The organism is Paracoccus caeni (assembly GCF_016629665.1).
GTDB classification, from domain to species: Bacteria; Pseudomonadota; Alphaproteobacteria; order Rhodobacterales; family Rhodobacteraceae; genus Paracoccus; species Paracoccus caeni.
On sequence record NZ_JAEPRQ010000012.1, the window covers coordinates 1 to 57,671 of the forward strand.

The 57,671-nt window shown below is 59.1% G+C and carries 47 protein-coding genes and 1 pseudogene (1 of these 48 running past the window's edge); 22 read left to right on the forward strand and 26 right to left on the reverse strand.

What is annotated here, in order from left to right:
* Window positions 1-352 precede the first annotated feature (352 nt).
* From JJJ17_RS19200 to JJJ17_RS19235, 8 genes are all read right to left on the reverse strand, one after another.
* On the reverse strand, window positions 353-595 hold the full coding sequence (locus tag JJJ17_RS19200) for a type II toxin-antitoxin system prevent-host-death family antitoxin (RefSeq protein WP_200689371.1): 243 nt from the start codon (window positions 593-595) through the stop codon (window positions 353-355).
* Between the two features lie 428 nt (window positions 596-1,023).
* Window positions 1,024-1,266: a hypothetical protein gene (locus tag JJJ17_RS19205; protein ID WP_200689373.1), complete on the reverse strand. Its 243-nt coding sequence runs from the start codon at window positions 1,264-1,266 to the stop codon at window positions 1,024-1,026.
* A gap of 208 nt (window positions 1,267-1,474) precedes the next feature.
* Window positions 1,475-4,672, reverse strand: a complete 3,198-nt coding sequence (locus JJJ17_RS20660; protein ID WP_200689374.1) for a DUF4781 domain-containing protein — start codon at window positions 4,670-4,672, stop codon at window positions 1,475-1,477.
* A gap of 570 nt (window positions 4,673-5,242) precedes the next feature.
* Window positions 5,243-6,295, reverse strand: a complete 1,053-nt coding sequence (locus JJJ17_RS19215; RefSeq protein ID WP_200689376.1) for a 2,3-butanediol dehydrogenase — start codon at window positions 6,293-6,295, stop codon at window positions 5,243-5,245.
* Between the two features lie 62 nt (window positions 6,296-6,357).
* Entirely contained in the window at window positions 6,358-8,157 is a 1,800-nt protein-coding gene (locus JJJ17_RS19220; protein WP_200689377.1) for an NAD(P)/FAD-dependent oxidoreductase, read from the reverse strand.
* A gap of 140 nt (window positions 8,158-8,297) precedes the next feature.
* Window positions 8,298-10,037 (reverse strand): sigma-54-dependent Fis family transcriptional regulator, encoded by a 1,740-nt coding sequence (locus JJJ17_RS19225; RefSeq protein ID WP_200689378.1) that lies wholly within the window; start codon window positions 10,035-10,037, stop codon window positions 8,298-8,300.
* Between the two features lie 547 nt (window positions 10,038-10,584).
* Complete coding sequence (gene aroE / locus JJJ17_RS19230) at window positions 10,585-11,427, reverse strand: shikimate dehydrogenase (protein WP_200689380.1); 843 nt, start codon at window positions 11,425-11,427, stop codon at window positions 10,585-10,587.
* A 13-nt stretch (window positions 11,428-11,440) separates the two neighbouring features.
* A complete protein-coding gene (locus JJJ17_RS19235) occupies window positions 11,441-12,952 on the reverse strand; it encodes a GMC oxidoreductase (RefSeq protein ID WP_101753546.1) in 1,512 nt (503 codons plus the stop codon).
* Between the two features lie 113 nt (window positions 12,953-13,065).
* Here JJJ17_RS19235 and JJJ17_RS19240 point away from each other — a divergent pair, with 113 nt between their 5' ends.
* Window positions 13,066-13,989, forward strand: a complete 924-nt coding sequence (locus JJJ17_RS19240; RefSeq protein WP_101753545.1) for a helix-turn-helix domain-containing protein — start codon at window positions 13,066-13,068, stop codon at window positions 13,987-13,989.
* A gap of 239 nt (window positions 13,990-14,228) precedes the next feature.
* On the opposite strand, the gene JJJ17_RS19245 is transcribed toward JJJ17_RS19240, so the two are convergent.
* The 3 genes from JJJ17_RS19245 to JJJ17_RS19250 all read right to left on the reverse strand — a co-directional run bounded on the left by JJJ17_RS19245 (window position 14,229) and on the right by JJJ17_RS19250 (window position 17,078).
* On the reverse strand, window positions 14,229-14,861 hold the full coding sequence (locus tag JJJ17_RS19245; protein WP_200689382.1) for a tyrosine-type recombinase/integrase: 633 nt from the start codon (window positions 14,859-14,861) through the stop codon (window positions 14,229-14,231).
* A 340-nt stretch (window positions 14,862-15,201) separates the two neighbouring features.
* Entirely contained in the window at window positions 15,202-15,336 is a 135-nt protein-coding gene (locus tag JJJ17_RS20600) for a hypothetical protein (RefSeq protein WP_267911170.1), read from the reverse strand.
* Window positions 15,337-15,371: 35 nt separating this feature from the next.
* Window positions 15,372-17,078 carry a BCCT family transporter gene (locus tag JJJ17_RS19250; RefSeq protein WP_234464217.1) on the reverse strand — a complete coding sequence of 569 codons (1,707 nt, stop codon included), beginning with the start codon at window positions 17,076-17,078 and terminating at the stop codon, window positions 15,372-15,374.
* A gap of 289 nt (window positions 17,079-17,367) precedes the next feature.
* Between JJJ17_RS19250 and JJJ17_RS19255 the strand changes: the two genes are divergently transcribed.
* Together JJJ17_RS19255 and JJJ17_RS19260 are read left to right on the forward strand one after the other, a co-directional pair.
* Window positions 17,368-18,369: a TAXI family TRAP transporter solute-binding subunit gene (locus JJJ17_RS19255; RefSeq protein ID WP_200689383.1), complete on the forward strand. Its 1,002-nt coding sequence runs from the start codon at window positions 17,368-17,370 to the stop codon at window positions 18,367-18,369.
* Window positions 18,370-18,446: 77 nt separating this feature from the next.
* Window positions 18,447-20,516 (forward strand): TRAP transporter permease, encoded by a 2,070-nt coding sequence (locus JJJ17_RS19260; RefSeq protein WP_200689385.1) that lies wholly within the window; start codon window positions 18,447-18,449, stop codon window positions 20,514-20,516.
* Between the two features lie 280 nt (window positions 20,517-20,796).
* Here JJJ17_RS19260 and chrA read toward each other — a convergent pair whose 3' ends face one another.
* From chrA to JJJ17_RS19300, 8 genes are all read right to left on the reverse strand, one after another.
* A complete protein-coding gene (gene chrA, locus JJJ17_RS19265; RefSeq protein WP_200689386.1) occupies window positions 20,797-22,002 on the reverse strand; it encodes a chromate efflux transporter in 1,206 nt (401 codons plus the stop codon).
* Between the two features lie 166 nt (window positions 22,003-22,168).
* The gene (arsH, locus tag JJJ17_RS19270) at window positions 22,169-22,876 is read right to left on the reverse strand and encodes an arsenical resistance protein ArsH (protein ID WP_200689390.1); all 708 of its coding nucleotides are present in this window, start codon (window positions 22,874-22,876) and stop codon (window positions 22,169-22,171) included.
* On the reverse strand, window positions 22,873-23,949 hold the full coding sequence (arsB, locus tag JJJ17_RS19275) for an ACR3 family arsenite efflux transporter (RefSeq protein ID WP_200689391.1): 1,077 nt from the start codon (window positions 23,947-23,949) through the stop codon (window positions 22,873-22,875). Before arsB ends, arsH begins: the two co-directional genes overlap by 4 nt.
* Before the next feature lie 16 nt (window positions 23,950-23,965).
* The gene (arsC, locus tag JJJ17_RS20730; protein ID WP_200689392.1) at window positions 23,966-24,919 is read right to left on the reverse strand and encodes an arsenate reductase (glutaredoxin); all 954 of its coding nucleotides are present in this window, start codon (window positions 24,917-24,919) and stop codon (window positions 23,966-23,968) included.
* On the reverse strand, window positions 24,912-25,274 hold the full coding sequence (locus JJJ17_RS19285; RefSeq protein ID WP_200689393.1) for an ArsR/SmtB family transcription factor: 363 nt from the start codon (window positions 25,272-25,274) through the stop codon (window positions 24,912-24,914). Before JJJ17_RS19285 ends, arsC begins: the two co-directional genes overlap by 8 nt.
* Window positions 25,275-25,553: 279 nt before the next feature.
* Window positions 25,554-26,168 carry a sulfite exporter TauE/SafE family protein gene (locus tag JJJ17_RS19290; protein ID WP_234464218.1) on the reverse strand — a complete coding sequence of 205 codons (615 nt, stop codon included), beginning with the start codon at window positions 26,166-26,168 and terminating at the stop codon, window positions 25,554-25,556.
* 345 nt (window positions 26,169-26,513) lie between these two features.
* The gene (locus tag JJJ17_RS19295) at window positions 26,514-26,885 is read right to left on the reverse strand and encodes a hypothetical protein (RefSeq protein ID WP_200689395.1); all 372 of its coding nucleotides are present in this window, start codon (window positions 26,883-26,885) and stop codon (window positions 26,514-26,516) included.
* 5 nt (window positions 26,886-26,890) lie between these two features.
* Window positions 26,891-27,319, reverse strand: a complete 429-nt coding sequence (locus JJJ17_RS19300) for a helix-turn-helix domain-containing protein (RefSeq protein ID WP_200689396.1) — start codon at window positions 27,317-27,319, stop codon at window positions 26,891-26,893.
* 208 nt (window positions 27,320-27,527) lie between these two features.
* On the opposite strand from JJJ17_RS19300, the gene JJJ17_RS20715 reads away from it, so the two are divergent.
* The 5 genes from JJJ17_RS20715 (at window position 27,528) to JJJ17_RS19325 (ending at window position 33,684) form a co-directional block, all read left to right on the forward strand.
* Window positions 27,528-27,734, forward strand: coding sequence for a helix-turn-helix domain-containing protein (locus JJJ17_RS20715; protein ID WP_407673384.1), 207 nt, complete (start codon window positions 27,528-27,530; stop codon window positions 27,732-27,734).
* Between the two features lie 125 nt (window positions 27,735-27,859).
* Window positions 27,860-28,627, forward strand: a complete 768-nt coding sequence (locus JJJ17_RS19310) for a TnsA endonuclease N-terminal domain-containing protein (RefSeq protein ID WP_200689399.1) — start codon at window positions 27,860-27,862, stop codon at window positions 28,625-28,627.
* Window positions 28,624-30,774 (forward strand): Mu transposase C-terminal domain-containing protein, encoded by a 2,151-nt coding sequence (locus JJJ17_RS19315; RefSeq protein WP_200689401.1) that lies wholly within the window; start codon window positions 28,624-28,626, stop codon window positions 30,772-30,774. Before JJJ17_RS19310 ends, JJJ17_RS19315 begins: the two co-directional genes overlap by 4 nt.
* Window positions 30,767-31,717 carry an ATP-binding protein gene (locus tag JJJ17_RS19320; protein ID WP_200689402.1) on the forward strand — a complete coding sequence of 317 codons (951 nt, stop codon included), beginning with the start codon at window positions 30,767-30,769 and terminating at the stop codon, window positions 31,715-31,717. The genes JJJ17_RS19315 and JJJ17_RS19320 overlap by 8 nt, the downstream gene beginning before the upstream one ends.
* Entirely contained in the window at window positions 31,714-33,684 is a 1,971-nt protein-coding gene (locus tag JJJ17_RS19325; RefSeq protein WP_200689404.1) for a TniQ family protein, read from the forward strand. The genes JJJ17_RS19320 and JJJ17_RS19325 overlap by 4 nt, the downstream gene beginning before the upstream one ends.
* 37 nt (window positions 33,685-33,721) lie before the next feature.
* Here the strand turns inward: JJJ17_RS19325 and JJJ17_RS19330 are convergent, their stop codons facing one another.
* From JJJ17_RS19330 to JJJ17_RS19340, 3 genes are all read right to left on the reverse strand, one after another.
* Window positions 33,722-34,060, reverse strand: coding sequence for a hypothetical protein (locus JJJ17_RS19330; RefSeq protein ID WP_200689406.1), 339 nt, complete (start codon window positions 34,058-34,060; stop codon window positions 33,722-33,724).
* Window positions 34,057-34,356 (reverse strand): hypothetical protein, encoded by a 300-nt coding sequence (locus JJJ17_RS19335; protein WP_234464219.1) that lies wholly within the window; start codon window positions 34,354-34,356, stop codon window positions 34,057-34,059. Before JJJ17_RS19335 ends, JJJ17_RS19330 begins: the two co-directional genes overlap by 4 nt.
* A 95-nt stretch (window positions 34,357-34,451) precedes the next feature.
* On the reverse strand, window positions 34,452-35,102 hold the full coding sequence (locus JJJ17_RS19340; protein WP_200689409.1) for a DUF4123 domain-containing protein: 651 nt from the start codon (window positions 35,100-35,102) through the stop codon (window positions 34,452-34,454).
* A 1,139-nt stretch (window positions 35,103-36,241) separates the two neighbouring features.
* On the opposite strand from JJJ17_RS19340, the gene mads1 reads away from it, so the two are divergent.
* Genes mads1 through drmC form a run of 8 tightly spaced genes read left to right on the forward strand, consistent with a single transcriptional unit; the run spans window position 36,242 to window position 51,939 of the window.
* A complete protein-coding gene (gene mads1 / locus JJJ17_RS19345; protein ID WP_200689410.1) occupies window positions 36,242-36,430 on the forward strand; it encodes a methylation-associated defense system helix-turn-helix domain-containing protein MAD1 in 189 nt (62 codons plus the stop codon).
* 30 nt (window positions 36,431-36,460) lie between these two features.
* Window positions 36,461-37,555 carry a DNA cytosine methyltransferase gene (locus JJJ17_RS19350; protein ID WP_200689412.1) on the forward strand — a complete coding sequence of 365 codons (1,095 nt, stop codon included), beginning with the start codon at window positions 36,461-36,463 and terminating at the stop codon, window positions 37,553-37,555.
* Window positions 37,527-37,961: a very short patch repair endonuclease gene (locus JJJ17_RS19355; RefSeq protein ID WP_200689414.1), complete on the forward strand. Its 435-nt coding sequence runs from the start codon at window positions 37,527-37,529 to the stop codon at window positions 37,959-37,961. Before JJJ17_RS19350 ends, JJJ17_RS19355 begins: the two co-directional genes overlap by 29 nt.
* Window positions 37,958-41,074, forward strand: a complete 3,117-nt coding sequence (drmD, locus tag JJJ17_RS19360) for a DISARM system SNF2-like helicase DrmD (protein ID WP_234464221.1) — start codon at window positions 37,958-37,960, stop codon at window positions 41,072-41,074. Before JJJ17_RS19355 ends, drmD begins: the two co-directional genes overlap by 4 nt.
* A complete protein-coding gene (locus JJJ17_RS19365; RefSeq protein WP_200689415.1) occupies window positions 41,071-45,354 on the forward strand; it encodes an Eco57I restriction-modification methylase domain-containing protein in 4,284 nt (1,427 codons plus the stop codon). Before drmD ends, JJJ17_RS19365 begins: the two co-directional genes overlap by 4 nt.
* Complete coding sequence (drmA, locus tag JJJ17_RS19370) at window positions 45,351-49,340, forward strand: DISARM system helicase DrmA (RefSeq protein ID WP_200689416.1); 3,990 nt, start codon at window positions 45,351-45,353, stop codon at window positions 49,338-49,340. The genes JJJ17_RS19365 and drmA overlap by 4 nt, the downstream gene beginning before the upstream one ends.
* The gene (gene drmB, locus JJJ17_RS19375) at window positions 49,337-51,178 is read left to right on the forward strand and encodes a DUF1998 domain-containing protein (RefSeq protein WP_200689417.1); all 1,842 of its coding nucleotides are present in this window, start codon (window positions 49,337-49,339) and stop codon (window positions 51,176-51,178) included. The genes drmA and drmB overlap by 4 nt, the downstream gene beginning before the upstream one ends.
* Complete coding sequence (gene drmC, locus JJJ17_RS19380) at window positions 51,178-51,939, forward strand: DISARM system phospholipase D-like protein DrmC (protein ID WP_200689418.1); 762 nt, start codon at window positions 51,178-51,180, stop codon at window positions 51,937-51,939. Before drmB ends, drmC begins: the two co-directional genes overlap by 1 nt.
* Before the next feature lie 43 nt (window positions 51,940-51,982).
* Here the strand turns inward: drmC and JJJ17_RS20605 are convergent, their stop codons facing one another.
* Together JJJ17_RS20605 and JJJ17_RS19385 are read right to left on the reverse strand one after the other, a co-directional pair.
* Window positions 51,983-52,108, reverse strand: coding sequence for a hypothetical protein (locus JJJ17_RS20605; protein ID WP_267911172.1), 126 nt, complete (start codon window positions 52,106-52,108; stop codon window positions 51,983-51,985).
* Between the two features lie 96 nt (window positions 52,109-52,204).
* Window positions 52,205-52,351, reverse strand: a pseudogene (locus JJJ17_RS19385) (IS3 family transposase); the annotation flags it as partial.
* An 81-nt stretch (window positions 52,352-52,432) separates the two neighbouring features.
* On the opposite strand from JJJ17_RS19385, the gene JJJ17_RS19390 reads away from it, so the two are divergent.
* Both JJJ17_RS19390 and JJJ17_RS19395 read left to right on the forward strand, forming a co-directional pair.
* Window positions 52,433-53,580, forward strand: a protein-coding gene (locus JJJ17_RS19390) for an IS3 family transposase (RefSeq protein WP_407673383.1) whose coding sequence is annotated in 2 segments (ribosomal slippage) — window positions 52,433-52,688 and window positions 52,688-53,580 — 1,149 coding nt in all. Because the reading frame shifts where the segments join, the coding sequence is not laid out codon by codon here.
* 162 nt (window positions 53,581-53,742) lie between these two features.
* Complete coding sequence (locus JJJ17_RS19395) at window positions 53,743-54,018, forward strand: hypothetical protein (protein WP_200689419.1); 276 nt, start codon at window positions 53,743-53,745, stop codon at window positions 54,016-54,018.
* 24 nt (window positions 54,019-54,042) lie between these two features.
* Here the strand turns inward: JJJ17_RS19395 and JJJ17_RS19400 are convergent, their stop codons facing one another.
* On the reverse strand, window positions 54,043-54,879 hold the full coding sequence (locus tag JJJ17_RS19400; protein ID WP_200689420.1) for a DUF3883 domain-containing protein: 837 nt from the start codon (window positions 54,877-54,879) through the stop codon (window positions 54,043-54,045).
* A 538-nt stretch (window positions 54,880-55,417) separates the two neighbouring features.
* Here JJJ17_RS19400 and JJJ17_RS19405 point away from each other — a divergent pair.
* A complete protein-coding gene (locus JJJ17_RS19405) occupies window positions 55,418-55,591 on the forward strand; it encodes a hypothetical protein (RefSeq protein WP_200689421.1) in 174 nt (57 codons plus the stop codon).
* Between the two features lie 49 nt (window positions 55,592-55,640).
* Here JJJ17_RS19405 and JJJ17_RS19410 read toward each other — a convergent pair whose 3' ends face one another.
* On the reverse strand, window positions 55,641-56,090 hold the full coding sequence (locus tag JJJ17_RS19410; protein ID WP_200689423.1) for a HigA family addiction module antitoxin: 450 nt from the start codon (window positions 56,088-56,090) through the stop codon (window positions 55,641-55,643).
* Between the two features lie 277 nt (window positions 56,091-56,367).
* Between JJJ17_RS19410 and JJJ17_RS19415 the strand changes: the two genes are divergently transcribed.
* The 3 genes from JJJ17_RS19415 to JJJ17_RS19425 form a co-directional block, all read left to right on the forward strand.
* On the forward strand, window positions 56,368-56,577 hold the full coding sequence (locus tag JJJ17_RS19415; protein WP_234464225.1) for a helix-turn-helix domain-containing protein: 210 nt from the start codon (window positions 56,368-56,370) through the stop codon (window positions 56,575-56,577).
* A 205-nt stretch (window positions 56,578-56,782) separates the two neighbouring features.
* Entirely contained in the window at window positions 56,783-57,310 is a 528-nt protein-coding gene (locus JJJ17_RS19420) for a hypothetical protein (protein ID WP_200689425.1), read from the forward strand.
* A gap of 10 nt (window positions 57,311-57,320) precedes the next feature.
* Window positions 57,321-57,671 carry the 5' portion of a Mu transposase C-terminal domain-containing protein gene (locus tag JJJ17_RS19425; protein ID WP_200689428.1) on the forward strand. It continues 1,782 nt past the right edge of the window, so the window shows 351 of its 2,133 coding nt (coding positions 1-351); the start codon lies at window positions 57,321-57,323; its stop codon lies off the right edge, out of view.

Consider the following 57,671-nt stretch of genomic DNA (forward strand, 5'->3'; position numbering starts at 1 on the left):
GTAGCGCTTTCAGGCTGATGCGGAAGGGTGGTAGCAAAAAGCGACTCCAACGCCCGGCTACGACCGGCTGCTCCGGCGGATTGCTGCTGCCACGCCGCCCCGCTGTCGGTCGGCTTTCCGCACAACTCGCCGAACCCATTGCAACTGCGATGGCGGGAACCACTGCGATAGATGAGGTCTCCATACTTCTCGCCTTCGCGTCAAAGCTGTCAGACATACACGGGCTTGGCAGATCCACCGCCGCGCAAGGGCTGCCCTGCGTGCTGGACAAACAAGTTATGGAGCCGCCTTCTAATCAGCCTGCCACCGTCAGAGATAGTGGTATTCCATGACTTGGCCAGCCTTCGGGATATCAACGGTCACGGAAATGATCCTCTAGGCCCTTATCCAAGATTTTGCCAAGCTCTTCCGACATCTCGGCCACATCAACAGCAATCTGATGATAGGCTCTTCCCGTGAGCGCCTCGTAGCGTTCCATCGACATGACAACATAGCGAAGCTTGCGATGCCCGGTTATGGCGACCGGAGCGACGGTCGCGGCCTCGAATAGATCGCCTGCCGTCCGGGTTAGGTCTGCTGCTTCGAACTCTCGCATCGGGCCCTCCGTCTGTTAGAATAACAAGAATATACAGAAATTCTTAATATTCTGCATGACTGCCTGTTTAGCATTTGATCCTCATCCGACGCACGAGTTTTGATCTGAAACCGGGCGATAACACCGCATGTTGCGTATTGGCCTTCCTCGAAGCTGCCGCCCGGCGTGGTCTACTTCAGCAGCATCGAAACTGATAGCAGGCCCAGGCAGTAGCTTAAATCAGCCGGAAATTTGTCCATAAGTTGGGGAGTAGGTCAGATCGTTTCCGCCGACGCGTTGTCATAGCTGCGGTGGACGCCAATCCATCCCTTCAGCAGCATCGCCACTTGCTACAGAAAACTCCGCTTGCGTGACCAGGAGGTGCGCAGCATTGCTGAGCTGGCACGGCCGCTCAAGGGCAGTCAGAACACCATCCGCCGAGCGTAGCGTCAGCCCTCCAGCGGATAGTTCAGCGTAGAAGACGGACGCCACTGCACGGCGCCCGAGAGCACCGTCGGGTTGCGGGCGAAGTCCTCAAGCACGCGAGCCGCAATCTCGCCCGACACGCAGGACCCAACACAGACCGCGTCCTCGACCGGGTGATCAATGAACTCGTCCAGCCGCGAGGCGTCGCCGACCGATACCATTTCTCTCTGATCCCGGATCGCCTCGCCACCTTTACGGAACCACATTATCGAGAAGCCGTAGGGGTCGGCCCAAATTATGCCCAATCTCAGATCCGGAATTTCTGGCGGCGGTGCTTTCGGGCGGATGAGCAAAACCGAAAGCTTTCTCCAGATTCCCAAGTCGGTGGTGAGAAGCGCTTGGCGGACAGCCTCATAGACGCCAAGCGGTGATTGGCGGGGCCATAGCTCTGCTGTAGTAAGCTCATACATCATTTCAAACCCCCACCAGCTGTCCACCTTCAAACGTGTAGACATTCCCATCCGCCGTCTCGATGGTCAGCGTTTCAATGCCCATCTCCTGTGCGAGACGTCCAAGCTCGCTCTTGCAATTAAAGCAAGGTTCACGATCCACGTAGATCGTCACCTCGCTGTAGCCATCCGGCAGCTTGGTCCCTGGTGCGCCAGGCAGGCCCGTGACCGGGTCTCTTGTGACCTCGGCATGCATGTTCATCAACGCATTAGCCTCGGCGTGGAACATCGTTGAACGATCGAGGCGCTCGGACGGATGGGTACTATAACCGAGCTGATCGGCCCAGCTGCGTTGCAGTGCCGTGCCTTCGCCTTCGCTATAGTTGTGCGAATTGACGCCAGAATAGACTTGGCCGTCTGGCCCGATGACCACGCCCGCAGTCCCGTTGTTCGTGCCGCCGGCGTTCGAGATCGGCGGGCTGGCCCCGGTGCGCATCGCCTCGACGGCGTCGAACGCCCGGTCGCGGTTGGTGGTCCCGGTCGAATTATCGTAGCCTTGCTGCGCGGAGGACGACAGGTCGCCGACGCTATGGTTGCCACGCGGCGGCTTGTGGTGAAGCGAGACCGTCGCGCCCTCAGCGCCGATCTGCACCACCAGCCCCGGTGTGTTCGCGCCAGAATCAACCCGCCGGATTTCCAGAAGATCTTTGAGGTCAGCTGGCGTCAGTGGCCCATCCCGGCTCAGCAGCTGATTGATCCGCGCCTCGCTGCCCGGCGCCCGGACGATCTGGTAATCGGCGGAGTTCAAATGCTCGGTTTCCGGCCGACTGCTGTTGTAATCCGCGATAATGGTGGCAAGGTCGAGCCCGGCCCGCTCGGCCAGTTGGTTGCCAGTCGAAAGCCGCGCAACCCAGCCGTTTGGGTCGGCCTCGGCATTGGCCATGCGGTTCTGCTGAAAATCTAGCGCCTGACCCAACTCCTCGCGCCGGGCGTTGATGGCACCCATCTCAGCGGCGGTGAGGTTCGTTCCGGCCGCCCGCTCGGCCAGCTGGCCCAGTTCTGTGTCGATCTTCTGCAGTTCGAACTGGGCTTCCCAAGCTGCCGTACCCGGCCGGGGTGCGTCGCCGGTGCCCTGAAGCAGCCCCTGCAGCCGAGCGGACAGGTTGGTCGTCCGCTCCATCTCGGCGGCGATACCGGAATGGAAGGCGATCTCCTCGCGGGTGGCATTGGGACCAGCCTCGAGCCAATAGCGGCGTCCACCAGTGGCGGTTGCCTCGTGCCTGACCCGCACCTCACTACCCATGTCGGCATTCTGCTGCACCGCATACGGTGTGCCGAACTGCAGCTGATTTGCCGTGGCGTTGAAGTTATAGGCATCACTGAACTTGCCGCCGCCGACCCTAGCGCTGGCGGTGGTGACGCCACCCCAAAAGGCGAGGTTTAGCATTGCGCTCGCCCGGTCGCCGGTCGACATCTGGTCCCAGTTGGTCACCAACTGGCCGAACTGGTGACCGACGACGGCGGTATCGGCCGCCGTTCCGGTAACGTTCGCGGCGGCAAAGCCACGTGCGGCGACGGCGCCCATGCGACCGGCACCGAACAGCGCCCCGGCCCCGCCGACCGCACTTGCTCCACTGGCGACGAGTTCCAGCCACTGTCCGCGCGTTTCGGGATCGCTCAGATCGGTCAGATCATGGCCCTTGTCGGCGCGATCGGCGATGTCGATGCCGACCTGCGTGGCCTGCCAGCCCGCAGCACCGACACCCCCGGCCAGCAGGATCGCGCCCGCGGTACCTCCCGTTCCCACCACAAGCACGCCGAGCGCTGCGATGCCCGCGGCCATGGCGATGCCGTTACCGACATTCCGCACATGCTCCCAAGTCGTATCGGCGACATCGGGGGTGTTGCCGGTGACGATACTGTCATTCACCAGGTTCAGGCTCTCAACATAGGCCATCTCGCCTTCCGGCAGCTCGTTGGTCTGCTCCCAGTCGGCAACACTGTCATACTGATTGCCTTCGTGATCGACGATTCGCGTCCCGTCCTCAGTCTCAATCCGGAAGACTGGGACTGTCATCGCCCCCTCGCCCTGCTTGGTCACGGTGACCGGCACGATTTGCATGTCAACTGGCTCGCGCCCGCCATTCGCGGCGGTCAGCGCTTCGACAACATTGTTGATCTGCTCGTTGTCGGCGCCGTAGAACTGGTAGTTGACCCCTTGGTCCATCCAGCTGTCATCGCCTTCAGGCGGCAGGTTGTCCGGCTGGACACCCATTGACTGACCGATGGCGTTGCGCAGCGCCTCTCCGGCAAGCTGTTCGGTCCCGGTTCCGCGCGAGCGGTAAGCAGCGGTCGCTGTCTCACCCAGCCACTCTGCCACAACTGGGCTTTCCAGCCCATCGGCGGTGGAGTCGACAGTGAACGCGGGATCGGTGGCCATCTGCTGCGCCAAAGCCAGCCGCAGTTCCGGCGGCTGTTGATCGCCCAGGACCGTGTAGGCCATGTGCGACCCGCCTTGCAGGATGTATTCCATGCGCTCGATGGCGGCATCGCGCGTAAGAACGTCGAAAGGTGTGTCACCGGGGTTGTAGACCGCGCCGAGTGCGCGGCCCATCTGCCGATACCATTCGCTGTCGCGCATTCCGGAATCGTCAAAGGACTGCACCAGCATCGCCTCGACCATCGGCTTCGCCATAGCAAGATCGACTCGGCCATCGGCGACTGCAGCTAGAAGCGGGGCCTGTTCGCTGCTCTCCCACGTGGCCGCAATGACGCCGAGGCGCGTCTCCGCGCCCTCGAAGGCTTCAATTACGGCGACAGGATTGGTCTGTGCTGCATCGCGGATCACGGCGGCGTCCAGTGCGCTGCGGTCGTAATCGGCGTCGGTCTCGCCCCGCGCCACCGATGCGGCCTCGCTTGCGCCAACCGCATTCGCCGCGGCTGTGTTGAGCGCGCTTACCACCTGTGGATGGCCCTCGATCCCGTTGTCAGGGTTTGGCGCTAAAGCTGCCTGAGCATCGTTCCAAGCGTCGACGTTGTCCGTCTCACTCCATGCAGCAAAGGCTTGCTGTGCCAGGTAGTTGCGTTCCTGCGGAGTCAGCGGACCAAGGTCACCTTCGCTCGTCAGGGCGGCGGTTATATTGTCACCTCCTTTCTGCTCGTCGTGGGCACCTAGACCAAAAAATCCGTCGTTTCGACGCGTCTCATTAGCGTGTTCGTCCACGAAACGGTCGATCTCAGCTTGCCGCTCTGGGCTGATCCCAGGTGTTATCTGGACTGCCGCGGCCTCGGGATCGGGACCGGTTTGTGCAGGCTGCTGCGGACTAGGTGCCGGCGTTGGTTGCTGGGGCGCGTGGGCAGATGAAGGTTGAGGTGACGGAGCGTGGATCTGCCGGGCGGTCGGTTCAGCAGTCCGATGGGGCCTCTGCGCGGGCGGCTCGGGACGCTTGGGAAAGGGCCGGGGAACGGGTTCAATGCCCATGGAGATACTCCAAGTCGTATAAACGGCAGAAAATCGCGGCTATCACACTTTAATAGTTAACTGGCATTAGGTCAGTTCTATGAAAAACGTTCGGACGTTCGACGCTCCGATCCAGCGCTGGCAAAGTTTTGCCACAGACCCCCACTCCACTCGGCAGGAAGTCGCTCTTGGGTCTGCTTTAGCCTGGGAAAGACGACTGGCGCACACGTCACTTTGTCTTCTGAAGAGTGCCTGTAAGCCCGCTCCGCACAGCTAGTATACACCGGCCACCGTTGGTCGATCAGGTGGCCGGACGGTATGCCTTTCAATCCATCAGTCAGGCGCCTCGACTAGGATCTTGACGTGGGACTTCTCTGAGACCAGGGCTTCGAAGCCCTCCGCCACGATGTCGTCAAGCGCGATGCGCTTGGTGACGAGCTGGTCTGCGCTGAAGTAACCTTGTGTCATGAGCGCCATGACCGCGGGGTAGACATTGCGATAGGCGATGGTCCCCTGCAGCTGGCGTTCCTTGAGAACGGCCGTGTTGGGTTGGAAGGATGCCTCCTTCTCCCAGATCGACACAATCAGGACCTGTCCTTCGTGGCGGGTGGCGTCGATGCACTGAGGCAGCACCTGTGGGACCCCCGTCACCTCGAAGGCGACGTTCACCCCTCCGGTGGCGGCACGGATGGTGTCGACCGCGTCGCTCTCCGTCGGGTCGATGACCGAGGTCGCGCCCAGATCGAGCGCCTTCTGGCGACGCACCTCGGATGGCTCGACCACATGGATTTCCGACGCACCCGCGACACGCAGCGCTTCGACCACCAAAAGGCCGATTGGCCCGGCACCGAAGACGGCCGCCTTGTCACCCGCCTTGATCCTGGACAGCCGGACGGCGTGGAGGGCAACGGCAGCCGGCTCGACCAGGGCGCCCTGTTCCATCGACAGGTCATCGGGCATCTTGTGGACCATGCGCGCGGGCACGACGCTGTGCGCGGCGAAACCGCCATGGCCGCCGGACAGGCCGACGAAGCCGAGGCTGTCGCAGAGGTTGTACTTGCCCTCCAGGCAGGCCGGACAGGTCCCGCAGGCAAAGATCGGCTCGATCGCGACGCGGTCGCCGATCGCGAGGTCGGTGACGCCGTCGCCCAGCTCGGTGACCGTGCCGCAATACTCATGTCCCATGGTGATCGGCGCCTTGTCGTGGCTCAGGGGGTGGTCTTCGTCCACGGGCACGAAGATCGGCCCCGCCAGGTATTCGTGCAGATCGCTGCCGCAGATCCCGGTCCACGCCACCTTGATCCCAACGTCTCCCGGGCCGGGTTTCGGCGCCGGGATGTCCTCGACGCGGATGTCCTTCACGCCATGCCAACGTGCTGCTTTCATGTCTTTTCTCCGATGTCAGAAAGGGTACGCCCGGCGGGAGGAGAGGCCGGGCGCGTGGTGCATCACGACAGGTGATGCACCTGCTGAAGGCCGTAGACAGGGGTGTCGATGCCTTCCATCCGGGCCTTCAACTGAAGCGCCAGGTACAGCGAGTAGTGGCGCGACTGGTGCAGGTTGCCGCCGTGGAACCAGAGGTTCTCCTGCTGGGTCGGCTTCCACATGTTGCGCTGTTCGCCCTCCCAGGGGCCGGGATCCTTGGTGGTGTCGGAGCCAAGTCCCCAGACCTTGCCGACCTTGTCGGCCACCTCCGGGCTGATGAGATCGGCAGCCCAGCCGTTCATGCTGCCGTAGCCCGTCGCCATCACCACCAGATCGGCATCGAGATGCGTGCCGTCCGACAGCACCACGCCGGTTTCGTCGAAGCGCTCCACCTGTCCTTTCACCAGCTTCACCTCGCCGTCGATGATCAGCTGACTGGCACCCACGTCGATGTAGTAGCCGGACCCGCGGCGCAGGTACTTCATGAAGAGGCCCGAACCGTCATCGCCCCAGTCGAGATCGAAACCGGCCTTCTCGAGCCCGGCATAGAACTCGGCATCGCGCTCCTTCATCTGGTCGTAGAGCGGGATCTGGAACTCGTGCATGATCCGGTAGGGCAACGAGGCGAAAACCATGTCGGCCTTCTCGGTCGTCATGCCGCTGGCCACGGCCTCCTCGGAGTAGAGCGCGCCAAGGCCGATCTCCATGAGACTGTCGGATTTCACGATATGGGTGGAAGACCGCTGCACCATCGTCACCTCCGCGTCCGCCTCCCAGAGCGCGGCGCAGATGTCGTGAGCGGAGTTGTTGGAGCCGACCACCACCACCTTCTTGCCGGTCCATTCATCCGGGCCGGAATGCTGCGAGGAATGCTGGATGGTGCCCTCGAAGCTCTCCATTCCCGGAAAGGTCGGCATGTTCGCCTTGCCCGACATGCCCGTCGCAAGCACCAGCTGGGTCGGCCGCAGAGTCACCTCCTCGCCGTCTCGGTTGACCTTGACCTCCCATGTGCCGCTGGCTTCGTCGTAGCTGGCCTTTTGCACCTCGGAGCGGGTCCAGTAATTGATCTCCATGACCTTGGTGTACATCTCGAGCCAATCGCCCACCTTGTCCTTGGGCGTGAAGACCGGCCAGTTGTCCGGGAACTTGATGTAGGGCAGGTGGTCGTACCAGATCGGATCGTGCAGGCAGAGCGACTTGTACCTCGACCGCCACTGATCGCCGGGACGGTCGTGCTTGTCGAGCACGATGGTCGGAACGCCAAGCTGCCGCAGCCGTGCGCCAAGCGCGATGCCACCCTGACCGCCGCCGATGATCACGGTATAGGGCTGCTCGGTGTAGCCGAGCTCTGCTGCCTCCGCCTCGCGCTTTTCGGTCCATGACCTGCGGTTCTTGGAGGCGCCGTGCTCGGCCCCCATCGGGCGGCGTTTGCCCCGGCTTTCCTCAAAGCCCTTCAGCTCCTGCAGCGCGGTGAGCAGCGTCCAGATACGGCCATCTTTCATGCGCATCAGGCCCCAGCCCCTTCCAACGGCGGTCTCGAACGTGACCCAGGCGGTGATGACGCCGCCGTCCTCTGCAGGAAGCTCGCCCTGCTGGATTGCAAAGCTGCCGGGCGCCGTGTGTCTGAGCTGCGCCGCAAGCATGTCCTGCACACCTGCGGGCCCTTCCACGGTCTTGAGGTTCCAGGTCACGGCAACCAGGTCACGCCAGTAGCTGTCGGTGGCAAACAGGGCGCTGGCGGCCTGTGCGTCGCCCTCCTCCAGGGCGGCGTTCAGACGGTCCAGCGTGCCTTGCACCTGGCTTGTGATGGTCGAGTCGAGCATTGCATATCCTCCTCATAGGCAATGTGATGAGGAGAGTGTGGCGAGCGCGCCCGCCCTTCGGCCACGTGAATCCGACAGTTTTGGCTGTCCCTGAGATTGCAGCACCGCAGCATGTTGCAAACGCAACGCAGCGCAACGCGTCAGCTCGGCGCGCGCAACCCTTGCTTGCGGATACGGCGAAGCACCGTCGAGCGGTTGACCCCCAACCGCCTCGCGGCGCGGGCCATGTTCCAGTTGCAAGCGTCAAGCACGGTCTCAAGGCTCTGCTCCTGATTGCTGGCACGGGGAGGCTCGGGCAGATCCGGCAGATCGATCACGTCGCCTTCGGCCAGGACACAGGCCACGTCGAGCACATTGCCCAGCTCGCGCAGGTTGCCCGGCCAATCGCGGGCCATCAGTTCCGCGCGGGCCGAGGGCGTGAGACGCATCTCGCCGCCGGACCGCCGCCGCAACAGCCGCTCGATGAGCCAGCCAAGATCCTGCCGCTCGCGCAACGGCGGCAGCTCGAAGACCGCCCCGGCGAGCCGGTGATAGAGCGCGCAGGACAGCATCTCGTGCGACAGAAGGGCACTTGGCGAGAGGCCGCTGGTTGCGATCGGTCGTAGGTCGGAATGCGCATCCAGAAGACCGGGCAACGCAAGGGCGGCTGTCTCAGAAAGGTCCTCGATTCGCCGAAGCAGCAGCGTCGCAGGTCGGGGCTGCGCCTCGATCACCGAGGCCATCTCATCGGCCGGCATCCCGGCGCAGTCCAGTGTAACGAAGCCGCCCCGCCTGGAGGCCATGTGAACGGCGCGGGCGAGCTTTGTCTTGCCGCTGCCGCTCTCTCCGCAAAGCAGCAGCGGAACCTCCGTCGGCGCGAGCCGTTCGACGCGGGACAAGAGGCGGTCCATGCTGGGATCACTGCCCGCAAGCCCGGTCAGGACGCCACCGGAGGTGCGCGAGACCCTCGCCCCCGGTGGCCGACGCGGGGCCTGCGGCGCGATCGCATGACCGAAGACCGCACCGCCATCGCCAAGCGCCACGACACGCTCTTCGGTCGGGCGATCACGCATCAGGTTGGGAAGGTCGTCGACGCTGATCCCGAGCAGACCGTCAATCCTCTCTCCGATCAACGGCCTCCCACGCGAGAGCATCCGTATCGCTGCATGGGTGGCTCCGATCACCCGGCCCGAGCCATCCAAGGCAACCGCGCACTCCGGGTCCACATCAAGGAACTCCGGGCTGGAGGAGAACCTCAAAACCCATTCGCGACGGCTCGCCGCCATCAGGTTGGCCATCTCGACCCGCCGCGCCGCCGCTGTCACCAGAGACATCGCAAGGTTCTGGCTGCTTTTCGGGGACGGCGAGCGCAGTAACGAGATGTCGAGCACAGCGGCCAATTGACCGAGGCTGTCGTAGATCGGAGCAGAGGTACACGAGAGCGCGGTATGGGCATTGCCGAAATGATCGTCCTGATGGATCGTGACCGGCTCGCCGGTCACGATGCAAGCGCCCACGCCGCAGGTTCCGGCAAGATCCTCGGACCAGTTCGAGCCAAGATAGAGCCCAGCTCCGCGAAGTTCATCAGCAAAGAGGCTGTCGCCGAAGAAGTCTACGCAGACCCCTTTCGCATCCGTCAGCAGCAGAACGTAATTCTGCCCCGCCACCTGGCGGAAAAGGGTCTGCAAGCTCGACCGCGCCGCCCCGATCATCCAATCGGCCTGCTCCTGATGGGTGCGAAGCTCCGTGTCGGTCACGATATGGGCCGGCTCGTTGCGGGTGGGGTCCATGCCATACAGCTCGACGCACCGGCGCCAAGACGCATCCACATAACTGTCCCGACCAGAGGCCTGACCATTCAGGACGTGGGCAATTTCCTCTACGTGATACCGCTCGATCATCAGACCTCTCCCTGATCTACATGGTACAATCAAAAGCTCCTTTGCCCATGCAGGATTTTGGTATGAGGGATCAGCCCTGTCGATCTGAAAGCGAAGGACAGCTCATAGACGTGTGAATTGGGCCATTCGCTTCGTTAGGCGCTGGCCTCGGCCAGGTCCGATATCTGCGCATTGCCACGCTCGACCCGCCGAAGGCTGCGCATGCACCGAACGGCAGGAAGGTCCGCTCTGCCGGCCTTGGCGCAGGAAAAATGCTGCGCGATCCACGATTGGCCGGTTTGGTGAAGCCGCACCGCAGAGATCGGCCAGAGACTGAACGGCAGCTCTGGGCCGCGAGCGCCATGCTATACCGCCAAAGTGATTTGGCTGCACGCCGCTCGACCGCTTCGAGCCCATTTCCACTAATGAAACACTCTGGCAAAATCCTGTCATACAGCGAAATCGGGACGGGTCTCGTGACGCCTCATATTCTTTGGTCTGGTCGATTTCCGGCAGCCAGCAACCAGATCAGAATGACCGACGCTGTCCAAGACAGTCGCTTCTCCATCTACAATTCGAGATCCAGCAGGGCCTGCCGCATGACGTGCGGATCGACATCCACACCGGTCCAGTATTTCATTCCAATCACGCCCTGCTGCACCAGCATCCCGAGCCCGTCGACGGTCTTACAGCCGCGATCCTTGGCGGCCTGAATCAGGCGTGTCAGGGGCGGGTTGTGAATGCCGTCGGCAACGACCATCTCGGGCGTCAGGCTGTCGGTGTCGATGTCGGGCATTGCGTCGACGTCGGGATACAGACCGACGGATGTGGCATGAATCACGATATCCGAGCCGGACGGCACGACGAATGTGCCCTCCCACGACGTGTAGCTTGCCTGCGTGTCCGTGCGGCCGTTCAGCAGATCGACGACCACTCGCCCCCGCTCCGCGCTGCGGTTGACGACGGTGATCCGCGTGGCGCCGGCCAGCGCCATCTCGACCGCAACCGCCCGCGCCGCACCGCCCGCACCGAACAGGACGACGGATTTGCCCGCCGGATCCACGACCGTTTTCAGCGCCGCGACAAAGCCGCGCCCGTCGGTGTTTTCACCGATCAGCCGGTCACCGTCGCGCACGATGGTATTGACGGCTCCTATGATCTCGGCCGATTTTCCCAACCCATCGAGGTGGTCGATCACGGCGACCTTGTGCGGGATGGAACAGTTGAAGCCGCGCCAGCCCATCGCCCGCGCGCCGCGCACCGCGTCTGCCAGATCGTCGGGCGAGACCTCGACGTTGATGTAGCGCCAATCGAGACCGTGATGGCGGTAGGCGGCCTCGATCATCGCGACGGTCGGGTTCTCGGCTGCGGGTTGTGCGAAGGAACCCGTCAGGGGCAACAGGAAGTTCATGGGGTGTGTCCTTTCAGATGGCGCGGGCATTGCGTAGATGCGCCCCGACCCGAAGCGCCTGGGCTGCGATGGTCAGGGCGGGGTTCAGCGCGGCGGATGAGGGAAAGAACCCCGCGTCCACCACGTAAAGGTTCGGATGATCATGCGCGCGGCACATGGCGTTTAGGGCTGATGTCGCCGGATCATCGCCCATCCGCACCGTGCCGCATTGGTGCGAGGGGGCCTGAATGCCGAAGCTGTGACGCAGAACGACCGGGAACCCTGCCCGGCGCAGCACATGCCTGACATGGCGCACGAACCGGTCATGGGCGGCCCGCCCGCCGGGGCGGTAATCGACCTGCACCCGGTCACCGTCCAGAAGGCGCACTCGGCTCTCGCGGTCGGGCAGATCCTCGCCCATCGCCAGCACGTCGACGGAATGGCGGCCCAACCAGTCGGCCGCGGCACGCGGCGTTCTGGGATACGTTGCACGGATCATCGCACCCTGGATATTGCCGAGCATCTGGATGTTGCCGCGCGCATCGGGATCATCTGGCAAACCGTGGTAGAAGTCATTCAACGACAGGGTTTTGGGGAACTTCGTGGTGTTTGTAGTGAAAGGCTTCACCCCCATCAGCCCGGTCAGGTGATGGTTCATCAGGTATCGGCCCACGACGTCGGACCGGTTGGCAATTCCGTCCGGTGCCGCCTCACAGGCGGACCGCAGCAGGATCAGAGCGGAATTGATCGCCCCCGCGCAGAGGGCGAAGACCTGCGCTTCCACGCGCAGGATCTCTCCGGACCGGAGCACCTCAGCGGCGACGATATGCTTGCCCTCGCCATCGGTGATCAGTCGCGTAACCTTTGCGTTGCGGTCCAGCCGCACGTCCGAATGCGCCAAAAGTGGGCGGAGCACGCGCTTATCCGCGTCACCCTTGGCGTCGAACCGGCAGGCAAAGGCATCGCAGGTGCCGCAGCGCCGGCAGGTGCCATCGGGGCCATAATCGATTGCAGATGGCATCGCAAATGGGTGCAGGCCCTGGGCGCGCAACCGATCCGACAGCGCGGCAATCACCGGCTCGTGCGGGATCGCGGCGTGGGGGAAGGCATCGCGGGGCGGCTCGGTCGGATCGACACCTGCCGCGCCGCGCACGCCATACAGGCGTTCGGCTGCGGCGTAGTATGGCGCAAGATCGGCGTAGCTGACCGGCCAGGCGGGGGATGTGGCGCCATCGATCTGCGTGTGCGTGAAATCACTTTCGCGGAACCGGAACATCGCAGTGCCGTAGAACTTCGTATGCCCGCCGACATAGTAGTATTGACCGGGCCGATAGGGTGCCCGCTTCGCGTCCACCCATTCATCCGTCGTCTTGTATCGGGACTGGACGAAAACCGCCTCTGCATCGCTGTTCTGCGGCTCATTCGGCAGATCGTCGCCGCGTTCGAGGATCAGGATTTTTGCGCCGCTGCCTGCGAGTTGATGCGCCACGGCAGATCCACCCACCCCCGACCCGATAATCGCGACATCCGTCCTAATGGTTTGCATCACGTCCTCCCCGGTTTCCGCTTCACAGATGCCAAGCCTTCACCGCGCGCACCATTCCCTATTGCCGCATATCCTTGTATGATTGCCGCATCTCAGCGCTACAGTTGAATGTAATGCCCATATCGCCACCCTACTTCGAGACCGTTGCCATCCCGCCGGACCGGTCCCTGCATGTCTTCGACCGCCGCCTGCCAGAGTTTCCGTTCAACTGGCATTACCATCCGGAATTCGAGCTGACCCTCACGGTGAACAGCCGCGGATTGTGCTTTGTGGGAGATCATGTCGGGCCCTACAACGATGGCGATCTTGTCCTGATCGCCCCCAATCTGCCGCACGCGTTTCAATCCCAAAACCTGATCGAGATTGCCGGCGACCATCGCGCCATTGTGTGCTGGTTCACCAGTGACTGGATCACCAGCCTGATCGGTCTGGTGCCAGAGCTTTCGCCCGTCACGCCGCTGCTTGCGCAGGCCCGGCGTGGATTGCGGTTCGGCGCACAAACGTCGGCGCAATTGCGAGACCGGATCCTGCAACTGGGTCAGATTGACAGCGTGGATCAGGTGATTGCCTTCCAAGCCATCCTTGCGACCTTGTCAGGATCTACTGACCGAGTGCCGCTGGCCAGCGGAGAGGTTACCGTCAGCGAGATGCCGCGCGACCGGGCGCGGATGCAGAAGGTGCTGGACCATTTGCATGCCCATTACGATGAACCGGTGCGGCTGGCCCCGCTGTGTGATCTTGTGCATCTGACCGAAAGTCAGCTGCAACGGATCTTCAAGCGCAGCGCCCGCATGTCCATCAGCGCCTATGTGCTGCAACTGCGGCTTGGCCGGGCGTGCCAAATGCTGATGCAGACCGACAGCCCCGTGGGCCTGATCGCAACCGAGTGCGGTTTCTCCGATGCCGCCGACTTCGCGCGCCGCTTTCGCAATGCCCGCAACATGACGCCAACGGCGTTCCGGACCGCAATCAGGGGGCAGGAGCTGAAATCTGTGCCAAAGCGAGGTCGGTCCGTCCGCCAAAGCCCGCAGACATAGGAGGCTCGCGCGACCTTTCCGAAAATCGTGCAATATTGGCAGGAATGTCCAATGTGATCCCGATTAGGTTTTTCTCTTTTGTGCGCGATTGCATGACCTCGTTGTCCCGCGTTGTGCGAGTTCGATGTTTCGGAACCCATGCAGGCGCAGCGAAAGTCCGGTCTGATGATGCCGCGCTGCGGCGTTAGTCGGCGAAGCAAAGGTCGGCAACGGGCCGCCAGTGACGGCGGCCCGGTCCATTAGATTTCAACACTTTCGGAGATGGCAAGCGCGTCTTCTAGGTCCACGCCCAGATACCGGACCGTGCTGTCCATCTTGGTGTGTCCCAGAAGAAGCTGAACGGCGCGCAGGTTCCCCGTCTTCCGATAGATCTCCGCGACTTTCGTCCGGCGCATGGAGTGAGTTCCGTAGGATGTGGGGTCCAGGCCGATGGATGACACCCAATCCCGAACGAGACGAGCGTACTGCCGTGTCGAGATGTGCAGGCGCTCATGGAAACGGCCCGGCCAGAGAAATTCCGAGCCGACCATCAACGGCTCTTCCATCCAGCGCGACAGCGATTTCCGCGTTCCTTCCGTGATCTCAAACCTGACCGGCCGTTGGGTCTTGCTTTGAATGATCGATGCACGTTCCTTGACCTGGCCGGAAGCGTAGACGTCGACGACCTTTAGTTTCACCAAGTCGCAGCCACGGAGCTTGCTGTCGACGGCCAAGTTGAAGAGGGCAAGGTCGCGATGGTTCCAGGCGATCTCTAGGCGAACGCGGATGGCCCAGACATGTTTCGGCAAAAGTGGGCGTTTCTGACCTATCAGGCGCCCCTTGTTCCAGGCAGGGCGGCAAGCGCGGATGGCAGGTAAGTTGGCAGTAGGCATGTTCTGTCCTCCAACCTCCTCGCCCAGCCTCGACACCAACCTCATGTTGGTGACACAGTATACCACATCAAGCCAGCCCACCGCGAAGGTCTGCTCCGAGCCCATTGCGGACGGTCAGGCTCTGTCTGGCGCTGCAGCGCAGCTTCATGAACCAGCCGTTCATGCTCGCCGCAGCAACCTTAGCAGGGAATGCTTGCTGATGCGGGCCGACCAACACGATACGGCACGGAGCCGCTAGGTTCAGCGGCTGATCGCCATTAAAGAAGGCCAACATGCCGCGCCGTGACGGTCGGTATACCGGGCACAATCTCATACACATTCAATTTAGGGCATGATAAGTTTACTTCGTGAAGAAGAACACCACACTCATACGACCTTTGGCCACAGGACGCTTCGTGACCAGGCCGTTGGGCAAGGGCAAAGCCGCGAAGTTCGCCAAAGTCCAGAATGTTACCACCAGTTCAAAGTCGGCCATTCAGAACTCCGCCGTGGTCCTGTTACTAGACCGGGCTATTTAAGCTCTTTTCTTTCACCCAAAAGTCCTTTGACGATCGCCCAGCATGCCCCCAGAAGGACAAGCGTGAATGGCAGGCCGGTTGAGACCGCCATTGCTTGCAGCGCGGTCAGCCCACCGCCAAGCAGCAAGGCGATTGCCACCAGACCTTCGAAGCTGCACCAGAAAATCCGTTGAGGGACGGGGGCGTGAACCTTGCCCCCTGCCGCGATGGTGTCGATGACCAACGAGCCGGAATCGGATGAGGTTACGAAGAACACGATGACCAAGATGATCCCGACGAAACTGGTGATCGCGGTCAAGGGAAGCTGAGACAGCATTTGGAACAACTGAAGCTCCAACGCTGCATCTGTCACGCCGGAGAAACCCTGAAGCGTGATCGAGATCGCCGTTCCCCCGAATGTGGTCATCCAAAGGACGGAAATCAGCGAAGGCACGATCAGCACGGCAATCAAAAACTGCCTGACGGTGCGGCCACGGCTGACGCGCGCAATGAACATGCCGACAAAGGGCGACCAGCTGATCCACCATGCCCAGTAGAAGGCAGTCCATCCCTGCCGGAAATTGTCGTCATCGCGACCGAACGGGTTCGAAAGCGGGATAAGATCGACGACATATGCCCCCAGATTTCCGAAGAATCCGGTCAGAATCTGCCAGGTTGGTCCCACCGCGATCACGAAAAGCAGCAAGATAAGCGCCAAGACCATGTTGATCTCTGACAGGCGCTTGACGCCTTTCTCGACGCCCAGCACGACCGACCCGGTCGCCACCGCAGTAATGATGACGATCAGGATGATCTTGGCCGCATCAGCGGTGCTCCACCCGAACAGGAAATGGAATCCCGCCGCAGCTTGTTCGGCACCGATCCCCAAAGACGTGGCAAGACCGAACAGTGTCGCCAAGACCGCAAGAACATCGATCACATGGCCGGGCCATCCCCACACCTTGTCCCCGAAAATCGGATAGAAAACGGAACGTAGGGTCAGCGGCAGTCCCTTGTTATAGGCAAACAGCGCAAGTGCGAGCGCGACGACGGCGTAAATTGCCCAAGGATGCAGCCCCCAATGAAAGATCGTCGCGGCCATCGCCAGCCTGCGCGCGCCAAGCTCGTCCCCCGGCGCGCCGTCCAGCGGGGCCCAGTCAGTTCGAACGCCGTTTTCCACCACAGGGCCGCCCAAGGCCGCGGTGAAATGTCCCAAAGGTTCGCTGACGCCATAAAACATAAGCCCGATCCCCATACCGGCCGCGAAGAGCATTGCAAACCAGCCCGTCAGGCTGAAATCAGGGGCGGCCTTCGGGCCGCCCAAGCGGATCGAGCCTAATGGCGACAGGATCAGGCCAAGACAAAGCAGAACGAACACGTTGCCAGCGATCAGGAAGAACCAGTCGAAGTTGCTGGTCACCACATCGCGCATGCTTGCAAAGAATGGCCCCAACGTATCGGGGAACAGCAGCGTTGCGGCGGTGAAGACGACAACCGCGACGGCAGAAACCATAAAGACCGGGTTGTGGATGTCGAATGCGACCGGCTTGACGCCCTCGATATTGTCCTGCCCGATCTCATAATCGGTTTCGATGATCTGCGTCGGGCCTTCTGGCTGCGGCAAAGCTTCGATGCCGGGATCAGGGATATGCTCTCCGGCCAGCGCGTCGCGTTCGCGACGCTCATCGTTATTGCGGTCGGGTTGAGATGGCTGTGACATGCGTCCCTTTCTGATTTGCGGATCGATCGGGCGCCGAAAGGATCGACTTGGCGCATCACGCGCCTCAGGTATCAGGGTTTCACATTCTGTTGATAATTACCATCCGGTTGCGACAGGATCTGTCGCCTATGCGGCCAATTGCGAAACTGATTTTGCGCTGGCGACGCGTGGTGATGTGAACCTAGCGAAAATAAAGGTTGGATAATCGCAGTTTTTCGAAGTCACGCTGTTGCGAGATTGCCGCCAAGTCGTCTAACGTTTCGGTAAGAAAAAAACAGGGAGAAATACCGTGAAATTCAAGGCTCTTCTGGCAATCGCCGCTGTCGTCGGCTCAGTCAGCCAAATTGCGTCCGCGCAAGAAATGTCGTTCTTCCGTATCGGAACCGGAGGCACAGCAGGGACCTATTATCCAATCGGCGGGCTGATCGCGAATGCGATCTCTAATCCTCCGGGGTCGCGCGCCTGCGATGACGGTGGCTCCTGCGGGGTGCCGGGCCTGGTCGCGACCGCCGTCGCATCGAACGGATCAGTGGGGAACGTAAACGCTATCAAGGGCGGCGCAATGGAGGCTGGTTTCAGCCAATCTGACGTTGCCTATTGGGCGCAGACCGGGACCGGCCTCTGGGAAGATCAACCGGCTGTCGAAAACCTGCGGCTGATCGCCAATCTCTACCCTGAAAGCATCCATCTTGTCGCGCGTTCTGATGCAGGAATCGCGACGGTTGCCGATCTTGCGGGAAAGCGTGTTTCGCTGGACGAACCGGGATCTGGCACGCTGGTCGATGCCAAGATCATTCTTGAAGCTTACGGTCTGTCGGAAGATGACGTGACCGCAGAATATCTGAAGCCCGATCAGGCCGCCGACCGGATGCGCGACGGGGCCATGGATGCTTTCTTCTTTGTTGGGGGCTATCCGGCAGGTGCCATCGCCGAGTTGGCGAGCCAGCATGATGTCGTGTTGGTGCCGATCTCTGGAGCAGAAGTGGATGCGCTGCGCGAAACCTACAACTTCTTCGCCACTGACACAGTTCCCGCGGGCACTTATGACGGCCAGGACGAAGACGTGGATACCATCTCGGTCGGGGCGCAGCTCGTCACCAGCGCGGATCAGCCCGATGAGCTGATCTATGGCATTACTCAGGCACTCTATAACGAGAACACCCAAAAGCTGTTCGCCGCCGGGCATGCAAAGGGCAAACTCATCACGCTGGATAGCGCGACCCAAGGCGCGGGTATCCCGTTCCACCCGGGTGCCGAACGATTCTACCAGGAAGCTGGCAAGCTGGACTGAACCTCACGGCATCGAATGAGGGCGCGGCCAGCAATGGCCGTTTCCTATCCCGTTGAGTTGCCTTGAAGGAAGAGAGTATGACCGAAGCTCCCCGCCAGCTTTCCGATGCAGAATTGCGCGCCTTGGAAGAGGAATACGATCCGGAAGCGCGCTTTCGGTCGGTCACGCGACCGGTCGCAATTCTAGCATCGGTGATCTTGTTTATTCTGTCCGTGTATCACTTCTACACGGCGGGCTTTGGCATTCCACGCGCGACAACGCATCGCGGTCTGCATATGGGCGTGTCACTGTTCGTCGTCTTCCTGACCTTCTCTTCTCTCGCCAGAAACCGGGATAAAACTGACGGCTTCGCCATTCTGGGCGTTCCCGTGCTGGACTGGGTGTTCGCCTTTGCAGGCGCGATCAGCGCCTTTTATGTGCCTTGGATCTACGACCAATTGGCGTTTCGCGTTGGAAATCCGCTGCCCATTGACATCATCATGGGAACGATCCTGCTGGTGACCCTGCTGGAAGCGGTGCGGCGCTCTATGGGATGGCCGCTCCCCGTCATTGCGCTTCTGTTCATCGCCTATGCCTATTTCGGCAAATCCATGCCGGGCATTTTGGTTCATCCGGGCGCCGACTGGGCAAACATTATCAACCACCTCTACCTGACCTCGCAGGGGATCTACGGCACCGCGCTTGGCGTCATTGCCACCTATGTGTTTCACTTCGTGCTGTTCGGGGTGATGGCGCAGAAGATCGGCCTTGGGCAGTTGTTCATCGACCTTGCTACTGCGCTGACAGGGCGCTTCGCCGGTGGACCGGCCAAAGTATCGGTCGTGTCATCGGCGATGCTAGGCACGATTTCTGGGTCATCGATTGCCAACACCGTCACGACCGGCGCGCTGACGATCCCGGCAATGATCAAGATCGGCTTCAAGCGCCATTTCGCCGCAGCAGTCGAAGCAGCGTCATCCACGGGCGGCCAGATCACCCCGCCAGTGATGGGCGCCGTGGCCTTCCTGATGGTCGAGTATCTGGGTATTCCGTTGCGAACGATCCTGATCGCCGCGATCGTGCCTGCCTTCATGCATTTCTTTGGTGTGTTGGTGCAGGTGCATCTTGAGGCGAAGCGCCTTGGCATTCGCGGATTGCGGGCCGAGGAACTGCCAAAGGCCGCCAAGGTGTTGCGCGAAGGCTGGTTGTCCGTCATCCCCCTGATCCTGCTGGTCTGGATGCTGATGTCCGGGCGCACCCCGTTCCTGTCGGCCTTCTCGGCCATTTCCGCCTGTATCGTGATCTATTTCATCCAACGGATCGTCGCCTCAGGCGTGATCGAAGGCATCAAGGAAAGCGTCGTCGGCGTGTTCGAGGGATTCGTTGCCGGTGCAAGGCAGTCGCTGGCGGTCACCGCCGCTGCGGCACTGGTCGGCGTTGTCATCGGCATCGTGACGCTGACCGGCGTGGGCTTCAAGATCGCCTTCATGGTGACCAGCGTGGCCCAGCAATGGGCGACATCCTTCCATGGTCTGCTGGCCATTCTGCCGTTCGAGCTTTTCAGTATTGAGACGCTAACCCTGCTGTTTACGCTTGTCATGACAGCGGTGGTCTGTGTGCTGATGGGTTGCGGCGTGCCGACAACAGCAAACTATATCATCATGGTTGCCGTCGCAGCACCTGTGCTGGGCATGATGAACGTAGAGCCGTTGGTCGCGCACTTCTTCGTCTTTTATTTCGGAGTCCTGGCAGACGTCACGCCGCCCGTTGCGCTTGCCGCCTATGCGGGGGCCGGGATTGCTGGCGCAAACGGCTTCAAGGCCGGAAACACCGCATTCCGGCTTTCGATGGGCAAGGCACTGGTCCCGTTCGTATTCGTGTTCTCACCCTCGCTGCTTCTGGTCACGCAATCCTTCACGGTTCCTGATTTCTTGCTCGCCTTCACCGGTGCCGTTCTCGGCATCATCGCGCTGTCTGCGGCGATCACGAATTGGCTTCTAGGGCCGCTGCTGAAGATCGAGCGCGTAATTCTTCCAATTGCTGCGCTGATGATGATCGCGCCCGAACTGATCTCAACACTTCTCGGCGCGGCGATCTTGGGGGCTGTGATCTTGCGGCAATATTTTGTTGGTATGCGTATGGACGCGAATCGAGAAGCTTCGCGGTAGCTCAATATCACCTGCGGTTAAGAAACCTCTATAGGGCAGGGGGCCGTCCAAGTGCTCGATGCAGCTGATCTTTACAGAATGCGCATTCTGTTAAGCGTTCGCTATGGCTTACGGCATCGCTTCCGGCCCATTGCGGTCGGTCGTCCCCCGATTGATGCTGCCATGCAGCTTCCCGAGAGCAGACGTTCGTGCTTGGCGCAACGAAATCGGCAGGTCACAGTCTGCTATGCGGACCAAGCTGCCGTCCGATGCACTGCCGCATTTCTCGCCTGTGGTTGGCCTACGACAACAGGGTCAGTACTACGCCTCCGAGTGCAGCCAGCTGCACAACCAGCCAAGGAGATGCTTTCCATGCCATCAGCGCGACGAAGCATGCCAAGGCGAGAGCGAAGTCTCGCATGTTGCCGATCGCACTGGTGAACACGGGCGAATAGAGCGCAGCGCCCAGGATGCCGACGACGGCGGCATTTGCCCCTTGCATGGCCGACTGCGCCTGCGGCCTGGCCCGAAACCCGTCCCAGAAGGGCAGGACCGCGATCAGCAACAGAAAGCCCGGCAGGAACAGGGCTACCAGGGCCAGTGTGGCACCAATGATGCCGTTCGGCTCAGGCCGAAGAACTGCACCAAGATAGGCCGCAAAGGTGAACAGCGGGCCGGGGACAGCCTGTGCCGCGCCATAGCCTGCAAGGAACTGATCAGGGGACACCCACCCCGGTGCCACGACCTCGGTCTGCAGCAGGGGCAGGACGACGTGTCCCCCACCAAAGACCAGCGATCCTGCACGGTAGAAGCTGTCCAACAGGGCCCATCCTTGCGAGAGTCCGGCCAGCAGGGGAAGGCCCAGCAGTAGGACGGCAAAGGCTGTCAACGCTATGCCGGCCTGGTTCCTAGTAACGGGCAGGGTGATGTGCCCTCCAACAGGGCTGGCCGATCCACGGTCCAGCAACAGACCCGCAACTGCGCCCATGACGATTGCGCCGATCATACCGACCGCGCCCGGAAGGAAAGCCAGCAGGGCTATCGCAATCACGGCGATCACGGCGCGCTCTCGGTCGGGGCACAGGCTGCGTGCCATGCCCCAGACCGCCTGTGCCACGATGGCAACGGCGACGATCTTCAGCCCGTGAAGCGCGCCTGTGCCGATCGGACCGGACACCGAGGCGGCAGTCAGGGCAAAGACCAGCAGGATCAGGGTCGATGGCAAGGTGAAGGCCACGAACGCCGCAAGTGCCCCCAACCATCCGGCGCGCATCATCCCAAGGGCAAAGCCAACCTGCGACGACGCGGGGCCGGGCATGAACTGACAAAGCGCTACAAGATCTGCGTAGGCCTGGTCAGATAGCCAGCGCCTGCGGGTCACAAGCTCCTCGCGGAAATATCCCAGATGAGCAATCGGCCCGCCAAAGGACGTCAGGCCCAGCTTGAAAAAGGCACCGAACACCTCGGCTGGCGTGCCTGCATTGGAAGTATTGTCAGGTCGGTTCATCACGAGTTCGGCTCGCCTTTCAGTTTCTTCAAGCGGACGCGCGCAACCTCAAGTCCTTCGCGCCCTTTCTCGGTGATCGTGTGGAATTTGCGGGACGTTCGACCTTCGCGTTTGGTGGGCGCTGGTCGCCTACTCTCCGAGAGACGATCATCACGCTGGTTTCATTTTATGTTGCTGCTCTCAAACTGACCCGATTTTCAAGCGCTTCTGCGGCCTCCTTGCGCTCACTATAGCGGTCGGTCAGCACCTCTGTCAGATCGCGGGTCAGCAGGGTGAACTTCACCAGCTCCTCCATCACGTCAACGATGCGGTCGTAATAGCTCGACTGCCGCATCCGCCCGGTCTCGTCGAATTCCTGATACGCCTTGGCGACAGAGGACTGGTTCGGGATCGTCAGCATCCTCATCCAGCGGCCTAGGACGCGCATCTGATTCACCGCGTTGAAGCTCTGCGAACCGCCCGAAACCTGCATTACGGCCAGAGTGCGGCCCTGCGTCGGTCGGATCGCGCCCAAGGTGAGCGGGATCCAGTCGATCTGTGCTTTCATCACGCCAGTCATTGCTCCATGGCGCTCCGGGCTGGTCCAGACCTGGCCCTCGGACCAGAGGCAGAGGTCGCGCAATTCCTGCACCTTGGGATGATCGGTCCCGGCATCATCGGGCAGCGGCAGGCCATGCGCGTGGAAAACTTGTGTCTCGCAGCCGAAATGCCGAAGCAGGCGTTCGGCTTCAAGTGTGGCGAAGCGACTATAGGAGTGTTCTCGCAAAGAGCCGTAAAGAAGAAGGATGCGGGGGGGATGACTCGTGCGCTGAACGGCCGGAAGCTCGGGTAGTCGGACGGCATTTGGCGAGAGGTTCGGGAGGTCGGGGATCATGCGCGGGCCTCTTTCAGCACGGCATCTTCGGGAAACCAGCGAGCACCCAATCGAAGCGCGACGTTTACCAGCAGGATCAGCACCGGAACCTCGACCAGTGGGCCGATGACGGCGGCGAAAGCCACCGGCGAGGCCAAACCATAGGCAGCGATGGCGACAGCGATAGCCAACTCGAAATTGTTGCCCGCTGCCGTAAAGGCAATGGCGGTGGTGCGCGGGTAATCGCGGGCAATCATGCGGCCCATGGCGAAGCTGACCAGGAACTGAATGGCGAAATACAGCACTAGCGGGATGGCGATCCGCATCGCATCAAGCGGCAGGCGCACTACGTCACCGCCCTTCAGGCTGAACATCGCGACGATGGTGAACAGCAGTGCGAGCAGCGTGATAGGGCTGATCTTGGGTAGAAACACGTCCCGATACCACGCCTCGCCCTTGCGCTTGGTCAACAGGCGTCGCGTCAGGTAGCCAGCAGCGAAGGGAATGCCCAGATAAATCAGGACCGCCTCGGTCACAGTCCAGAAACCTACGTCGATAACGCTGCCTTCAAGCCCGAACAGAGGCGGCAGAATCGTCAGGAACAGCCAAGCATAGGTCGAGAAGAACAGGATCTGGAAGATCGAATTGAACGCCACCAGCCCCGCGACATACTGGTTATCACCACGGGCAAGCTGGTTCCAGACCAGCACCATGGCGATGCAGCGGGCAAGGCCGATCAGGATCAGGCCGGTCATGTATTCCGGTTGGTCACGCAAGAAGATCACTGCCAACACGAACATCAGCACCGGCCCAATCAGCCAGTTTTGCACCAGCGATAGCACCAGCACGCGCTTGTCGGCAAAGACCTGATTCAGTTCCTCGTAGCGCACCTTTGCCAGCGGTGGATACATCATCAGGATCAGTCCGATGGCGATGGGAATGTTGGTCGAACCGACCGCCATAGCGTTCAGCGCATCCGGCAGGTCGATAAAAACCGTGCCCAGCAGGATGCCGAGTGCCATGGCTGCAAAAATCCAAAGCGTCAGGTAGCGGTCGAGAAAGGAAAGACGGCGAACCGATCTGTCAAATGTCATTGGTGTCGCTCCCGGTTCAGGCTGTGTGCGTGCGGTTGCCTTGGGCATCCACGACCTGCTCGCCGTCCTCTTTGCGGAAGGCTGCCCGCTGTGGCGGCAGCAGGTCCAGCACCTGTTCAGAGGGACGGCACAGCCGCACACCTCTTGGGCTGATCACGATGGGCCGGTTGATCAGGATCGGATGTGCCATCATCGCTTCGATCAGCGCCGCGTCTGTCAGGTTCGGATTGTCCAAACCAAGATCGCCATAGGGGGTGCCATTTTCGCGCAGGAGGTTGCGCGGGCCGATCCCCATTCGGGCGATCAGTCTCTCAAGCATAGCGCGCGAGGGAGGCGTCTTCAGATACTCGATCACGTGCGGCTCGATCCCGGCATTGCGGATCATCGCCAGCGTGTTGCGCGAGGTGCCGCATTCCGGGTTGTGGTAGATGATAACATCCAAGCTGTCCGCTGCCCCGGTCGTGCCTTCGGTCTGCCCGATCTCGTGCAGCTTCGAGGCGAGACTTGCGCGATCCAGCGTGCTGATCGGCAGCGCGGCAAAGGCCCGGATGCGCGCCTTCATGTAGCGCAGCGTGTCGATGAAGGCCATGTCACGTTGAAGATCGCTGCCCGTTTCGGCTGCCGGATCGGCAACGCCCCAATGAGCCGTCATGGGCTTGCCCGGCCAATAGGGACAGGTTTCGCCAGCGGCATTGTCGCAGACGGTAAACACGAAATCCATCATCGGAGCATCGGCGCCGGAAAACTCATCCCAGCTTTTCGAGCGCAACCCTTCAGTGGAGTAATGATAACTTTGCAGGATCTTCAGCGTCCGCGGGTGGATCTCTGCCTTAGGCTGGCTTCCAGCCGAGAAGGCGCGAAACCGCTCGCCACCTTCCTTGCGCAGCACGCTTTCGGCAATGATGGAGCGGGCGGAGTTTCCAGTGCAGAGAAATAGCACGTTGAACACGCGCGGTGATGCGTCAGCCATGAAGGGTATCCTTTCGCGATTCACAGGAACAGGACAGGGCAGCCGCGACCGGCGCGCAGATTTCCGGGTGGCCGTCGCAGCAGTCGCGCATGAGGAATTCGATCAACCCGGTCAGCGCCGCAAAGACCGCGCTGTAAATGATGAAACGCCCTTCGCGTTTTGACCGGATCAGCCCGGCATGTTCGAGATGAGTGAGGTGAAACGACAGCCGCGAGGTGCTGGCATCACCCAGAGCTTCACCGATTGCTCCGGCCGCCATTCCTTCCGGCCCAGCCCTGACCAGAAGCCGGATGATGCGTAACCGAGTTTCCTGTGACAGTGCCGCGAAACCAGCAAGGGCGTGGTGTTCTTCCATAGAATCAATTCCTCAATAGATATTGATCTATATGCCTCAGAAGCATGAGCTATGCAAGCAGGCCAAACCTTGCGTTGCCTTGTGGGCCAGATATCCGACGGAAAGCCAGAAATATCTGACAGACGACACTGCTGTCAGATTCCAGAGCTTCTTGATTCACGGGTCGTGGATTTGCTGTGCCTGCCGGGCAAGACCGTCAGGCACTTCCACCCCAATCGTCAAGCAAAGCTGGCCCACTGCCGAAGGTACGGCGTCTGCTGTGCGGGACAAAGTTGCCGATCACCAGACGAGTTTAATGCCCGACATGAACAACAGTATCGCCAATATCCCGCGCAACCAGCGGTCAGAGAGATAGCGGCTCCCAATATAGGCACCGATGGTGCCGCCGACCGCGACAGCAACCAGCCACGCGGGGAGTGATGACGGGATGTGATCCCAAGCGGCATAGGCCCCAATCAGCGCCGCGAAGGAATTCATAAGATTGTAGACCGCCGTGGTGGCAGCAGTCTGCCGAGCCGTACCCCAGTGCATCGTGAGGATAATAGGTGCGAGAAACACTCCGCCCCCGGTCCCTGTTGTGCCTGAAACGAACCCGATGACAGCCCCAGTAGCCAAGGCTGCCGTGAAAGGAGGCGTGACAGGTGGATCCGCCCCCGTTCGTTTGCCCGAAAGTGCTGTGCGGGCCTTCTGAAACGCCGAAAGGATCAGAACTACCCCGACAAGCAGGAAATAGACGCGCTCGGGCAAGTGAAATGCGCCACCCAGCATCGAAAATGGAAAGCCCAGAATGGCAAAGGGCCAGACATTTCGCCACGATAACCTCCCCGCCCTCAGAAACAGGGCGGTGCCGATGGCTGCAACCAGAAGATTCAGGGAAAGTGCGGTCGTTTTCATGGCCAAGCGGACTAAAACCCACCAACCCCATGATGGCGATGTAACCCGATGCCCCGGCCTGCCCGACCGCTGCGTAGACAATGGCGATGAGCAGAAATGCTATCGAGAGCAGAAGCGTTTGGCTGTCCAAGTCAAAACCGGCTGACCTGGCCCCCCCTTGGGTCCCTCGTTCATAACGAGAGTCTGCGGGTTTGAGATTGGTAGTCGGGTCGGTCTTGATGGCAAGGACGGTGCGGGACAGCCTCTGACCCGCGCACTCGGCCTCATATCGGCCATTCATCCCTACCGCAGCAAACGACTGCTCTACGCCCATAGCGATGTTGTCTCTACATTAAAAATGGGACGCTATGGCCGCTCTTCTCGAAGAAAATGCTTTAAGAGACGCCATTTCTCTCTAAGCGCCGCATCCGGACGTGCCCCTGGATGCTCAGCCACATCGGCAACCATCTTATATCCACGCCACTCTCTCCAAGCGCCAAAGAGCATAAAAAACGCCAATATTGTCAGGGTGGCCAGCACGATCAGAAAAACGCAGATCTGAAGCAAAATCATCGTTTGCGGAGGCCTCCAGTAAAACTTGGCCAGCAACCCAAGAAATATTACCCCTACCACAGAAAATGCCGCCTCCAATTTGCGATTTCGTCGACACAGTGCCGTCCACTCGATTTCCAATTGCCGCTGTCGGGCCGCTCTGCGCGCATTTTTCTGGTCCGACATTGCGGTTACCCGATTTGAGCGGTTGGATTGATCGAATCATCCTCCGTGCTCACGGAAAATCTCCTTTTGAAACGTGAGGCCCATCGCTCCAGCGCAGGAACTGGCATTGATACGGCCCCGTCATTTTCCGACAATATCTCGCAGAGTTCGTCAATAAAGCTGAGAAATTCTTCTCCTGCCTCTGAAGATTTTGGCTGTCCAATCCCCAGCAGAATCCAGTTTGGAGCAACTCCGTAGACATCATGAAGGCGCAGGAGAACGTCCGACGGGACGACGCGCGTTCCCTTCTCGTAGTGGTGATAGGATCTGGCGGAGACACCAAGGACGTCGGCGAACTGCGCTTGTGTCAGAGACTGTTCGAGGCGCAACGCCATCAGTCTGGAGCCGATGTCGATCGCGGCTATTTCCTCTTTTCCATGTGTTCGCGCCCACATCGTCAACGCCCTCCAGTCTAAAGTTGGCGATGTATGTATAGTAGAGATCTGATACGGACCTCACCCATAAAAAACACCGATCTCGTACAAAAGTGCGAAATTAGTTGCCTGACCGATTCGGTGCTGTTAAGTTTTCACCACGACGTCTTGATCGTATCACAAAATATTGGGGCTAAGATTGGACGTCGACATAGAGAAACATGATGCTGTGAAGCGCGCTCTACGTGCGAAGGGGGTAAAATTCGTTGATATTGCCTCTGACATCGGATGTCCGCCAAGTCTGGTGACGATGGTGAGCCAAGGGAGACGCAGCTCCAAACGTGTCGAGATGGCCATAGCGAGCACACTCAACCGACCACCACAGGAAATCTGGCCTGATCGCTATGACATTAAAAAACAAGGAGATATGAAATGATGAGTCGTTAAATAGAAACGACCCCGAAGCTGACGCTTGCGAGGCCGCCTTGTTCGTCGAAATTGCAGCTCCGACAAACGAAGCATCCCCCGCATTGTCAGAAAAGTCAAGCAGGAGCGCCGCTGATGACGGCGCCCGATACTGTTTTATCTGACCAAGAGGAGTGCGCCCTTTGGCGAACGGCTGCGTATGGCCATTCGCAGGGCCAAAATATCATGAAAGATAAGTTTAGCCGACCACGTCCCAGCCGGGCAACGCGCAAGCCGGCCGCACGCTCCAAAGCAAGTTCGCGTGGCCTGATAACCGGCCAGACCAAAGCCGATCCAATACCACGACTACACCATTTCGAGAGCAAACTCGAACAAGCGGTGCTATTTCTACTGCTTGCACGTCGCGACGTTATGGACATTCGTGAACAGCCGCCGGCGATTCAATATCTGGATGCGCACGGTAGAACTAGAATTCACACCTTCGACTTCCTTGTTACTCTGGACGATGGCAGACGGATCGCGATTGACGTGAAGCCGGCCGCTATCGCGGAGCGGAATGGTTTCCGTAATACCCTGAAATTCATCAGGGCTGCGACCCCACTTAGCTTCGCCGATGACATAGTGCTGGTTACTGAACGATCCTTCTGCCCTTCGACCGCGCGTAATGCCGAAAAATTGCATGACTTCCGTCGCACGAAGGACGGCGATGCAGACATGGCGGTTGCTGACCTGATCAGCAATATGTCCGACCCGATGAGCATCGCGGAGTTGGTGCAAAAATCCGGCCTCGGTGGTCGTGCTTTTCGCGCGGCCTTTCGGGCTATCTACGCCGGGCTCCTGCGGACATTGGATGCGGGTGATATCCTTCCAGTAACTCGCGTTATGTCAGGGGTGGCCCAATGACCGGTCACTTTCGTGTCTCAGGAACCGACTGCCTAGAAGTCGCCGGCGCAAAACATCGGTTGCTGCAAAGCGATCGCAGCGGGCTAATTTGGAATCGGCTCGATAACCCTTCGATGTGTCTGTCTTTCACCGGCGACGAGTTCATGCAGCTGTTATCGCGCCCCGATGTTCGGCTGAAGCGCGGAGAATTCTCTGATAAATCCGCATTTCGGCGCAATCGTTGCGATCTGGAATATCTACAATCTGTGGCACCGGAAAAGCGCGCTAAAGCACTATGGCAAACCGCCTGTGCGTGCGCATTTCTCGAGGCAGAGTCCCGCGTCGAAACCACCCGATCAGAAAAGGCTGTTCAGAGAATCTTGCCTGTTCTTGAGGAGCGGGTCAACCTGATCGAGGAAAGCGGGCAAGATGTTGGCCGAAGCAAGCGCGCGGGACACGTGTTCAAGCGGAGGCGCTTTCCATCAGCTCGCTGGCTGCTGCAGTGGGTCAGAATGTATGAAGCGGGAGGACACAGTCCGCTCGTTTTCTTACGCAAGCGGCGACCTGATACGTCAGTAAACAAATTAATCGGTGAGGCCGAGAGCATCCTTGCGGAATGTGTTGCAAAATATCTTGACCGAAACGAGCCCACGCAGGAACAAATCATTGAAGACACGGGCGAACGCTTCGCCGAGATCAATGCGGGCCGCGCGGAGGTCGGGAAGCTCGCCCTTCCAGTACGGTCTGCCAGCACGATCCGGCGCAGGATCAAGGCGCTCGACCCCTTTGAGGTCGTCGCACAGCGCAAAGGTATCGACGCAGCACGTCGGAAGTTCGGTTTTTACGAAGATGGACTCAAAGCGGATTACCCTCTGCAGCGCGTCGAGATGGACGAGTGGCAGATCGACATTTGCTCGCTTTTTGATGAGAGTGGTGCGCTTGAAGGACTTTCCGTCGAGGAACGGACGAAGTTCGAGGTTGGGCGGCGCTGGCTTTACGTAGTCTTGGATTGCGCAACACGGTGCGTGCTTGCCTTCCGGATTGTCGCAACGCCCAACGCCGATGATGCGATCCGAACATTGAAGCTAGTCACTGAGGACAAGACGCCGATCGCCGAGGCCGCCGGATGCGAAAGCCGTTGGGAACAATTCGGTGGTATCGGCATCCTCGTCACTGACCAAGGGTCCGCTTTCGCCGCCGAAAAATTCCGTATGACAGTTGCGGACCTTGGTGCGACTTACGAAGCCCCACCGGCGGGTGTGCCGAAGCTACGTGCCCGAATCGAGCGCATCTTCCGCACCTTCGGTCAAAGACTCGCACCGATGCTGATCGGACGAACGTTCGGAAATCCAGTGGAGCGTGGCGACTATCCCTCCGAGCGATGGGCGGCTCTGACCGACGGCGAACTGGCGCAAATTCTCACGCTGTTCATTGTCGATATCTATCACAATACACCTCACGCAGGCCTGCAGGGTGAAACCCCGGCAAACGCCTGGAAACGGCTGTCGAGTGAACAAGGAGTGACTCCTCCCCCCGACGCCAACCACCATCGCGCAGTGTTCGGCATTCCGCTGAGTCGCAAAATAGGTCGTCATGGCATACGTTTCTTCGGAATCAACTACACCTGCCCGCAGATGCAGGACGCGCTGTTGCGAGGGGCGAGCGGGAACATCCCCATCCGCGTTGATCCCGAGGACATTACCTATGTTTCGGTGTGTCTCGGACACGAGTGGTTCACTGCCGAGGCGGTCTCGCGCTCAGTCTGGGGTCTGAGCCTTGATGAATGGCGGACCATAGTTCGGGACCTCAGAACGCGATTCAAGGACGAGGCTATTCTTTCCGAAAAAGTCATTCGCGCGGCGCGCAAAAAAATTCGCGCGATCGATGCGCGCGCGCGCCAACTGCGTCGAATTCAGCTCCCACACCTCACCTCCGAGCAGCTAGACCGCGAAGAGCGACAGCTTTGCCTGGGGTTGAAGGTTGGTCCTGACGGGTCGGCCGCAACTGGGGACCTGGAATGGCCAAAGGGACGCAAGCGGCCTGATCCGGATGACCTCCTCGGCGATGTCATCACACCGGATGGTCCGACCTCGGGACCTGACGCGGGCGGCATCGCCGATGTCGACCTTTTTCCCGGCGAGAACGAGGAGTGGACATTCGATGACTGATTCAATGACGATTCCGCAGCGCGTTCTCGCGCTGCGGTCCATCTTTGCCGGAAATCATGCCTATCGTACGCTCGAAGAGCGTTTCGGCTATCTACTTGAACGCCGCCGCACGGAGATCGACGCAGGCATCGTCGCCGAAGCCCGCTCTATAGCACTGATCGGCAATTCAGGGGGTGGCAAGACCACTGCCGCCCGGCATTTAATCACCTCCCATCCTGGTCTGGTGCTGCATGATCCGGTTTCAAGCCGAATGGATGTCGCAAGCTTACCAGTTCCGACACCCGCCACGCTCAAATTCGTGGGTCAGACCACGCTGGCTGCGCTCGGCTTTCAGTTGCAGCGCGACCGGACGGCGCAAACCATTTGGGACATGGTAAAAGACCACCTTCAGGCTCGTCGAACCCTGTTCCTGCATTACGATGAAGCCCAGGATCTTGCGGCGCATCAGACGCCGAAGGAGCTCACTTCAGTAGTCAACACGTTAAAATCGCTGATGCAGCATCCCGTTTGGCCGGTCGGATTGATCCTGACCGGTACAATCGAACTAAAGACCATCATCAATCACGACGCCCAGTTGGCGCGGCGTGTCTATCCAGTTGAGTTCCCACAACTCGATCTAGCTTTCGATGCTGACAGGGTCCAGCGCCTACTACACCTTTACGCCGACCGTGCGCTCCTGACCGTGGCCGAAGAGGTCGGCACCCCCGAGTTCGCGGCGCGGCTGATCCATGCGGGCGCGCGAGAGTTCGGGCTACTGATCGAACTAGTCATCGCAGCATTGGAGGAGGCTATGATGGGGAACGCCGACGCTCTGAGGATCCAGCATTTTACCGCTATGTTTCGCAAGCGTGCGGGTTGTATTGATGGCCTCAATCCGTTCGTCGCCGAGGATTTCGAACGCATCGAAAGTCGCCGCTTACTCGATCAGGAAGGTGACACATGACCCCACTCGCCTTGACCCTTACAGCGTCTCCTCGTGAGACGCCCACCTCCTATGTCTCGCGACTGGCTGCCAGGAACCTTAGCTCAGACCTATGGGGATTTTGCTTGGATGTTGGCTTAAATTTTCCGGCGTTATCGACGGGAGATCCAGCATCGGTTGCGCATCTTTGCAATTTGGCAGGCCTACCACCGCAAAGTTTCGACCGAACCACCGTCCTGAAAACCTCCAGCATGCGGTACCTCGTCGGCGGAGAGGTAATGAATACCGAAACGCTTGATCGTGGAACAATTCGACTCTGTCCTGTGTGCATCAGCGAAGCTCTGAAGAATGGCGCATCGCCTTGGCAAGTGATCCATGAAGCGCACTGGCAGATTGTGCAAGTCAGACGTTGCCTGCGCCACGGTGCGTTGCTAACCCAATACCGGACCAAATCGAACCCGGCATCCCGTTTTGATGTCACAGCGTTGATCCGTAAGATGGACCCCAAGAGCCCTGCCTCCTGCGAAAAGGATGCCGATGCTCTCGACTATTATCTGACCTCACGAGCCTACGGAAAGCACCGGGACAACTGGTGTAATCGCTTGCAGATCCCTGCCCTTATAAAGGCAGCTGAGGCCTTCGGCATCCTATTGAACCACGGAAAGGAGGCATTTCCGTCAGCGTTCTCGCCAGAAATCAGAAGGGATGCAATGTTGACAGGGTTTGACGTTTTGTCTGGTGGAGAGGACGGGATTTTTGATGCCCTTGGCCGGTTTGCACGACGGACGCCATCTCGGGGTGGCGACCAACCTTATCCCCGTCATGGTGTTGTGCAGAGCCTGCTGGGGTCGAATTGCAAGTTACGCGAGGATCTCGATCCTGTGCGCGATGTTGTGCGAAGGTACCTTCTGGAAAGTTTCCCTTATAAACCCGGCAGTGTGGTTCTGGGCCGCAGAGTCACAGAGCGGCGTGTCCATTCGATTCGCAGTGCCTGCCGAGCGATCGGCGTACGACGATCACTTCTAGAAAAAATGCTAATTGAAGGCCGGCTGGCTGAGCGCAACATTTCCGGGCACCTCAAACTTCGCACGGTTCTATCCGTCGATTTGATTGCATCTCTTCATGCTGAAAAGACAAATTATCTCAACCAGCAGCAAACAGCACATTATCTCGGCTGCAGCTTTGCAATGTTCAAGCAGCTGAGCAAGGCTGGATTGCTGATCCCGGCCGAGGGAGACAAGACTCGTGCGCGCAAGGGCTTTCACCGACGTGATTTGGACGAATTTTTGCAAGTATTGGGCGCTGGCGCCAAACGTTTTCGCGCTGCGCCGCCGCAGCTTTGCAGTCTTGAATTGGCAACTCGAAAGGCGAATTGCAGCGTTCCCGATATCGTCGGACTCATCATTGCCGGGAGGCTGAATGCGCGCGGAAGGCTGTCTGATAGGACTGAACTCGACCAACTCCTAATCTGTCCCGACGAGTTAAAGCGTGCAATGCCACGATCCGAGCGAACGACGATGCCAAAAAATGATGTCATGCGACTTCTCCGCCTTCCTCTGCACGCAATCGATTTACTGAGAGGCGCGGGATACCTGGAGACAATACGTGCGCAAGATCCCATATCCCGTGTCACGCGCGAATTCTACACGGTAGCATCGGTTAATCGCTTCATCAAAAAATATGCCTCGCTTGGAGTGCTGCGGCGAGAACGAAATGATTTCCTGTTTCTCTGCCAAAGACACCTCAACCTCATCGGTGTCTCGCCTGCTTTTATACTTGATGGTTGGCTAAAGATCTACAAGCGGTCAGATTTGCCGCCTGGTTTCGAGAGCAAGGTAAGAAGCTTGCGAAAAACCGAAGCAGCCGACTTGGTGAAAGTTAAGCCTCGGACCATTATAGGAATAAAGAAGCTCGCCCGAAAATATGAAAAAGAGCATGGAATGACGCACGCAGTTGCGCTGAAAACTGCAGCGATGCAAGCAACCTAATTTTCAAACCAGACCACTCAGGTAGGGCTAATCGGCGTCAGGTAGCCAAATAAGGTAGTAAATCTGGTTCCTTGGAATCGCCGTATAGCCATTCATACAGAATGCCGACATAGTCGTAGAGAGCCTTTTCGGACGCAAAGTCGGTTTGGTACTCACGTTCGTATTCGGAGTGCCGGAGAGGCCTATATTTCAGGAACTGTTCCATCTCCTGCTTCAGAAGTGGTTTGAACGAACCATTGTTCTGCTTGACTTCTTCATTGAGAAATCCGTCGCGCTCGCTGTTTCCATCCAAATAAGTGCGAAACAGCCAGTGCAATTGATGGAAATTAGTGGGCCAAGCCAGGCCGTTGTTCTGGTTCATAACTTTATCGCTCATCTGGCCATCGGGAAGGATGAATCATAAACGGCCTCAATCTTCTTTGTGATGGGATCTTCCATGATTTTCAAGCCTGTCCTGATCTTCCCCCCCGTGAAATCAACCGAGGTCACACCTGTCGGATTCGTAGCTGATCCCACACGCGCGTAGCCCGAGAATCTAGCGTTTGCTTTTGTTCCGAATATATCCACGATATCAACATCGATATATACATAATTCTTCCCTTCGCTGAGGGCGGTGTCCGCCTGCTTTCCTAATGTACCCCAGTTGTCCGCAAGGTAGTCAAAAGCCCTCACCTGATCCGCAGCCGAATTAAACTTTGTTGAACTCGAGGGCGCTCGACGCGATACCGTACCCGTTACAGGATCGCGCTTCTCAAGAATTCGGTCCCTCAGAGAGCGCATAGACACACTCCATCCATGCTTCCACCTTGCACTTTCACCTTGGTAAACTTGCGAAAATGCTGCCGAACATCCTCCATGGGAATGGTGCTGCGTAGTAGTATGCCGGTTCCATAACCCCAGTGCTTTCTGAAGAAATCACGATGAAACCGAGGCGCGTTATGCTCTGAAAAATGTATGTCAGAACGCAATGTCAGGTCGATGAGGTAAGGTGCTGCATGCGAAACTTCATTCGAAAGATCTCCATTGAATAAACAAGAAACAGGGACATCTGCGCTATCGAGCTTGAAGATGCCCGCAACTTTAGTGTGCAAGGTACCATCAACCAAAAGATAGGTTCGCGTATCACCACCAAAGATCAACTTCCCGAGCTCAGCCGATATCCAGTCGTTGTCGCTTGGTCTCGTGACCTGGTGAGTGGTCATGAGTAGAAGGGAAGGATCGCGATGGTCTTCGCCTTGGGAACCAATGGAATATGTCAATGCTGAAAGCCGAAGTATGATGATTAATGAAATGAGCTTTGGGCGCATCCTCCGGCAACCCCTGAACGGGATCGTGCAGACTTTGCAGAAAGCATCAATTGAAGAAGTGACCGCATTTTGGTTGGAAACGACAAAAAATCTAGAGAAAACAGTGATCATTGATGTCAAGCCCCCTGGAGGCCTGCGCTTTTCTAACCCCCCGCCGTCACCACCGCTTTCTCGGTCAACTCCCGGCTCTGAGTGGGCCGCAGGACTTTTTAAGTGACGCTCGAATAAGATCGGCCTGCATGCTTAGGTCGACGAAAACGCGCGTCAGCCGGCAGTTCTCACCCTCGATGGCCTTCGTCTGGCTGAAGATGGGCGGGCGATGCCGGCACCTCGCCCGCCATTTTAAAATGTGCACTGCGTGTCCTCTGCTCGCAGCACAGCTCGGAAACGGGCAACCCACCCTCAGACTGACGCGACACGCCGATGATCTGGACTGCGTTGAAACGGCTCTTATTCATTGGGATACCTTTATCCACCGTGCTGCGGAAACTCCACTTCCACTCCCCCTTAATAAAAGGGAGGATTGCGGAAGGTTTGGTTGGCGGATGAGGAAGTGTTGGTGCGCGATCCTAATCTTAAGTCGTTGATTTGTCATAAAGGCAGGGGAAGACTTAGCTGACAATCGACACGGTTTATGGCGTTTCAGAAAGTCTTGCCTTTTGTTTCAAGAAGGCGGCTTTTCTTTCTAGACATACGGGTCCCTGACGCTTTTTCTGCCCTGTAGCAAAGCACGTGACTGACAGTATATTTGTTTGCTCAACTTGACGTCCTGAGCTTCGAATCCGGCCCATTGCCAACTTCGGGCTCGACCGGTGCTGCGCGGACGGATCCTGGAAAGCCGACTTTCGACTATTACCCGCCCCTGATTCTCGTCTCGTCAACTTGCTCCTTTCGCTGCCTTATACCACCCCACACAGCAGCATTTCCCCTTCCAGCAGGGCGGCATGATCAGGAACCAGCGCTTGAACGTCGCAGGACTGATGGCGAGGCGCATGACGCGGTCCTTGAGGAGCTTGACCGTCCAACTCGCCGACGCGTGGGCACTTCGGCATCTGTCGGTTTGCATCAAGGCTGGCGCCGAGCTTTCTGGTCCGGCACAGAGCCTGTTTCGGCATCTCTGCGCAGCGTGACCCGTTCCGGCCAAGCATAACAAGGCAGGTCTAATCCGCCTAGATCCGGTTTACTCGGCCAACGGAGGGTGTAAAGATTGTGTTCAAATGCGCACAGGCTGCACTTGGAAGGGCCGCACCATGACCGATCGCTGGCTCTCCGTCGAGGAGATCGCTGATTATCTCGGTGTCAGCAAGGATACTGTTTACGGGTGGATTTCTAGGCGTGAGATGCCAGCGCACAAGGTCGGTCGACTTTGGAAGTTCAAGATCGACGAAATCGATGAATGGGTCAGAAACGGAAAGGCCGCTGACGACCTAAACGCCTGATCGCAAACCAGGCGAAAAGTGAGAAGATGAATGAAGGACGTTACTTGCATTGACCTTTTTTGCGGCGCCGGTGGATTGACCCACGGCCTTCAGAAAGAAGGCATCAATGTCGTAGCTGGCGTCGACATCGAGGAAAGTTGCCGACACCCTTTCGAGTTCAATAATGATGCCATTTTCATCAAAGAGGACATCAGCAAGGTGTCCGGTGCGAGACTCGACGAGCTTTTCGGAAATGGCGGGGTAAAGGTCCTTGCCGGATGTGCCCCGTGTCAGCCCTTCTCTACATATTCGCAGAGGTACGACGTGCTCAGCAGCCCACGCTGGGGGCTTCTCTATCAGTTCGACCGACTGGTGCAAGAGACGCGTCCAGACATCGTTACCATGGAGAATGTCCCGACCGTTGCGAAACACGCCGTCTTCGACGATTTCTCAGCTTCGCTCGAAAGTCAGGGATACTTCGTTCATAGAGAGGTCATTGACTGCATCAAATACGGCCTTCCCCAGACGAGGCGACGCATGGTCTTGCTTGCTTCAAAACTTGGGCCCATTCGCCCCGCCGCACCTGATCTGGAACATGCGCGAAGTGTACGTGATGCAATTGGAGATCTGCCGCCGATTTCCCATGGCGAGAGTTACGCCGCAGACCCGTTACATACCGCATCGCGGCTGTCGCCGCTAAACGTCGACCGTATTCGTGCTTCCAAGCCCGGCGGCTCTTGGCGTGATTGGCCAGAGCATCTGGTCGCCGCGTGTCATAAGAAAGATAGCGGCAAGACGTACCCTGGCGTTTACGGCAGGATGGGGTGGGACAACCCTGCGCCGACTCTGACTACTCAATATTACGGGTTCGGGAACGGACGATTTGGGCACCCGGACCAAGACAGAGCAATTTCATTGAGAGAGGGCGCGATCCTCCAAGGTTTCCCTACGACCTATTCATTCGTGCCTGAAGGCGAGCCTATTCATTTTAAATCCTTGGGTCGAATGATTGGAAACGCTGTCCCAGTAACCTTGGGCGAAGTGATTGGGCGAAGCATCATTGCCCATCTTCAGCAATTTTCTGATGCCGACCTGAATTCGGAAAGACTATCGATCAATGGCGAATGCAAGCCCCTCGTCGCCTGAGGCCAGCCGTAGAATGGCGCGCGTGCGGCAAAAGGGCACGCGAGCGGAGCTGAATCTCCGCAAGGCGCTGCATGCCCAAGGCCTGCGTTATCGGCTCCATGTTCCACTTCTGGCGAAGCCCAGACGCATCGCAGACATCGTGTTTCCTGCGACCAAGATTGCCGTGTTCGTCGATGGTTGCTTTTGGCACGGGTGTCCCGAGCATGCCTCTTGGCCGAAGAGCAACGCCGATTTCTGGCGCCAGAAAATCGAAACCAATCGCTCACGGGACGCAGACACTGACCAACGGCTGCAGGCTCTTGGGTGGGAGTCGGTTCGCATCTGGGAGCATGAAGATGCCAACCACGCCGCGAGCCGCATTGTAGAACTCGTACGCGCACGCAGAAAGAATGGGGCCCAACCATGACCATGACAGCAGACGAATTGATGGCCGCGGTAGCTCACTCTGCTACGCCGGAACCGGGCCAACTCGTCGAGGCTCGTCGTCGCCAATGGATGGTCTCGGAAGTCAACGGCGGGTCGGTCGCACCCGGTTTGCCCAAACGGCATCTCGTCCGGTTGGCCTCCATCGACGAGGATGCGCTCGGCGAAGAGATTGAGGTCCTCTGGGAGCTCGAGCCAGGAGCTCATGTCATCGAGAGGGCCGGTTTGCCTCGCTTGACCGGCTTGGACGACCCTTCGACGCTGCAAGCGTTCCTTGATGCGGTCGTATGGGGTGCAGCGACGAACGCTGATCGCGGCTATTTGCAGGCCCCATTCCGCAGCGGTGTAAGCATCGAAGATTACCAGCTGGATCCGCTCGTGCGAGCAATCGACATGGCGCGCACCAATCTTCTGATCGCCGACGACGTCGGCCTCGGCAAGACCATTGAGGCCGGGCTCGTCATTCAAGAGATGCTCCTGCGTCACCGCGCCCGCACGGTCCTCGTGCTCTGCCCTGCCTCCTTGCAGGAAAAGTGGCGAGTCGAGATGCAGGAGAAGTTCGGGCTCGAGTTCCGGATCGTCGATACGGACTATGTCAAGCGTTTGCGCCGCGAGCGCGGTCTCCACGCTAATCCGTGGACGTCTTTTCCCCGTCTGATCACCTCAATGGACTGGGCCAAACAGGGCGAAGGATTGCGCCTTCTGCGGGACGCACTGCCCCCGCATGTGAGCCATCCCAGGAAGTTCGACCTGCTCATCATCGACGAGGCTCACAACGTCGCCCCGACCGTCGGCCGCTATGCCGTCGAAAGCCTCAGGACGCGGCTTGTTCGTCTGGCCGCCCCACACTTCCAACACAAGCTGTTTCTCACGGCCACGCCGCATGACGGCTATACTGAATCCTTCACCGCGCTTCTCGAGCTTCTCGACGATCAGAGGTTCGCGAGAAATGTCCTTCCGAGTGACCCCCAGTTGACCCGCGTTATGGTCCGTCGACTAAAGAGCGATCTGGTCGACGCAAACGGCAAGCGCATCTATCCCGAGCGGAAACTTGAGGCATTGCCGGTAGAATATGAGGGCGACGAGAGGAATGCCCGGAGCCAACTCGACGCATACATCAAGAGCCGCGAAAGCGGTGCTGATGGAGGACGGGCCGTCGATCACTTCGTGCACCAGTTGCTGCGCAAACGCCTATCATCATCTCCTGCTGCTTTCGCGGCCACGCTGGAGCGGCATATAGCGACGATCGAAGGTCGCTCGGTTAGCGACCGCAGCCAGAAAAAATTCGATGACCGCATTCTTCGGCGAGCGATAGCCAAGACCGAAGAGGATTACGCGGACGACGCGCAGCGCGACGCCGCCGAGGCGGAAGCGATCGAGGAAGCAGGCAAACACGTCCGGCCACCGACCGACGAAGAACGCCGGATGCTCGACCGGCTGCGATCCTGGGCTCATCAGGCGGCTCGTCGGGCCGACGCCAAGGCCACCGCCGTACTGGATTGGCTGGCCAGACACCTGAAGGACGGTGACAGATGGACGAATGAGCGGGTGATCCTGTTCACGGAGTATCGCGCCACTCAGCAGTGGATGCAGGAGATCCTCGCATCGAACGGCTTCGGGGGCGATAGGTTGGCTCTCATCTATGGCGGCATGGACCCAAAAGAACGCGAGAGCGTGAAGGCCGCGTTCCAAGCGAACCCCTCGGAAGCCCCGGTCAGGATTTTGCTGGCGACAGATGCTGCATCAGAAGGCATCGACCTCCAGAACCATTGCCATCTGATGATTCACCTCGAAATCCCATACAACCCGAATGTAATGGAACAGCGGAACGGCCGCATCGACCGCCATGGGCAACGCGCCGGCGAAGTCGTCATATGGCATCCGGTAGATGCCGAAGGCGGCCAAGGCGACGACATCCTGCGCGCGCTCCGCAAGCTGGATGCGATGCGCGCCGACATGGGCAGCGTAAATCCAGTCATTGCGCCGCAACTACCTGATTTGCTTGAAGGACGCCGCCGTGACTTGGACACGAGAGAAGCCGAAATACGCATGGAGAAGTCTCGCCGTTTCGTGAAGGCTGAACGCGATCTTCGCGATCGTGTGGCAAAACTCCACGAACGGCTGAGCGAGACTCGACGTGAACAAAGCCTCGTGCCCGACCACATTCAGCGCGCCGTCAGCACCGCCCTTCGTCTTGCGGACAAACCTGAATTGGAACCCGTTTCCCTGACGGGCGCTCCGGATGGCACGGTTTTCCGAATGCCGCCCCTCTCGGGTTCCTGGTCCCGTTGCCTTGAGGGGCTGGAACACCCGTATACACAGAAGGTCCGCCCCATCACCTTCGACCACGATGTGGCCAAGGGACGAGATGACGTCGTCCTCATTCACCTCAACCATCGACTTGTTCAGATGAGCCTGCTGCTCTTGCGCGCGGAAATCTGGGCCCGTGACGACGTAAAGAAGCTCCACCGGGCAAGCGTGCGCTCTCTTCCGGATGGGGAAATCGAAGGACCAGCCGTGGTGGTGATGTCCCGGCTCGTCGTGACCGGCGGGAACCATCACCGCCTGCACGAGGAGCTCACGGAGGCTGGCGGCTATATGCGTGATACCGGTTTCCGACGTGAGGGGGTCACGGAAGTCCGGCGTTGGCTCGAACATTCTCAACCTGCGGCACTGTCGGATGCAACATTCGACGCCTTGAGGACACGTTTCGACAAGCAGCGTGATAACATTTTGGCGGCCGTCGATGCTCGATCCAAGGACCGTCTCCGTTTTCTGGTGAACACGATCGAGACCCGCGAGCGCAAGGAAGCCGAGGACATCCGCCAAGTTCTGGATGACCTCGAAAAGGCGCTGAAAACCGAGATCGCCGCAGAGCAAATACCCGTCCAGCTCTCACTTTTCTCAGAAGACGAACGGACGCAGCTCAAGCGCGACCTTGCAGCCCTGGAAGCACGCTTGGCCAGAATCCCGAACGAGCGCGAGCAGGAGCTGAAGGCGATCGAGGAACGGCATTCCAATGCCGTCGACCATACTTTCCCCGTGGCCGTCGTGCTGCTGGTTCCGGATTCCCTCGCTACGGAGAAGCGCAGATGAGCAACGATCATGAGTGGCTGAACCTGATCGAAGTATCAGGGCCCTTCCTCGCGGTGCCCGTGCTGCGCGACGTCTTTCCTCAAGGCCTCGAGGCGCTGCCCTCGGGACGGCCTCAGCGACTTCGTCGCACCTACGAGGAATGGCGTGATGCCGTCGACACAGACGATCTCGACCTTTCCGCGCTGCACGCGGCCTGGATAGATGATGTGCTGATAAATGCGCTCGAGATGGACGAGACGGTCCTTCGCAGGGGGCTGGCGCTGCCCGAGCAGCTGACTGTCTCATTGCCAGAACACGGGGTCAAAGTCGCGCCCGATCTGGCTATCGTGAACCCCACGAACTCCGACGAGCCGCTCCTGCTCATCCAAGTTTACGGACCCGATACTGATCTTGATGCGACGCGCCGCTTCGATGGCCTGGCGATTACCCCGGCCGATCGAATGGTCGCTCTGCTCCGGTCGACTGGATGTCCAACTGGCGTCGTCACCAATGGCGAGCGCTGGATGCTCGTCCACGCGCCAGTAGGCGCCGTGGCAAGCTTCGCGAGCTGGTATGCGCGCCTTTGGGGTCAGGAACCGGAAACGTTGCGGGCATTCGTCAGCCTGCTGGGCGTCCGCCGCTTCTTCGGCCCCGACGACGGCAAACTTCCGGCGCTTTATGAACGTTCCCTGAAGCATCAGGATGACGTTACCGAAGCGCTAGGTGAACAAGTCCGCCGCGCCGTCGAAGTGCTCGTCCAGGCTCTCGACCGCGCCGACCAGGACCGAAATCGCGAACTCTTGCGTGACGTCGATCCGCGAGAGCTCTATGAGGCAGGCCTGACCGTGATGATGCGGCTCGTGTTCTTGCTGGCTGCCGAGGAACGCGCCCTATTGCTGCTCGGCGACCCGCGTTACGACGCCTTCTATGCCATTTCTAGCCTCCGGATGCAGTTGCGCGCGGATTCCGAGGAAATCCTCGAGCGCCGTCGATCCGCTTGGTCGCGGCTGCTCGCCCTGTTTCGCGGCGTGTATGGCGGGATCGATCACCCAACCCTGCAGCTACCGGCGCTCGGAGGTTCACTGTTCGACCCGGATCGCTATCCCTTCCTCGAAGGGCGGAAGAAGGGCACGAGTTGGCGAAGCGATCCGGCCGAACCGCTGCCGATCGACGATCGCACCGTTCTCCTGCTGTTGGACGCGATCCAGATCTTCGAAGGTCGCACGCTGTCCTACCGCGCGCTCGACGTGGAACAGATCGGGCATGTCTACGAGGGCCTCCTTGAGCGCACGGTGAAGCGCGTCGATGACGTCACACTCGAACTCGATAGCGGATCGAAGGCCAAGAGCCCGCGTGTGACGCTCGGCGAAATGGAGTCGGCGCGGCTCGATGGCGCTGTTAAAGTGGGCGAACTGCTCAAAGAGCGGAGCGAACGATCGGAGTCCGCCATCCGCAACGCCCTCGGTCGGACGGCCGACGATCGCCTATCCGCACGTCTGCTCAGCGTCTGTCGTGGTGACGTTGGTCTGCGCGACCGCATTCTACCCTATGCCCCGCTACTTCGGACCGACCCCTGGGGCTATCCGCTCGTGCACCACAAGGGCGCGTTCGTCGTGGTCCTCGGTGCCGATCGGCGCGAGAGCGGTACGCACTACACGCCCAAGAGCCTGACCGAAAAGATCGTCGCGGAAACGCTGACTCCGGTTGCCTACCGTGGCCCGGCCGAAGGCAAGGCGCCCGAGGACTGGGAACTGAAGAGTGCCGAGGAGCTGCTGGACCTGAAGATCTGTGACCCTGCGATGGGGTCCGGAGCCTTTCTCGTGCAGGCTTGCCGCTGGCTCTCCGACCGTCTGGTCGAGGCCTGGGCGGCGGCCGAGGCCAACGGCAAGCGGATCGACAGCGAAGGACTCATCATCAATGATGCGACCGAGGGGTTCGACCCTTTATCGCGGGACGTCGAGGAACGCGCGATCGTCGCACGTCGACTCGTGGCGGAACGGTGCCTCTACGGCGTCGACAAGAACCCACTCGCCGTGGAACTGGCCAAGCTCTCGCTCTGGCTCACCACCATGTCCAAGGGGCGGCCCTTCGGCTTCCTCGACCACAACCTGCGCAGCGGTGACAGCCTGCTCGGGATCCATGACATCCGGCAACTGACCGAACTCAGCATGGAACCGAAAGGCTCGAAGCAGCTCAGGTTGTTCGGCCGGAGCATTCAGGCGGCTGTCGAGAAGGCCATCGAACTACGCACCCGTCTGCGCTCCATTCCCATCCGGGACATCGGAGATGTGGATGCGATGGCCGCGATAGACCTCAAGACACGAGAAGGATTGCAAAACCCGACGACAATCGCCGATGCATTCATGGGCATAATAATTAATGTGGAGCAATCGGGGGAGCAGTCAACTCGAATAGAAGCGCTGGCAGCGATTTCAGATGCCGTTGCGAATGGTGAAATTACTGCAAGAGGCATGCTACTGAGTAATGTCAGGATAGATTTAGCCAAAGATTCTCAAGATGGGATGCCTCGCAGACCGTTCCATTGGCCTCTTGAATTTCCTGAGGTGTTTCTGCCCCATAACGCTGGGTTTGACGCCATTGTAGGGAACCCTCCTTTTATGGGTGGGCGGCTGGTCGCACGAAATCTAGGGATGCGGTATCAGGAGTATCTAAAATACGTCAGAAACTTCGTTACTGGCGGACCAGATCTATGCGTCTACTTCTTTTTAAGGGCATTTTCCCTCCTAAAACGTGGCGGCACACTCGGGCTCATCGGAACAAAATCTATCTCGGAAACAGGATCGAGAACAGTTGGCCTCGATCAACTGATAGAATGTAATGGCTTCATTTATCGGGCTGATGCCCGCATGCCTTGGCCTGGAAACGCAGCAGTTTTTGTATCTACTATTTGGATTTGCAGGTGCGACTGGAATGGGCCGGTTATTTTGAATTCTAAAATGGTCAGAAAGATCAATGGCGCGTTAGAAGAGGACCGCGAACTCAGAAACCCACTCAAGCTTAAAGCTCTGAAAGGCCGTTTTTCTCAAGGCCAGAATCTTCATGGTCAGTTCGACTTAAATGAATCAGAGGTCGACCAGCTTCAGGCATTGGATCCATGCGTGCGTGAAGTCTTGCATCCCCTACACAACGGACAGGACCTCAATACGATGCCAGTTCTAACCCCCACTCGATGGGCCATCAATTTCAAAGATATGGCCGAACAAGAGGCGCGTAAGTTTGGCCCGGCCTTCGCTAGAGTGGAGAATTTGGTAAAACCGTTCCGTCAGTCTCTTACCGGACAGATTCATCAACGTGACTTCTGGAAATACTGGGACATTCGCCCAAAGCTTCTTGAAGAGTTTTCCATTCATCAAGAGGTCTTGGCGACCGCTATGGTAACTAAATATGTTTCATTTCGGAGAGTTCCTACTTCAAACGTCTACACTCACAAAACAATCATCGTCTTCATGTACGACTGGTGGGAGTTTGCTTGCCTACAATCTAGCCTTCATCAGGAGTGGGCATTTTGGACCTGCGGCACTCTTGGCGCCTCCACGTTGAGCTATTCGACTTCCTCTGCGCTGGAGACCTGGCCAATGCCAGAAGTTAGCAAATACTCTAGCTGCTTGTCTGATATTGGCGCATCATATAACTCTCTTCGAGAAGAAATGCTTCAAGCCGATTCAATCGGGCTTACCCAGCTCTACAATCGTTTTCACTCCCCGGAATTTAAAGGCGACAAGCTTGACCAGCTCCGCGATCTGCACCGCGATATGGATCAGGCCGTATTGCTGGCTTATGGATGGGAAGACATTGCGCTTGAGCATGGCTTTCATGAAGTCACTTATCTACCGGAAAAAGACCGGGTGCGGTTCACGCTCTCCGAGCGTGCACGGCTCGAAGTGCTGCGACGCCTTGCTGACTTAAATCATCAAAGATTTGAAGAAGAAGTCGAGCAAGGTCTGCATGGGAAAGGAGCACAAGGAAAAGGAGCACAAGGAAATGCCATTGTGAGACTCCGTTCTCGTGAAAAATCCGCTCAGAAATCCTTCGATCTGGAAGGCGAGTCCGCGCTCGCGCCGAAGGTTGCGGGAAACCCAGATCGCGCGACTGAAGCGATCAGGGCATTTCTCAAAGCTCAACGCTCTTGGATGAGCAAGTCAGACATTCTTGCGAATGTCGACATCCCGGATGGCCAGTGGAATACCGCCATCAATGATCTGTTGGCGCGCGGCACCGTCGAACGTCTAGGCGAACGTCGTGGCGCTCGCTACCGCATTTCCGAGAGTGATTTAAAATGACCGAGTTGATCGAACAGACCGCCCCCCAGAATGTTGCGTGGATCCTCCGCTGCGAGCCTGCCATCAACGGACGTGCACTCCGGATTGAACTCGGCCCGACCGACGAAACCGCCGTCGCTCCTGGTGACTGGGCAGTCGTCGTAGGGTCCGACCATGCGGTGAGGATCGTCGGACGCATTCTGCGTGTTCGATCAGATACCGGCGGTCGCACCATATATTTCGACCAGGCTCAAGCCGTTGACCCGGCAGTTCCCCTGACCACGCTCGGCCTGACCGCGCCGAGCGCACCGGCGACACGGTTGCCATGGGGTAATTTCCTTCGTGTCCTTCCCTCGCTCGGCGTTGCTTCACCCGACGCGGTGCCGCTGATCCAGGACGTGGCCTACGTTCGCGATCTTCTCGAGGTCTCGGTACGGGACGATCTGCTCGGCCCAGCGGAAGGGCCGCACGAGCTGATCAAGGACATGAGCGTCCGCGATCGCTATCTGGTCGGCAAGCTCGCACCCCGACGCCCGAGTGACGATCAGGCCGCGCAGGTGGAACCGGCCTCCGGTGCCGATGAGGCGGGCGACCTCGAGGAAGAGCGGGCCGCACCGCTGCACGAGCCCGGGGCGGAGTTCCCGACTGCCACCGGCCGGGTGGAGCCCGAAGACGACGCGCTCGACGAGATCGACACGACCAACAACCAGTCTCTGGTGCCATCAAGCATGGGACTGACCTTCTGCGTCGCCGCAGACGTTCAAACGTTGGCGGTAGACGCTCGGTGGGGGCGTTACGAGCGGGTCCCCAATTCTGAGCACGACATCACCAAGACCCGGCGCAATCGCCAGACCGGCCGAGAAGAACAGGTGAAGGTCAAGGTATGGCAGCGCGTCCCGTGTGGCGGTGTCGTCCCCCTGCCGTTGATCGATGGACCGCTCCCCCCGTCTATCCCCGACCCCGAACAACCGGATGTTAGGCTTCAAGGCACGGTTCGAACGAACAACAAGGGTGAGCGTCTCGTCACTCTGTTCCTCGTGAACGGACAGCTGGAGCCCGAGGACAACAAGGATAGCGCCTGGCTCTTCCAGCCCGAGATCACCGTCGAGGCCGCTGAAGATCAGGATGACAAATCGGTCTTCCGGCGTCGCCCCTCCAACGAAGTGGTCGTCGATGACCCCGAACGCGACCGGCTCGCCCTCATCTATCGCAACCGCTTGGAGTTCTCGGTTGGACACGGCGTTTCCGTTCACGCCGATACGACTTCAGACGACCCGACGAAAGCGCACCGCGTCCGAACCGAGATCATCCCGCGCTACGAAGTAGCCGTGACCGAAACGCCCGGCCTCGATCCCAGGGATCGCCCAGCCATGCGACGCATGGTCGACGAGGGCTGGCTCGACATGACGCGGCTGGCGGAGATGGCGCCGGACGCACTGCGCGACGCCCTTTCGTGTCTCGTCGACGACTACGCCGTTTGGATCGGCGAACAGAATATCCGGTTAAGTGCGGAGATCACCGGCTTCGATGATCCAGGTAAAGATGTCATCGAGCGCTGCCAAGAGATCCTGTGTCGTCTACGAGATGGGATGGAAACACTCTTTGCTGATCCGAAGGCGCTGGAGGCATTCCGCTTCGCCAACCGCTCCATGGCGATGCAGCGCGTCCGAAGCATCTACGCCCTGAAGCGCAGACGGAACGAGACCGTCGACGTGGGCACATTGGACGTGCCCAAGAACAGGTCTTGGCGCCCGTTCCAGCTGGCATTCCTGCTGCTATCGATCCCGTCCCTGGCCGATCCCGCTCATCCAGACCGGACGAAGCCGGTCGAGGCGTTCGCGGACCTCCTGTGGTTCCCGACGGGTGGCGGGAAGACCGAAGCCTATCTCGGTGTGGCGGCCTTCGCCATGGCCATGCGTCGCTTGAAAAGTGATCTGGGCGGCCTCGACGCATCACGCGGTCTCGCTGTCATCATGCGCTACACACTGCGCCTTCTGACGCTACAGCAATTCCAGCGAGCCACGACGCTGCTCTGCGCAATGGAGGTCATCCGTCGTGCAGACGACAAGATCTGGGGCACGGAACCTTTCACACTCGGCCTCTGGGTCGGCAATCGTGTTACGCCGGGCACTACCGAGGCGTCACACCAGGCTGTCGAGGCCATTCGAAACAACGACCGCAACAAGTCAGGCATTGCATCACCAGCGCAGCTGACGAGCTGCCCTTGGTGTGGTTCGGAGATTTCAGGCGGGCGCGACATAGAGGTCGACAGGATTGCGGGCCGGACATTGCTTCACTGCGGCGATAAGCTCGGCAGCTGCGATTTCTCGAAGGCCAAATCCAGCGGGCAGCCCCATCCGGGTCTTCCTGTGAAAGTCGTCGACGAGGAAATCTATCACCGCCCGCCGACGATGATGATCGCAACCGTGGACAAGTTCGCGATGATGGCGTGGCGCCCCGAGGTTCGGAATCTTTTCGGCCGCGTGGAGCAGGAATGCGGGCGACATGGTTTGCTCTGGCCGAGTCACGACTGTGGTACCGGGCACAGAGCAAGGGGGATGTATCCGGCTGCCAGTGTGAAGCCGGTTCGCGCAATCCGACCGCCAGATCTGATCATCCAGGACGAATTCCACCTCATCAGCGGTCCGTTGGGCACCATGGTGGGGCTTTACGAAACGGCCGTCGACGAGCTGAGCAGTTGGGCTCTGGGCGACAAGAAGGTCCGCCCAAAGGTCGTCGCTTCGACAGCCACCGTACGGCGGGCCGACGACCAGGTGCGTAATGTGTTCATGCGCCGCATTTCCGTGTTTCCGCCTTCCGGCCTGGACGTCGAGGACAATTTCTTCTCGGTCCAGAGATCTATCGGCGAGAAGCCGGGCCGACGGTACATGGGAATCTGCGCACCCGGCAGCTCCCGCCCTGCGGTTCTGATCAGGACCTACACGGCATTCCTCACCGCCGCACAGGCGCTGTTTGACCGGTTCGGCCCGGTTGCCGACCCCTACATGACCCTCGTAGGCTACTTCAATTCGCTGCGAGAGCTCGGTGGGATGAAGCGTTTGGCGGAAGACGACGTCCAAACGCGATCCTTCCGTGTCGAAATGAGCTTGGTGGACCGGCCCGGGCTTTCGCAGCGTAGAGTGGAGGAAATCAGCGAACTAACTTCTCGCGTCTCTAGCCAAGACATTCCTCGATACCTTGACCGGCTCGAGGTCCCCTTCGACGGCATGTTCGACCCGTCACTTGAAAAGTGGGTAAACAACAGGAACCCCGGAGATGCCCGGCCAATCGATGCAGTTCTTGCAACGAACATGCTGTCTGTCGGTGTCGACGTGAATCGTCTCGGTGTCATGGTGGTAAATGGTCAACCGAAGGGCACGGCAGAGTACATTCAGGCAACCAGCCGTGTTGGCCGGACACCGCCGGGCCTCGTAGCCACCGTGCTGACATGGGCACGGCCTCGTGATCTGTCGCACTATGAGACCTTCGAGCATTATCACGCGACCTTCTATCAACATGTCGAGGCCCAGTCCGTAACCCCGTTCTCTCCGCGAGCTCTGGATCGCGGTCTCACAGGGGCAATGCTCTCCATCATGCGCCACGCCTATGACCCCTTTGCACCCAATGACGGCGCTGGCGCCATGAACAGCCCCAGTCGCAATGAAATGCTGGAAACGGTAGGCGCCGTCGCTGCCCGGACGTGGGAAGTGACCGAGGACTCGCAAAAGAAGAAGCTCACTGAAGACGCGATGAAGAGTCGTGCTGACGATTGGGCTAAAGAATCTGGCGTCGGTGGCCGCACGCTCGTCTATCAAAAGCATGGCGCGGGCCCCACATCCTATCCGCTCCTGTCAGTGCCGGGAACAAAGCCTTGGACCAATTGGACGGTTCCAATGTCCATGCGCGAAGTCGAGCCAGGAGTTCGGCTCGTAATGGAAGACGACCGCTCGACAAGTGATCCGACTTGGCGCCCGCGGGTGACGCAGCCCGAGGAGGATCAGCAATGAGTAGGACACCCGTAGGAGAAATTCGTCCGAGCCAGTTGCTTTGGACTTATGGACCAGGCGCCCTCATCGACCTACCGAATATGTCGGTTGTCACGATGGGGATCGACCGCTGGGAAAAAGATAGGTGCCAGCCGATTCAAGATGCTCGTTTGCTCGCCAATGTCAGAAGCGTGCTCGGGCCTCAGGTCGAGTCGCTGCGCATGCCACCCGTGGGCGAGAGGGAAATCACAGACCCGTTTTCGGCGGCGGCCCTGATCGGCGTGCCGGTTAAGCCCTTCCCTCGATGGCTTCGCTGCGTCAAATGCGGTTTGCTTTCGCCCTATGACGCAGGCTTGTTCAAGCTGAAGGAAAATAGATACCGTCCCGAGCTGACGCGTTTTGTTCATGAAGGGTGCCGGGGGTCAAACAACGATCAACAGGCCAGGGATGCGGACGCTGTTCCGGCGCGCTTCCTGATGGCTTGTCGCGCCGGTCATTTGGATGACTTTGCCTGGCACTGGTTCGTTCACGGTGGGCCCAGTACCTGCCGTGCAACACTGAGGTTCTTCGAGAGCGGAGCTTCGCTGCAGACTGAAAACCTCTGGGTCAAATGCGATGGCTGCGGTGCATCCAAGAATATGTCACAGGCTTTCGGTCAAGCAGGACGCGACAATTTACCAGCCTGTCGTGGCCGACACCCGCATATCGACCGCTACGACGATGATTGTGCCAATGATCCTCGGGCCATCCTCCTAGGCGCGACCAACAGCTGGTTTCCGGTTACGCTTTCGGTCCTCGCCATCCCGCAAGTCGGAAGCCCTCTTGCGCAACTCGTCGCGGACGGTTGGACATTCTTTGACGACGTCGCCTCAGCAGCGGAAGTGGCGTTTGTCGTCAAGACGCTGAGAAAGACCGCTCAGTTGCCAGGCATCGAGCAATTCACTGACGAGCAAATCTGGTCTGCTATTGAAAACCATCGCAACGGCGGATCGGACGTCGATCAGCGTGACCTGAAAGGACCAGAATGGGACGTGCTCACCGCTGAGAATCCTCCCACCGATTATCCCCATTTCATGAGTACGAAAGTTGGGATTCCCACGGGCTTCGGTTCGGCAATCAAACGCGTGCTGCTCTTGGAGCGGCTACGTGAGGTAAATGCCCTTCTTGGATTCACGAGGGTCGAGTCCCCCGACGAGGGCACAGGAGACCAGGCCGCCCCGCGAGCGCCTCTCGCGCGTGCAGCGCCGAATTGGGTGCCCGCGACTCAAGTTCACGGTGAAGGGGTTTTCATTCGCTTCGACACGGATGCTTTGAAGGCTTGGGCAGATAAAGACCCTGTAAAAGCTCTCGATTCGCGGCTCCGACAAGGTCATCGCGGCTGGCGCCAAAAGAGGAATCTGGATCCAAACGAAGGTTATCCAGGGGTGCGCTATGTCATGCTGCACACTCTAGCCCACATGCTGATCCGGGAGTTGGCGTTGGAATGCGGATACAATGCCGCTAGTATTCGTGAGCGCATTTATGCAGACGTAGATGACGGCAGGGATCAAGCCGGGTTTCTTATTTATACGGCCGCTGCGGACTCGGATGGAACTCTCGGTGGTCTCGTGGAGCTCGGGAAGCCTGAGAATCTCGGAAGGCTTCTGCGCCAAACTCTGGATCGCGCCCACATCTGCGCCTCGGACCCACTCTGTGCAGAACACGACCCAAGCAAGGACCAGTCTCTTCACGGAGCAGCATGTCACGCCTGTTCGTTCGTCTCTGAGACGTCATGTGAGCGAGGGAACCGCCACCTTGATCGCGCGCTTGTCGTACCCACGCTCGAAAACCCCGATGCGGCATTCTTCGGGAGCATTTGATGGATGCCTTGCTGATTGCTGCCGCAGACCTCGTGACCCTGTTGTCACCCTCTAGGATTGAAGCCCTCGCTGCTCGTGTCCGCAGATCGGACGCGACAGGGAGTGTTGGGGGCCTGCGCCAACTTGCGACGACTCCGCCAGCTCGAGCAGCGCTTGATCGCCTTATCACTGTTTGGGAACAGTCCGACATCTCACGAGATGTACTCGCCGGAATACTGATCGGAGCGACTTTCGCCCGAGAGAAGTCACAGCGAGAGAGTACAGTCGAGCTTGTCTGGACAGGTCCGACTACGCCATTCGTTCCTACCCGGCGCACCGAACAGGTCCTTCTAGACATCATCGGTCTAGCGCAAAGCGACCTCTTTCTCGTGAGCTTCGTGGTCTACGACGTTTCTTCGGTCGTAGACGCGTTGAATGCGGCGTCAAATCGCGGCGTCAACATTCATATTCTTTTGGAAACGTCATCAAATCACGGGGGCAGCCTATCTGTCGATCCGATTGCGACCATGCGGCGTTATGTGCCTTCGGCAGCGCTATTTGTTTGGACTGAGCGACCGCCACCTTTCACCGAGGGGAGAGTTCATGCGAAAGTTGCGGTAGCAGACGGGAAAGCCGCGTTTCTGACCAGCGCAAATCTCACTGGACATGCCTTAGAAAAGAATATGGAAGCGGGCGTCGTGATCAACGGTGGGCATGTGCCAACAGGGCTTCGCGCGCACCTCCATGCGTTGATTGAAACCAAGGTCATCCGCAAAATCTAGTCCATTCAAATCGGCCAAGTTTGACGATTACTTGGCACGTAAGTCAATAATCCGTCTCGACATACACCCCCGAGCAATCATAGGCGACCGCCGCCGCCGTGGCGCCGTTGTGCATGAAATTGCGCGGGCGTAGGAGTTGCGTTGCGATGGGGATATCGGTGTCGAGCATGACCTCTACCACCGCCCCGCTGACCTCCTCACGACCCGGACGCCGATCTCACCGATGTGAACTGCACCGGGTTTGCCGGAGGCTGATTTCAATTAGTTACGCGGCCATGTCTTCAGTTTCCAGAGCGGCGTAGAAGTTTGCTTCAGCTTCCGCCGGGGGAATATTCCCAATCGGCTCGAGCAGGCGGCGGTTGTTGAACCAGTCGACCCATTCGAGGGTGGCGTATTCGACGGCTTCGAAGGTGTGAGCTACTCCCCGGAAATCGGACAGTGACGGAAGCTACGATCTGACCTTTGCTGGTCTCCAAGGACGAGGAGATCAGGAATGCGGAAACGCAGGAACCATGACGCGGGCTTCAAGGCTCGGGTTGCGCTTGAGGCCGTGAAGGGCGAGCGGACGGTGTCGGAGCTGGCCGCCGACTATGGCGTGCATCCGACGATGATCCATCAATGGAAGAAAGCTTTGCTCGACGGGGCGGCGGACATCTTCGAGCGCGGCGGCAAGAAGCCTGTGATGGAGGTCGACGAGGAGACGGTCCGGTCGCTGCATGCCAAGATCGGAGAGCTGGCTGTCGCCAACGATTTTTTGTCGCGAAAGCTCAAGCCGTGGACCGGCAAGTGAGGCGGGACATGATCGAGCGGAACCACCCGGCGCTGTCAATCGGGGCGCAGTGCCGCCTGCTGTCGATCTCACGCTCGTCTTTCTACCACGAGCCGGCTGGAGAGACGGATCATAACCTCGGGCTGATGCGGTTGATCGACCGGCAATTCCTCGACACGCCTTTCTATGGGGTTCGCCAGATGACCTGGCACCTGCAGAACGAGGGGCATGGCGTGAACCAAAAGCGCATCCGACGGCTGATGCGCCTCATGCGCTTGATGCCGATCTACCAGAAGCCCAACACCAGCAAGCCGAGGAAGGGGCACAAGACCTATCCCTATCTGTTGGGCGGGCTGCGCGTGGATCGCCCCGGCCAGGTCTGGTGCGCCGACATCACCTATCTGCCGATGCGGCGGGGGTTCCTGTATCTGGTCGCCATCATGGACTGGTTCACGCGCAAGGTTCTGGCCTGGCGCATATCGAACACGCTCGAGGCCGACTTTTGCGTCGAGGCACTGAACGAGGCCATCCACCGGTTCGGCGCGCCCGGGATCATGAATACCGATCAGGGTAGCCAGTTCACGTCCTTCGCCTGGACCGACCGGCTGAAGCGCGTCGGCACGCGCATCTCGATGGACGGCAAGGGGCGGTGCATCGACAACGTCTTTATCGAGCGCCTATGGCGGTCCCTGAAATACGAATGCGTCTACCTGCACGCCTGGGAGACCGGGTCGCAGGCAAAGGCCGCCATCGGGTCTTGGATCACATTCTACAACCATCGGCGGCCACACACTGCCCATGGCGGGCTGCCCCCCGCCGTGGTCTACTTCAACACCATTGAAACCGATCAGCAGGCGCAGGCAGTAGCTTAAATATCCCCGAAAACTGTCCAAGGATCGGGGAGTAGCTCAGTCGAAACCTGTATCGTCGAAGCACAAACAGGAAAAGCGAACCGGATCAACCAACAAATACTGGATTCCGATCTACGGGAGTGCTTCCAGAATATATATGCTGTAACAGAACTGGAAAAAGCAATGCATGCTGCCAATTTCGATGGTGAAATGCCTGCCCTTGATGCCGGAGAGCTTGATCTCTGGATACACGCTCTACAGCGAAATGATGTTTGGTTTCTTTGCGGCCCTGATCGCGCCAGCATGAAGTTCGGTTGTCAGGCAGGTCAAAAAGACAAACTGGTCTCCTTGGAGCAAGCGCTTTCAAAGCTGAATATCGGCGCCGCCAATCTCAAGGCACACTACCAGGAACGCTGGCTTAGTGATGTTAAGGTAAAGTTCACGCTCGGATTGCACTAATTAGCTTCTGATCTTGGTCGCATCTCAACAAAAACTCGCCTGAAAGGACCTCGCGGTCAGCGAGACATGCTTGTCCAGCGGCGGGTGCAGCTCAAACGCTTTCGGCTCGCGCGCGAAGTTCCAGAGCCGGAACAGGGACCATTCCGAACGCCGCTCCTCGGCTACGTCCAGCTCGTTGCGGCTGATGTGGAAAGGGGTGCGTTCCCAGCCATTCGTCGTCTTCACCTCAATCAGGCGCAGACGGCCATCCGGCGCGAAGCTGGCAATATCGTAGCCGGCACCATCGCCATCCTCCTCTGACACCCACCTGACCTTGCGCGCAAGATCATCGCGGCCCGCTGATTTCAGGGCTGCACGTTCATGCGCCAGGACGCGCTCCTCACCGGCCCGGCCGAGGGCGCGGTTTCGTTCGTCTCTCGCCGCGACATCGAATTTGCGGGCGATGTGCAGTATCTGCTCCAGTTCCTGTGGCGGCGGCTGGTTCGGCAACGTGGGCGGCTGCCCGATCCAGATCGGCCGCACCTCCGCGAGGCCAGTCGGCGCTCCTGTACACGAATGGCGGCCAAGCCATGCCGAATCCAGCGCCAGCCATCGTGCCACGGCATCCACCAGCGTCATCTGGAAATTGAAGGCAGGCTTGTAGCCCGGGATCCAGTCCTCACCGAGCCCCTTCAGCACGGCGCTGATGTTCTGGTGCTTGAATTCGACCGATCCATCAGACCGATCATTCAACAGCGGCAGAAGCCCACGTCGGTGCTCGGCTTTGTTGTAGGCGCGGCCAGAGACGTCGTCTGCCAGCATCGCGAAGTAATCCGCGACGATCAGGTCGTTCTCTTGATCTGTCCAGGGCCCGTTCGGCATTGCGCCAGGCTAGGGGCGGAAACTGCGTTTGTCATCAGAGACTTCGCGCAGGACTCCCAAGACCTACCCACGACCACGCCACCTGTGTCGGGTCTCCGTCGGTGTTGAGGCAGGCCGGAACCATCGAAGCACGGGCGCAACGCGATCCCGTCAGTTCACTGAAATATATGGGGATTTTGAATCCGTCTCGCCGAGAGCGAAGGGCGGGTGAAAAGAGACGGTGAGCGGGCGGAGACCGATCTCACGCGTCTGGCCAGTCTCCGAAGGGCTGATGTTACCTGCAAACCATTTTTCGCATAAAGAAAAAGCCCCGCGAGGGACCTGGTCAGCCCGCGCCGCCAGCGCGGCAATGAAATCTGGATCACCCGTGCCGATGAGGTGAACGGCCTGGACGCGAATGGCACCTGCGATTTCAACAACTGCACGGTGACTGTCACGCTGGCTGGGCGCGGGCCTGCGGCCGGGGAGCGGGTCAGCATCCTGTTCTAGTCTAGAACGGCGAGCGGCTGATTCCGCGGCCAGCGGCAGTCAGGGGCTGATGAGCAATTACAGCACCGCCGGGATGGGGCCGACCAACCTGTTCGACCATAACCTGCGCCGTGCCGCATGGGTCGAGATCGGGTTTGGCGGCATGCAGCACCGCTTCAATCTGGCAGGATCGGCGGCGGCTTTGGATGCGATCAAGCCGTATCTGAGTGGCGGCGCGCAATAGCGGTCAGATTCTGGCAGGAATCGCTAACAACCTCATTCGGTGCGCCACTTTATCCACTTTTCAATGCCGTAGCGGCATATGTCCGCTCGCGTTCTTCCATTGCCTGCCATTCCTTTCCGGTTGAACGGGCGTAGAGGGCACCGACAGCGCGGCTGTCGAGACGCTTCGCTTTCGTGTATCGTGCTGCAATTCGGCTTAGAACGGGCCAGTCGGCAAGCGTGTGCATGACAGCATGCTCGAAGCTGTGAACCGGACGCCAGTCATCATGGACAGCCTGAAGACGCAGCCAAATGTCCGCGCCATTACCGCACAGCGCGCCGATACCGGTGGCTGCCTCCTCGGTGATCGGACAGGTTTCATTAAGGATTCCGGCCAGTTCCGCTATTTCCACCCCCACATTTTGCGCAAATTCGGCAAGCGTCAAATCGAGATGAGGAAATACATCTTCGCGCAGGATCTCGCCGGGATGAGCTGGCCTGTGATAGGATGGTGTTATCATAACCGACTTCCCCTGAACGAATTGAACCCAAGTATTTCAACCCGCAACTGAACACTACCCGAGGCCCGGAATATGGCAACCACGACTTGAGACTCAGCATTTGAACCGGCGCTCAATCTCCCTTTGACCGCCGCCAATCTAACAAATAACATTTTGATTTCAGTTAGATAGCAGCTAATGGTGGTAAAGTTTATTGCTGCGAAGTGATTCGTTATGTGCCATGGTGATTCGCGAATCACCTGCTGGAAAACTTGCCATGAACGATTGCTGTCATGAGATGTTGCGAGCCCGCTTGAGAATCGCAGGCTCTAGCTTCAGCGCAATTGCTCGTGAGCTGAGTATCACGCCCTCATCGGTCAGCCTTGTTTCACAAGGCCACCGTAGGTCCGCAAAAATTCAGAAGGCGATTGCCCGCAAACTCGGGACCACGCCAGAAGCTCTCTGGCCTACCCGCTATACGAAGGAGATAAATATGACCCCGTCCTAAAGTAAAGGGCCCTGAAAGCGCCAACTTTCAGAGCCCTGCTATGGTTTGTCGATTCTTACCGCGACAAGCTAAGCATCCCAAACCTCGCATGCGAAGTCAAGGATCGGCGCAGCCTGCGTCGACCACTAGATTCGTGTTGCCTGCGCTCATCGTGATCGCCCGAGTTCATGGGCGATCACCTGTCAAAACTTGCCAGGGATGTGACATGAACCCCTTCTTCCGTTTTCCCGTGCTGGCCGAGGCCAGCCGTATCGTTCCGGCGCGCTCAAAGGCGAGTGCGCGCGTACAGGTCGTTGATGTGCGATCTTTTTTGCCCCGCCCTGTCATCAGCAGGCTTGAATCTGCACTGGAAGCCCATTGCTGGGATCAGCTGGTTGCGAACCCCGACATTCGTGAGGTGCGGGCGCAACCCCCTGCCATCAGCTACGTCGACACGCGGGGCAAACACGTCACTCATCATTTCGATTTCTTGGCGAAACATGCCGACGGCACCACGAGTGTCGTGGCCGTTCGTCCGCTGGCGCGCGTGCGCAAGTATCGCTTCGAAGACACGCTGAGGCTCATCGCCGCGCAACTGCCCAGATCATTCACGACACGGGTCGTGCTGTTCACCGATGCGGACGTGCCCCGACAGACAATCGTTCCGCACGCTCCGACGACACGTCTGATTGAGCGCGCCAAAGAGCTGGGCGCGCCCGCTGTCTCCCCTTTCTCCCACATGATGTTCGCTTGAGGGGGCCGCGATGAAACACAGCGATTTTAACCGCCTCGACCTTATCATCTTGGATGGTGCCGAATATCGGCTTTCTTCGCACGATAGTGACGGCATTGTCATGGTTGGTGTAGCGGCACCGCACATTACCCGCAGCATCACACACAGTGAATTAGAAGAGCTGCTCCGCAGTCCCCGCTTCCGTTATGTCGCAAAAGGAGCGTCACGCGCGGTCGCTGAGCGGGGACTGATCGGTTTACCAGAGCATTTCCGTGACCTCCCGGAAGCCAAGCAAGAGACAGCGCTGTGGAGGCAACTGTATGTAGAAGAACTGCTGCGATACATCGACGCCGGTCTCAGCAAGTGCAACGAACCATCCGTA

Coding starts and splice junctions, on each gene's coding strand:
- JJJ17_RS19200 (WP_200689371.1), bottom strand. CDS start 595: ATGCGAGAGTTCGAAGCAGCAGACCTAACCCGGACGGCAGGCGATCTA.
- JJJ17_RS19205 (WP_200689373.1), bottom strand. CDS start 1,266: ATGTGGTTCCGTAAAGGTGGCGAGGCGATCCGGGATCAGAGAGAAATG.
- JJJ17_RS19215 (WP_200689376.1), bottom strand. CDS start 6,295: ATGAAAGCAGCACGTTGGCATGGCGTGAAGGACATCCGCGTCGAGGAC.
- JJJ17_RS19220 (WP_200689377.1), bottom strand. CDS start 8,157: ATGCTCGACTCGACCATCACAAGCCAGGTGCAAGGCACGCTGGACCGT.
- JJJ17_RS19225 (WP_200689378.1), bottom strand. CDS start 10,037: ATGATCGAGCGGTATCACGTAGAGGAAATTGCCCACGTCCTGAATGGT.
- aroE (WP_200689380.1), bottom strand. CDS start 11,427: ATGAACTTCCTGTTGCCCCTGACGGGTTCCTTCGCACAACCCGCAGCC.
- JJJ17_RS19235 (WP_101753546.1), bottom strand. CDS start 12,952: ATGCAAACCATTAGGACGGATGTCGCGATTATCGGGTCGGGGGTGGGT.
- JJJ17_RS19240 (WP_101753545.1), top strand. CDS start 13,066: ATGCCCATATCGCCACCCTACTTCGAGACCGTTGCCATCCCGCCGGAC.
- JJJ17_RS19245 (WP_200689382.1), bottom strand. CDS start 14,861: ATGCCTACTGCCAACTTACCTGCCATCCGCGCTTGCCGCCCTGCCTGG.
- JJJ17_RS20600 (WP_267911170.1), bottom strand. CDS start 15,336: ATGGCCGACTTTGAACTGGTGGTAACATTCTGGACTTTGGCGAACTTC.
- JJJ17_RS19250 (WP_234464217.1), bottom strand. CDS start 17,078: ATGTCACAGCCATCTCAACCCGACCGCAATAACGATGAGCGTCGCGAA.
- JJJ17_RS19260 (WP_200689385.1), top strand. CDS start 18,447: ATGACCGAAGCTCCCCGCCAGCTTTCCGATGCAGAATTGCGCGCCTTG.
- chrA (WP_200689386.1), bottom strand. CDS start 22,002: ATGAACCGACCTGACAATACTTCCAATGCAGGCACGCCAGCCGAGGTG.
- arsH (WP_200689390.1), bottom strand. CDS start 22,876: ATGATCCCCGACCTCCCGAACCTCTCGCCAAATGCCGTCCGACTACCC.
- arsB (WP_200689391.1), bottom strand. CDS start 23,949: ATGACATTTGACAGATCGGTTCGCCGTCTTTCCTTTCTCGACCGCTAC.
- arsC (WP_200689392.1), bottom strand. CDS start 24,919: ATGGCTGACGCATCACCGCGCGTGTTCAACGTGCTATTTCTCTGCACT.
- JJJ17_RS19285 (WP_200689393.1), bottom strand. CDS start 25,274: ATGGAAGAACACCACGCCCTTGCTGGTTTCGCGGCACTGTCACAGGAA.
- JJJ17_RS19290 (WP_234464218.1), bottom strand. CDS start 26,168: ATGAAAACGACCGCACTTTCCCTGAATCTTCTGGTTGCAGCCATCGGC.
- JJJ17_RS19295 (WP_200689395.1), bottom strand. CDS start 26,885: ATGTCGGACCAGAAAAATGCGCGCAGAGCGGCCCGACAGCGGCAATTG.
- JJJ17_RS19300 (WP_200689396.1), bottom strand. CDS start 27,319: ATGTGGGCGCGAACACATGGAAAAGAGGAAATAGCCGCGATCGACATC.
- JJJ17_RS19310 (WP_200689399.1), top strand. CDS start 27,860: ATGACGGCGCCCGATACTGTTTTATCTGACCAAGAGGAGTGCGCCCTT.
- JJJ17_RS19315 (WP_200689401.1), top strand. CDS start 28,624: ATGACCGGTCACTTTCGTGTCTCAGGAACCGACTGCCTAGAAGTCGCC.
- JJJ17_RS19320 (WP_200689402.1), top strand. CDS start 30,767: ATGACTGATTCAATGACGATTCCGCAGCGCGTTCTCGCGCTGCGGTCC.
- JJJ17_RS19325 (WP_200689404.1), top strand. CDS start 31,714: ATGACCCCACTCGCCTTGACCCTTACAGCGTCTCCTCGTGAGACGCCC.
- JJJ17_RS19330 (WP_200689406.1), bottom strand. CDS start 34,060: ATGAGCGATAAAGTTATGAACCAGAACAACGGCCTGGCTTGGCCCACT.
- JJJ17_RS19340 (WP_200689409.1), bottom strand. CDS start 35,102: ATGATCACTGTTTTCTCTAGATTTTTTGTCGTTTCCAACCAAAATGCG.
- mads1 (WP_200689410.1), top strand. CDS start 36,242: ATGACCGATCGCTGGCTCTCCGTCGAGGAGATCGCTGATTATCTCGGT.
- JJJ17_RS19350 (WP_200689412.1), top strand. CDS start 36,461: ATGAAGGACGTTACTTGCATTGACCTTTTTTGCGGCGCCGGTGGATTG.
- JJJ17_RS19355 (WP_200689414.1), top strand. CDS start 37,527: ATGGCGAATGCAAGCCCCTCGTCGCCTGAGGCCAGCCGTAGAATGGCG.
- drmD (WP_234464221.1), top strand. CDS start 37,958: ATGACCATGACAGCAGACGAATTGATGGCCGCGGTAGCTCACTCTGCT.
- JJJ17_RS19365 (WP_200689415.1), top strand. CDS start 41,071: ATGAGCAACGATCATGAGTGGCTGAACCTGATCGAAGTATCAGGGCCC.
- drmA (WP_200689416.1), top strand. CDS start 45,351: ATGACCGAGTTGATCGAACAGACCGCCCCCCAGAATGTTGCGTGGATC.
- drmB (WP_200689417.1), top strand. CDS start 49,337: ATGAGTAGGACACCCGTAGGAGAAATTCGTCCGAGCCAGTTGCTTTGG.
- drmC (WP_200689418.1), top strand. CDS start 51,178: ATGGATGCCTTGCTGATTGCTGCCGCAGACCTCGTGACCCTGTTGTCA.
- JJJ17_RS20605 (WP_267911172.1), bottom strand. CDS start 52,108: ATGCTCGACACCGATATCCCCATCGCAACGCAACTCCTACGCCCGCGC.
- JJJ17_RS19395 (WP_200689419.1), top strand. CDS start 53,743: ATGCATGCTGCCAATTTCGATGGTGAAATGCCTGCCCTTGATGCCGGA.
- JJJ17_RS19400 (WP_200689420.1), bottom strand. CDS start 54,879: ATGCCGAACGGGCCCTGGACAGATCAAGAGAACGACCTGATCGTCGCG.
- JJJ17_RS19405 (WP_200689421.1), top strand. CDS start 55,418: ATGAGCAATTACAGCACCGCCGGGATGGGGCCGACCAACCTGTTCGAC.
- JJJ17_RS19410 (WP_200689423.1), bottom strand. CDS start 56,090: ATGATAACACCATCCTATCACAGGCCAGCTCATCCCGGCGAGATCCTG.
- JJJ17_RS19415 (WP_234464225.1), top strand. CDS start 56,368: ATGTTGCGAGCCCGCTTGAGAATCGCAGGCTCTAGCTTCAGCGCAATT.
- JJJ17_RS19420 (WP_200689425.1), top strand. CDS start 56,783: ATGAACCCCTTCTTCCGTTTTCCCGTGCTGGCCGAGGCCAGCCGTATC.